Source organism: Nocardia yamanashiensis (genome assembly GCF_021183565.1).
Taxonomy (GTDB): Bacteria; Actinomycetota; Actinomycetes; order Mycobacteriales; family Mycobacteriaceae; genus Nocardia; species Nocardia yamanashiensis.
Window position 1 is genome coordinate 5,079,471 of sequence record NZ_CP089226.1, and the last position, 57,671, is coordinate 5,137,141.

36 protein-coding genes (2 of these 36 cut by a window edge) are annotated in these 57,671 nt (G+C 69.1%); 8 read left to right on the plus strand and 28 right to left on the minus strand.

The features are described 5' to 3' along the window. From LTV02_RS23880 to mftF, 4 genes are all read right to left on the minus strand, one after another. On the minus strand, positions 1-12,842 hold the 5' portion of the coding sequence (locus LTV02_RS23880) for a non-ribosomal peptide synthase/polyketide synthase (protein WP_233033984.1). The gene continues 6,430 nt to the left of window position 1, outside the view; the window shows 12,842 of its 19,272 coding nt (coding positions 1-12,842); its start codon is at positions 12,840-12,842; its stop codon lies off the left edge, out of view. Further along, a complete protein-coding gene (locus LTV02_RS23885) occupies positions 12,842-24,604 on the minus strand; it encodes a non-ribosomal peptide synthetase (protein WP_233033986.1) in 11,763 nt (3,920 codons plus the stop codon). The genes LTV02_RS23880 and LTV02_RS23885 overlap by 1 nt, the downstream gene beginning before the upstream one ends. Before the next feature lie 519 nt (positions 24,605-25,123). Continuing rightward, complete coding sequence (locus LTV02_RS23890) at positions 25,124-26,479, minus strand: GAF domain-containing protein (RefSeq protein WP_067716334.1); 1,356 nt, start codon at positions 26,477-26,479, stop codon at positions 25,124-25,126. Between the two features lie 198 nt (positions 26,480-26,677). Then, positions 26,678-28,078: a mycofactocin biosynthesis glycosyltransferase MftF gene (gene mftF / locus LTV02_RS23895; RefSeq protein WP_233033988.1), complete on the minus strand. Its 1,401-nt coding sequence runs from the start codon at positions 28,076-28,078 to the stop codon at positions 26,678-26,680. 208 nt (positions 28,079-28,286) lie between these two features. Between mftF and mftR2 the strand changes: the two genes are divergently transcribed. Both mftR2 and LTV02_RS23905 read left to right on the plus strand, forming a co-directional pair. Beyond that, positions 28,287-28,907, plus strand: coding sequence for a mycofactocin system transcriptional regulator MftR2 (gene mftR2 / locus LTV02_RS23900; protein ID WP_084535203.1), 621 nt, complete (start codon positions 28,287-28,289; stop codon positions 28,905-28,907). A 63-nt stretch (positions 28,908-28,970) separates the two neighbouring features. Further along, positions 28,971-30,026, plus strand: coding sequence for a ferredoxin--NADP reductase (locus LTV02_RS23905; protein WP_233033990.1), 1,056 nt, complete (start codon positions 28,971-28,973; stop codon positions 30,024-30,026). Between the two features lie 7 nt (positions 30,027-30,033). On the opposite strand, the gene LTV02_RS23910 is transcribed toward LTV02_RS23905, so the two are convergent. Next, positions 30,034-30,600 carry a transglycosylase SLT domain-containing protein gene (locus LTV02_RS23910; RefSeq protein ID WP_233033997.1) on the minus strand — a complete coding sequence of 189 codons (567 nt, stop codon included), beginning with the start codon at positions 30,598-30,600 and terminating at the stop codon, positions 30,034-30,036. Between the two features lie 300 nt (positions 30,601-30,900). Then, positions 30,901-31,608 carry a DNA alkylation repair protein gene (locus tag LTV02_RS23915; protein ID WP_233041683.1) on the minus strand — a complete coding sequence of 236 codons (708 nt, stop codon included), beginning with the start codon at positions 31,606-31,608 and terminating at the stop codon, positions 30,901-30,903. A gap of 182 nt (positions 31,609-31,790) precedes the next feature. On the opposite strand from LTV02_RS23915, the gene LTV02_RS23920 reads away from it, so the two are divergent. Both LTV02_RS23920 and LTV02_RS23925 read left to right on the plus strand, forming a co-directional pair. Further along, on the plus strand, positions 31,791-32,465 hold the full coding sequence (locus LTV02_RS23920; protein WP_233033999.1) for a DUF3761 domain-containing protein: 675 nt from the start codon (positions 31,791-31,793) through the stop codon (positions 32,463-32,465). Between the two features lie 35 nt (positions 32,466-32,500). Beyond that, entirely contained in the window at positions 32,501-32,824 is a 324-nt protein-coding gene (locus LTV02_RS23925; protein ID WP_233034000.1) for a hypothetical protein, read from the plus strand. A 34-nt stretch (positions 32,825-32,858) separates the two neighbouring features. Here the strand turns inward: LTV02_RS23925 and LTV02_RS23930 are convergent, their stop codons facing one another. The 5 genes from LTV02_RS23930 to LTV02_RS23950 all read right to left on the minus strand — a co-directional run bounded on the left by LTV02_RS23930 (position 32,859) and on the right by LTV02_RS23950 (position 37,893). Beyond that, positions 32,859-33,113: a hypothetical protein gene (locus LTV02_RS23930; RefSeq protein WP_233034001.1), complete on the minus strand. Its 255-nt coding sequence runs from the start codon at positions 33,111-33,113 to the stop codon at positions 32,859-32,861. Then, positions 33,113-35,452 (minus strand): hypothetical protein, encoded by a 2,340-nt coding sequence (locus LTV02_RS23935; RefSeq protein ID WP_233034002.1) that lies wholly within the window; start codon positions 35,450-35,452, stop codon positions 33,113-33,115. The genes LTV02_RS23930 and LTV02_RS23935 overlap by 1 nt, the downstream gene beginning before the upstream one ends. Before the next feature lie 90 nt (positions 35,453-35,542). Continuing rightward, complete coding sequence (locus LTV02_RS23940) at positions 35,543-36,733, minus strand: lipase family protein (protein ID WP_233041684.1); 1,191 nt, start codon at positions 36,731-36,733, stop codon at positions 35,543-35,545. 177 nt (positions 36,734-36,910) lie between these two features. Continuing rightward, the gene (locus LTV02_RS23945) at positions 36,911-37,534 is read right to left on the minus strand and encodes a TetR/AcrR family transcriptional regulator (RefSeq protein ID WP_157762423.1); all 624 of its coding nucleotides are present in this window, start codon (positions 37,532-37,534) and stop codon (positions 36,911-36,913) included. 5 nt (positions 37,535-37,539) lie between these two features. Then, on the minus strand, positions 37,540-37,893 hold the full coding sequence (locus LTV02_RS23950; RefSeq protein ID WP_233034003.1) for an SPW repeat domain-containing protein: 354 nt from the start codon (positions 37,891-37,893) through the stop codon (positions 37,540-37,542). Positions 37,894-38,048: 155 nt separating this feature from the next. Between LTV02_RS23950 and LTV02_RS23955 the strand changes: the two genes are divergently transcribed. Next, positions 38,049-39,254, plus strand: a complete 1,206-nt coding sequence (locus LTV02_RS23955; protein WP_233034004.1) for an NAD(P)/FAD-dependent oxidoreductase — start codon at positions 38,049-38,051, stop codon at positions 39,252-39,254. 27 nt (positions 39,255-39,281) lie between these two features. Here LTV02_RS23955 and LTV02_RS23960 read toward each other — a convergent pair whose 3' ends face one another. Continuing rightward, a complete protein-coding gene (locus LTV02_RS23960; protein WP_233034005.1) occupies positions 39,282-39,638 on the minus strand; it encodes a DUF1330 domain-containing protein in 357 nt (118 codons plus the stop codon). Between the two features lie 145 nt (positions 39,639-39,783). On the opposite strand from LTV02_RS23960, the gene LTV02_RS23965 reads away from it, so the two are divergent. Further along, on the plus strand, positions 39,784-40,554 hold the full coding sequence (locus LTV02_RS23965) for a glutamate racemase (protein ID WP_233034006.1): 771 nt from the start codon (positions 39,784-39,786) through the stop codon (positions 40,552-40,554). Positions 40,555-40,591: 37 nt separating this feature from the next. Further along, positions 40,592-40,828: a hypothetical protein gene (locus LTV02_RS23970; RefSeq protein WP_233034008.1), complete on the plus strand. Its 237-nt coding sequence runs from the start codon at positions 40,592-40,594 to the stop codon at positions 40,826-40,828. Positions 40,829-40,907: 79 nt separating this feature from the next. Here LTV02_RS23970 and tuf read toward each other — a convergent pair whose 3' ends face one another. The 7 genes from tuf to hppD form a co-directional block, all read right to left on the minus strand. After that, positions 40,908-42,098, minus strand: a complete 1,191-nt coding sequence (tuf, locus tag LTV02_RS23975; protein ID WP_067716365.1) for an elongation factor Tu — start codon at positions 42,096-42,098, stop codon at positions 40,908-40,910. 116 nt (positions 42,099-42,214) lie between these two features. Continuing rightward, the gene (gene fusA / locus LTV02_RS23980; protein WP_233034010.1) at positions 42,215-44,320 is read right to left on the minus strand and encodes an elongation factor G; all 2,106 of its coding nucleotides are present in this window, start codon (positions 44,318-44,320) and stop codon (positions 42,215-42,217) included. A 177-nt stretch (positions 44,321-44,497) separates the two neighbouring features. Further along, a complete protein-coding gene (rpsG, locus tag LTV02_RS23985; protein ID WP_040813378.1) occupies positions 44,498-44,968 on the minus strand; it encodes a 30S ribosomal protein S7 in 471 nt (156 codons plus the stop codon). Next, positions 44,968-45,342 (minus strand): 30S ribosomal protein S12, encoded by a 375-nt coding sequence (rpsL, locus tag LTV02_RS23990; RefSeq protein WP_014353064.1) that lies wholly within the window; start codon positions 45,340-45,342, stop codon positions 44,968-44,970. The genes rpsG and rpsL overlap by 1 nt, the downstream gene beginning before the upstream one ends. A gap of 279 nt (positions 45,343-45,621) precedes the next feature. Then, positions 45,622-46,188: a DUF3558 domain-containing protein gene (locus tag LTV02_RS23995; RefSeq protein ID WP_084535204.1), complete on the minus strand. Its 567-nt coding sequence runs from the start codon at positions 46,186-46,188 to the stop codon at positions 45,622-45,624. Further along, positions 46,185-46,721, minus strand: coding sequence for a DUF3558 domain-containing protein (locus LTV02_RS24000; protein ID WP_233034012.1), 537 nt, complete (start codon positions 46,719-46,721; stop codon positions 46,185-46,187). Before LTV02_RS24000 ends, LTV02_RS23995 begins: the two co-directional genes overlap by 4 nt. Before the next feature lie 184 nt (positions 46,722-46,905). Then, on the minus strand, positions 46,906-48,108 hold the full coding sequence (hppD, locus tag LTV02_RS24005; protein ID WP_233034014.1) for a 4-hydroxyphenylpyruvate dioxygenase: 1,203 nt from the start codon (positions 48,106-48,108) through the stop codon (positions 46,906-46,908). 138 nt (positions 48,109-48,246) lie between these two features. Between hppD and LTV02_RS24010 the strand changes: the two genes are divergently transcribed. Continuing rightward, entirely contained in the window at positions 48,247-48,765 is a 519-nt protein-coding gene (locus LTV02_RS24010) for an Lrp/AsnC family transcriptional regulator (protein WP_067716376.1), read from the plus strand. A 128-nt stretch (positions 48,766-48,893) separates the two neighbouring features. On the opposite strand, the gene LTV02_RS24015 is transcribed toward LTV02_RS24010, so the two are convergent. From LTV02_RS24015 to LTV02_RS24055, 9 genes are all read right to left on the minus strand, one after another. Then, positions 48,894-49,538: a GntR family transcriptional regulator gene (locus LTV02_RS24015; RefSeq protein WP_233034017.1), complete on the minus strand. Its 645-nt coding sequence runs from the start codon at positions 49,536-49,538 to the stop codon at positions 48,894-48,896. A 28-nt stretch (positions 49,539-49,566) separates the two neighbouring features. Beyond that, positions 49,567-50,556, minus strand: coding sequence for an isopenicillin N synthase family dioxygenase (locus tag LTV02_RS24020; RefSeq protein ID WP_233034018.1), 990 nt, complete (start codon positions 50,554-50,556; stop codon positions 49,567-49,569). Positions 50,557-50,582: 26 nt separating this feature from the next. After that, positions 50,583-51,746, minus strand: a complete 1,164-nt coding sequence (locus LTV02_RS24025; RefSeq protein WP_233034020.1) for a type 2 periplasmic-binding domain-containing protein — start codon at positions 51,744-51,746, stop codon at positions 50,583-50,585. A gap of 36 nt (positions 51,747-51,782) precedes the next feature. After that, positions 51,783-52,571, minus strand: coding sequence for an ABC transporter permease (locus LTV02_RS24030; RefSeq protein ID WP_084535205.1), 789 nt, complete (start codon positions 52,569-52,571; stop codon positions 51,783-51,785). Continuing rightward, complete coding sequence (locus LTV02_RS24035; RefSeq protein WP_233034022.1) at positions 52,568-53,383, minus strand: ABC transporter ATP-binding protein; 816 nt, start codon at positions 53,381-53,383, stop codon at positions 52,568-52,570. Before LTV02_RS24035 ends, LTV02_RS24030 begins: the two co-directional genes overlap by 4 nt. A gap of 105 nt (positions 53,384-53,488) precedes the next feature. Next, complete coding sequence (locus tag LTV02_RS24040; protein WP_233034023.1) at positions 53,489-54,829, minus strand: amidohydrolase family protein; 1,341 nt, start codon at positions 54,827-54,829, stop codon at positions 53,489-53,491. A 173-nt stretch (positions 54,830-55,002) separates the two neighbouring features. Next, complete coding sequence (locus tag LTV02_RS24045; protein ID WP_233034025.1) at positions 55,003-56,115, minus strand: winged helix DNA-binding domain-containing protein; 1,113 nt, start codon at positions 56,113-56,115, stop codon at positions 55,003-55,005. Positions 56,116-56,197: 82 nt separating this feature from the next. Next, positions 56,198-57,172, minus strand: a complete 975-nt coding sequence (locus tag LTV02_RS24050) for an NADPH:quinone oxidoreductase family protein (RefSeq protein WP_067716392.1) — start codon at positions 57,170-57,172, stop codon at positions 56,198-56,200. Positions 57,173-57,256: 84 nt separating this feature from the next. Continuing rightward, positions 57,257-57,671 carry the 3' end of a serine/threonine-protein kinase gene (locus LTV02_RS24055; RefSeq protein ID WP_233034028.1) on the minus strand. The gene runs 1,247 nt beyond the window's last position, so the window shows 415 of its 1,662 coding nt (coding positions 1,248-1,662); its start codon lies off the right edge, out of view; the stop codon is at positions 57,257-57,259.

Below are 57,671 nucleotides of genomic sequence, written 5' to 3' on the forward strand. Positions count from 1 at the left end.
TCGGCCACGCCGCCGCCGATGCGGCCGCGCACCACCGCGCCGCGCATGGACGGCGTCAGCGGGCGGGGCCGGTCGGTGGGCAGGGTCAGCTCGTCGGGCAGGCCGTCGAGAGTGGTGCGCCAGTAATCCAATTCGGCCGCGCCGACGGTCTCCAGCACGCCCTGCTTCCACAGCGCGTAGTCGGCGTACTGCACCGGCAGCGGTTCCCAGCCGGGCGCGCTGCCGGCCGCGCGGGACAGGTAGGCCAGCACCACGTCGCGCAGCAGCGGATCGGTGGACGCGCCATCGCCCGCGATGTGGTGCACGACCGCCACCAGCACGTGGCTGGAGTCGGATTCGCGCAGCAGCAGGGCGCGCAGCGGCAGTTCGGTGGTGACGTCGAAACCGCGGGCGGCGAATTCGTAGAAGCGCTCGACGACCGGGCCGGTGACCGCCTCGATGGGCAGGTCGATGACGGTGTCCGCGGGCAGGATCACCTGGTGGCCTTCGCCTTCGGCGTCCATCGGGTAGACGGTGCGCAGCACTTCGTGCCGGGCCATCACGTCGGCGAGCGCGGCGCGCAGGGCGTCGAGATCGAGATCGCCGAGGAGCCGCACCGCGAACGGCATGTTGTAGGCGGGCGATTCGGGATCGAGGCGATTGAGCAGCCAGATGCGAGTCTGCGCGGCGGACAACGGGATTCGCTCCGGTCGCGGCTGCGGCACCAGCGGCGGCAGGGTGCGCGCCGAGGAGCCGGTGACCAGCGTCGCCAGCGACGCGACGGTCGGCGCGTCGAAGACGGACCGCACGCCGAGGTCGCGATCGAAGGCCGCGTTGACGCGCGCCACCAGCCGCATGGCCAGCAGCGAGTTGCCGCCGCGATCGAAGAAGTCGTCGTCCGCGCCGATGGGCGCGCCGCCGAGCAGTTCGCCGATCATGCCGGCCAGCATGGCCTCCGCGCCCTCGCGGGGTGCACGGAAAGCCGTTGCGGCGGCGGTGAACTCGACCTTGGGCAGGGCCGCGCGATCGAGCTTGCCGACGCTGGTGCGCGGCATGTCGGCCAGCACCACCAGGTGCGCGGGCACCATGTAGGCCGGCAGCAGCGAACGCGCGTGCGCCAGCACCGCGTCACCGGAAACCTCGGTGCCGGAGACGTATCCGACGAGGCATTCGGTGCCCGCGCTGTCGCGGTCGAGCACCACCACGGCATTGGCGACGCCGTTGCCCGCCAGCAGCGCCGCCTCGATCTCGCCGAGTTCGACGCGCTGACCGCGCAGCTTCACCTGGAAGTCGTTGCGGCCCAGGTAGACCAGGTCGCCGGCACGGTTCCAGCGCACCAGGTCGCCGGTGCGGTACATGCGCGCGCCGGGCACCCCGAACGGATCGGCGACGAAGCGCTCGGCGGTGAGCCCGCCGCGATCGGTGTAACCGCGGGCCAGCTGCTCACCGGCCAGGTACAGCTCGCCGACCACGCCGGTGGGCACCGGCCGCAGCCGGGCGTCGAGCACGTAGGCGCGGGTGTTCCAGTTCGGCAGGCCGATGGCGACCTCGTAATCCGGGTCGGCATCGGTGAATTCGTGGTAGATCGCCGAAATGGCGGCTTCGGTCGGGCCGTAGGCATTGTGCACCGCGCCGCTCACCTCGGCGCGCAGTGCGCCGAGCAGTTCGGCGGGCAGCGCCTCGCCGCCGGTGTGCAGGTGCCGGAACGAGCGCAGCGCGTCGCCGTGCCCCTCGGCCACCAGCGCGGCCAGCATGGACGGCACGTGCTCGGCGATGGTGACGCCGTGCTCGCGCATGCGGGCGGCCAGGTAGTCGAGATCCTGGTGCCCGCCCGGCCGCAGCAGGGCCAGCGGCGCACCGGTCAGCGCGGGCAGGAAGCACTCCCACACCGAGACGTCGAAGGACAGCGGCGCACGCTGCATGATGCGGTCGGCGGCGGTCACCCCGTAGCGGTGCTCGAGCCAGCGCAGCTGGTTCATGATGGCGCGGTGGCTGGTGCCGACGCCCTTGGGCTTGCCGGTGGAGCCGGAGGTGAACAGCAGGTAGGCCAGGTTGTCCGGGCGCAGCGCGCACACCCGTTCGGCGTCGGTGACCGGCGCGGGCGAGAACTCGGCGACGTCGAGTTCGGTGATGTCGACCGTGCGCACCCCGTACAGGTTGGGCACGGTGGCTCCGCCGACGGCCAGCACCAGCCAGGCGTCGGAGGTGGTGAGCACGTGCGCGATGCGGTCGGCCGGATGCGCCGGATCGACCGGCACGTAGGCCGCGCCCGCGTGCACGATGGCGTACAGCGCGACGATCAGGTCCAGGCTGCGTTCGGCGGTCACGCCGACCACGTCGTCCGGGCCGATGCCCTCGCGAATCAGCCAGCGCGCCAGGCGGTTCGCGCGTTCGGCGAGTTCCGTCCAGGTCATGGTCGCGCCGTCGAGTTCGACCGCGACCACGTCACCGTCGGCGGCGGCGCGCCGGTCGAGCAGATCCGCGAGGGTCTCCTCGGGCAGTGCGCGGACGGTGGCATTGCGATCCGACAGCAGCAGTCCGCGTTCGGCCACCGACATGAGTTCCACGTCGGCGACGGTCACGCGCGGATCCCCGACCAGGGCGCGCAGCACCCGCTCGTAGCGGACCACGAATTCCGCGCTGGTCTCGGCGTCGAAAAGGTCGGTGGCGTAATGCAGGTGGACGTCGATGCCCGCGGGCACGCCGTCCTCGTACCGGTCGGTCAGCGTCCAGTCCTGATCGAACTGGATGGGCAGCACCCCGGCGTCGAGACCGCTGATGGACAGCTCGCGCAGGTGGAACTCCGGCTGCGCCAGGTTCTGCATGGTGAAGCCGACCTGGTAGATCGGCGAATGCGACTGGGAGCGCACCGGATTCAGTACGTCGACCAGCATTTCGAAGGGGACGGCGGCATTGTCGAAGGCCGCCAGGTCGGCATCGCGGACCCGGGCCAGCACGTCCGAGAGCCGGGCGTCGGGGGCCACCTCGGTGCGTAGGGCGAGGGTATTGACGAACATGCCGACCAGGTCGTCCAGCGCCTGATCACCGCGCCCGGCGACCGGGGTGCCGACCACGATGTCGGCGGTGCCGGACATGCGCGCCAGCAGCACGGCCAGTGCGGTGTGCAGCACCATGAACGGCGTGACCTGGTGCGCGGCCGCGAAATCGACCACGGCGGCGTGCAATTCGGCGTCCAGCACGGCGGTGCGGGCGTCGGCGCGGCCGGAGGCGACGGCGGGACGCGGGCGATCGGTGGGCAGCGCCAGCACATCGGGCGCGCCGGTCAGCCGCTGCTGCCAGAACCGCAGTTGCCGCGCCAGCACCGAGCCGGCGTCGTCCGGCGAGCCCAGCGTATTGCGCTGCCAGATGGCGTAATCCGCGTACTGCACCGGCAGTTCCCGCCACTTGGGGGCGGTGTCGGCGCAGCGCGCCACATACGCCTGGGCCAGGTCGCGGGCCAGCGGGGCCAGCGACCAGCCGTCGGCGGCGATGTGGTGCACCACGATGAGCAGGACGTGGGTGTTGGGCTCGTCCTCCACGCGCAGCAGCCGGGCGCGCAGCGGCACCTCGGCGGTGACGTCGAAGACGGTGGTGGCCAGACCGGCTGCCAGGGCGAGCAATTCGGCCGCGGGCACCGGCTGGGGTTCCAGATCGACCAGGCGGGTGCCGGCGGGCAGCACCACCTGGCGGGCCACGCCGTCCTGTTCCGGGTAGAGGGTGCGCAGGGTCTCGTGCCGGTCGATCACGTCGTCGACCGCGAGCCGCAGCGCGTCCACATTGATGGAACCGACCAGGCGCAGCGCGAACGGCATGTTGTAGCCGCCGCCCGCGGCGTCGAAGCGGTTCAGGAACCACATGCGCTGCTGGGAGATCGACAGCGGGACGATCTCGCCGCGTTCCTGCCGCGTCACCGGCGGCAGCGCGGTCGCGGTCGCGGTCTCGGCGAGCCGCGCGGCCAGATCGCGCACGGTGGAGGCGTCGAAGACGGTGCGCAGCGGGATGGCCTGGCCGGTGGCCTCGGACAGGCGGGCGACCAGCTGGGTGGCGATGAGCGAGTTGCCGCCCCGGACGAAGAAGTTGTCGGTCGCGCCGACCGCGTCCAGACCGAGCAGGTCCGCGAACACCGAGGCGACGAGAATCTCGGAATCGCCGGTGGGAGCGATGAATTCGGCCGCCGCGAAGGTGGGCGCGGGCAGCGCGGCGCGATCCAGCTTGCCGTTCGCCGACAGCGGCATCTCGTCCAGGATCACGAAGGTGGCGGGCACCATGTACGCCGGGAGCCGTTCGGCCAGCAGCGCGCGCACCGAATCCAGGTCGATGGCGGCCGCGGTCGCGGGCACCAGGTAGCCGACCAGCGCCTCGCCGGCGCTGTCCCCGCCGCGCACCAGCACGGCGGCCTGGGCGATGGAGTCGAGCGCGGTCAGCGCCGCCTCGATATCACCGAGTTCGATGCGCAGGCCGCGCAGCTTCACCTGGAAGTCGGTGCGGCCCAGGTACTCCAGTTCCCCGTCGCGGTTCCACTTGACCAGATCGCCGGTTCGGTACATGCGCTCGCTCGCCCCGAACGGGTTGGCCACGAAGCGATCCGCGGTCAGCGCGGTGCGGGCGACATAGCCGGTGGCCAGCTGCGAGCCCGCGAGATACAACTCGCCGGGCACACCCGCGGGCACCGGGCGCAGCCGCGAATCCAGCACGTAGACCCGGGTATTGAAAACCGGGCGGCCGATCGGGACCCCGCTCGAGTCGGCGTCGGCGACCCGGTGATAGGTGACGTCCACCGCGGCCTCGGTCGGGCCGTACAGGTTGTGCAGTTCCGCGCCGGTCAGCTGGCGCAGGCGCTGCGCGGGCTCGGCCGGGAGCGCCTCGCCGGAGGCGAAGACCAGGCGCAACGGCCATCGCCGCCCAGTGTCACCCGGGACCTGCGCGACGTCACCCGGGACCTGCGCGACGGCATCCGAGATCTGCGCGGTGCCGCCCCGAACCTGACCGGTGGCACTACTGTCCCGCCGCTCGCCGTCGTCCAATGCCGCGACGAATACCGCGAGCATGGAGGGGACGAAGTGGGCGACGGTCACGCCGTCGCGGACGATGAGCTCGGCCAGGTAGGCCGGGTCGCGGTGCCCCTCGGGGCGCGCCACGACCAGGCGCGCGCCGATCTGCAACGGCCAGAAGAACTCCCATACCGACACGTCGAAGGTGGCGGGGGTCTTCTGCAGGACGGCGTCGGCCGCGGTGAGACCGTACTCGGCCTGCATCCACACCAGGCGGTTGACGATGGCGGCGTGGCTGACGGCGACGCCCTTGGGGCGGCCGGTCGAACCGGAGGTGAAGATGATGTACGCGGTGTGCCCGGGCCGCAGCGGCGCATTGCGGTCCGCGTCGGTGAGCGGGGCGTCGGAGTAGCCGGCCAGCATGGCTCCGTCGCCGACGCCCAGATCGTCGATGCGGATCTGGCGGACGCCGAGATCGGGCAGATCCTCGCCGGAGGTGAGCACGCAGGCGGGAGCGGCGGTCTCGACGATGTAGCGGCTGCGTTCGATCGGGTGATCGGGGTCCAGCGGGACGTACGCGCCGCCCGCCGCGACCACCGCGTACATGCCGATCACCAGGTCCAGGGAGCGGCGCATGCCCAGTGCGACGGGCACTTCCGGGCCGACGCCGCTTTCCACCAGGTAGCGCGCCAGCCGGTGCACGCGCGCGGAGAACTCGGCGTAGGTGAGGTAGTCGCCTTCGAAACCGACGGCGGGCGCGGCCGGATTCGCGGCCAGGGCGGCCTCGAAACCGGTGAGCAGGGTGTGGGAGGCGTCCACCATGGCGGCGGTGGCGTTCCAGGTGTGCAGCACCCGTTCGCGTTCCACGTCGTCGAACAGGTCGATATCGGCCAGGCGCACGGCGGGATCGGCGGCGACGGCGCGCAGCACGCGATGCCAGCGGCTCACGAAAGAGCCGGCGGTGGCCGGGTCGAACAGTTCGGTGGCATAGCGCAGGGCGCCGCTCAGTTCGCCGTCCGCGCCGTCCTCGACCACCAGTTGCAGGTCGAACTTGGCGGTCGGATCGGTGAGCGGGACCGGCTGCACGGTCAGGCCGGGCAGGCGCAATTCCATTGCGGTGGTGGCGCTCTCGCCGAAGCTGAGCATGACCTGGAACAGCGGGGAGGCCCCGGTGCCGCGATCGGTCACCAGCTCGTCGACGATCTGCTCGAACGGCAGGTCGGCATTGGCGAAGGCGGCCAGATCGGCATCGCGCACGGCGGTCAGGAAATCGGTGAAGGAGAGTTCGCCGTCGACCCGGGTGCGCAGCGTCAGGGTGTTGACGAACATGCCGATGAGGGCATCGAGTTCGCGTTCGCCGCGGCCGCCGACGGGGGTGCCGATGGAGATGTCGCCGGAGCCGGTGAGCCGGGCCAGGGTGGCGGCGAAGGCGGCGTGCACCACCATGAACAGGGAGGAGCCGTGTTCCCGGGCGACGGCGCGCAGTCCGTCGGCGACCGAGGCGGGCACCAGATATTCGATAGCCGCGCCGGCATTGCTGGGCTGGCCGGGACGCGGGCGATCGAAGGGCAGCGGCAGTTGCGCGGGCGCGCCGGCGAGGGTGTCGCGCCAGAAGCCGAGCTGCTGATGCGCGAGATCGCCCGGGGTGCTTGCGGATCCGAGAACCTCGCGCTGCCACAGGCTGTAGTCGGCGTACTGCACGGCCAGCGGCTCCCACGCGGGAGCCGCGCCGGACAGGCGGGCGTGGTACGCGGTCATCAGATCGGTGATCAGCGGCCGTAGCGACAGCGCGTCGCCGTTGATGTGGTGCACAACCACGACCAGAACGTATTCCGGGGTGGCAGCGTCCGACGTGGCGGCGGCCGGGGTCACGGCGGCAACCGAGGAGCCGGCGTCCGAAGTCGCGGCATTGTCCGACGAAGCAACGACTTCCAACGACGCGGCAGCGTCCGACGAAGCAACAGCTTCCAGCGACGCGGCAACGTCCGACGAAGCAACAGCTTCCAGCGACGCGGCAACGTCCGACGAAGCAACAGCTTCCAACGACGCGGCAACGTGGGGCGAGGCAACGACTTCCACGGGCGCGGCGGCGTCCAGGCCGCGATCGACGACCAGCAGTGCGACGCGGGAGGGCAATTCGCTGGTGACGTCGAAGGTCGCGGTGGCGAGGGCGGTGACCGCCGCTGTCACCTCGTCCGGGCGCACCGGCACCGGGTTCAGGCTCAGCCCGACCTCGGTGGCGCCCAAAAGCTGCTGGTACGGGCCGGATTCGTCCTCCGGGTAGATGGTGCGCAGGGATTCGTGGCGGGCCAGTACGTCGAGCACGGCGGCCTCCAGGGCCAGCGTGTCGAGCTCGCCGGTGAGGCGCAGCACCGCGGGCATGTTGTAGAGGCTCGCGCCCTCGCCCTCGTGCTCCAGGCGGTTGAGGAACCACAACCGCTGCTGCGCGGGCGAGAGCGGCACCCGGTCGGGGCGCGGGCCCGCGGTGAGCGCGGGGCGGGGCGCGGCCTCGGCGAGGGAGCCGAGGGCGGCGGCGAAGCCCGCGACCGTCCCGGCGTCGAACAGCAGGCGCACCGGAACCCGTACGCCCAGTTCGGCTCCCGCGCGCGCGGTGACCTGGGTGGCGAGCAGGGAGCTGCCGCCGAGGGCGAAGAAGTCGTCGTCCAGGCCGACCTGCTCCAGGCCCAGCACCTCGCCGAAGACGCGGGCCACCACCAGCTGGCGGGCGTCGACGGGGGCGCGGAAACGCTTGGCGGCCAGCACCGGAACCGGCAGCGCGGCGCGGTTCAGCTTGCCGCTGGTGCCGAGCGGGAACTCGTCGAGCTCGACCACGGCGGTCGGCACCATGTACGGGGGCAGCAGGGCGGTGAGGCGCTCACGGACGGCGGTGACGTCGAGTTCGGCGCCCTCCGTGCGGATCACGTAACCGGCGAGGTAGTCCCCGGCGTCGGCGGTGATCAACCGCACCGCCGCCTGCGCCACCTCGGGCAGGGTCAGCAGGGCGCTCTCGATATCGGCCAGTTCGATGCGCTGGCCGCGGAATTTGATCTGGAAGTCGATGCGGCCCAGGTAGGCCAGCTCGCCGTCGGCGGTCCACTTCACCAGGTCGCCGGTGCGGTACATGCGCGCGCCGGGAGTGCCGAACGGGTTGGCCACGAAGCGATCGGAGGTGAGATCGCCGCGGTGGTAGTAGCCGCGCGCGAGCTGCACACCCGCCAGGTACAGCTCGCCGGGCACGCCGATCGGGGCGGGGCGCAGGCGCGAATCCAGCACGTACACCTGGGTGTTCCACTCGGGTTCGCCCATGGGCACGGCGGGGGTCAGCTCGTCGGCTTCGCGATAGGTGACGGTGACGGCGGCCTCGGTGGGGCCGTAGAGGTTGTGCAGGGTGGCGTCGCTGATGGCGCGGAAGGCGGTGACGGTCTCCACCGGGAAGGCCTCACCGGCGACGAAAACATCACGCAGCGAAGACAATTCACTCGGCTCGGCGTGCGCGGTGAACACCGAAAGCATGGAGGGGACGAAGTCGGTAAGCGTGACGCCCTGCGCGGCAATGGTTTCCGCCAGGTAGCGAGCGTCGCGGTGCCCGTCCGCGTCGGCGAGCACCAGCGTCGCGCCGACGCGCAGCGGCAGGAAGTAACCCCACAGCGAGACGTCGAAGGTGCTGGGGGTCTTCTGGAGGTAGACGTCGGAGCGATTGATGCCGTATTCGGCTTGCATCCAGGCCATCTGGTTGGCGATGGCGCGGTGGCTGACGGCGACGCCCTTGGGCTTGCCGGTGGAGCCGGAGGTGAAGAGCACGTAGGCGGGGTGCTCCGGGTGCAGGGCGGCGCGGCGCTCCCGGTCGGTGATCTTGCCGGTTCGGAACTCGGAGAGATCGAGTTCATCGATGCGCAGCACCGGCGCGGCCTCGGTGGCGAACCCGTCGGCCGCGGTGGTGAGCACGAGTTTCGGTGCGGCCGTGTCGAGTACGTTGGCGATGCGCTCGGCCGGATGGCTCGGATCGACCGGCACGTAGGCCGCGCCGGCGCGCAGTACCGCGTACATGCCGACCACCAGCTCCACCGAACGCGCCATGGCCAGCACGACCAGCGATTCCGGGCCGACGCCGTCGGCGATGAGCCGCCGGGCCAGGCGGTCGGCGCGTTCGGAAAGCTCGGCGTAGGTGAGGGTGTGCTCGCCCGCGATCAGGGCGACGGCGTTCGGGGTGCGCTGCGCCTGGGCGTCGAAACCGGCGTGCAGCAGGGTGTCGGAGACCTTCGCGCCGGTGGCGTTCCAGCTCTCCAGAACGTAGTCCAGTTCGCCGAAGTTCAGCAGTTCGATATCGCCGACGGCGCGGTCGGCGTCGGCGGTGGCGGCGATCAGCAGGCGCTCGAACTTGGCCGCGAACTCGCGCACCGTGGGCTCGTCGAAAAGGTCTGTGGCATAGGTGAAGTCGATGCGGTAGCCGGAATCGAGTTCGGTCACCTCGAGGTTCAGATCGAACTTGGCGACCGTCAGATCGAAGTCGACCAGTTCGGCGTTCATGCCGGGCAGCGCCATCGCGGGGATGCCCTGGTTCTGCATGAACAGCGCCACCTGGAACAGCGGGTGGCGATTGCGGGCGCGCACCGGATTGAGCACCTCGACCAGGCGCTCGAACGGCACGTCGCGATGGGCGAAGGCGCGCAGATCGCGGTCGCGGGCATGGCCGACCAGTTCGGCGAAGGTCTGCGCGCCGCGCACCTCGGTGCGCAGCACCAGGGTATTGACGAACATGCCGATCAGGTCGTCCAGCGCCGCTTCGCCGCGACCGGCCACCGGGGTGCCGATGGCGATGTCGGTGGTGCCGGACAGGCGGGCCAGCAGGGCCGCGAGCGCGGCGTGCAGCACCATGAACGGGGTGGCCTGGCAGCGGGCGGCGACCGCGTCGACGGCGGCGCGCAGCTCGGCCGGGACGAGGGTGGAGAAGCTCGCGCCCCGGTAGCTCGAGTCCGCGGGGCGGGGGCGGTCGGCGGGCAGCTCCAATTGCGCCGGCAGGTCGGCGAGTTCGTTCGTCCAGAAGGCGATCTGGCGGGCCGCGCGGGAGTCGGCGTCGGATTCGTCGCCCAGCAGTTCGCGCTGCCACAGCGCGTAGTCGGCGTACTGCACCGCGAGGGGTTCCCAGCCGGGCGCGCTGCCGGCCTGGCGCGCCGCGTAGGCCACCACGAGATCGCGCACCAGCGGGCCGAGCGAGAAGCCGTCGGAGGCGATGTGGTGCACCACCAGCACCAGGGCGTGATCGTCGGCGCCCAGGCGTAGGAGGCGTAGTCGGAGCGGGACTTGCTCGGCCACGTCGAAGCCGCGCCCGGCCGCCGCCAGCACGGTCGGCACCAGCGAGCGTTCGTCGACCTGCGTCGGCGTCAGGTCGACCATGCCGGCGTCGAGGTCCGGGAGCGCGCGGATCCGCTGGACCGGGCCGCCGGGCAGTTGCGGGTAATAGGTGCGCAGGATCTCGTGCCGATCGACCAGATCGGCGATGGCCGCGCCCAGGGCCTCGGTATCCAGGGCGCCGCGCAGGCGGATGGCGGCGACCACATTGTCCACCGCGGCGGCGTCGAAACCGGCTGCGGTGGCGTCGGATTCGGTGTTGGCGAGGCGGTTGAGGAACCACATGCGCTGCTGCGCCGGGGAGAGCGGAATCTCCTCCGGACGCGGACCCGCCACCAGTTCGGGCGCGGAAGCCGTTGCGGCGGGGCTGTTCTCGGCCAGTTTCGCGATGGCCCCCACGGTGGGGTGCTCGAAGAAGTCCCGCACATCGACGACCACGTGCAGCGCGTCCCGGATCCGGGCGATGGCGCGGGTCGCGACCAGCGAATTGCCGCCCAGCATGAAGAAGTCGTCGTCCAACCCGACCTGCTCCACACCGAGCAGGTCGGCGAACACCGCGGCAACGGCGATCTCGGCGGCGCTGACCGGGGCGCGGTACTCGGCGGCCGAGTCGGCGAACACCGGTGCGGGCAACGCGCGGCGGTCCAGCTTGCCGTGCACGGTGAGCGGGAACTCCGGCAGTTCGACCAGCAGCGACGGCACCATGTAGGCGGGCACGTGCGCGCGAGTCTCGGAAAGCACCGCGGCCGCGTCGAATTCGGCCTCGCGGGTGGGCACCACGTAGCCGACCAGGGCCTGCTGGCCGTCGTCGCGGGTGTGCATGAGCACCGCCGACTGGGCGACCAGGGCGGAACGCCGCAGCGCGGACTCCACCTCGCCGAGCTCGATGCGCTGACCGCGCAGCTTCACCTGGAAGTCGCTGCGGCCCAGGTACTCCAGCACGTCCGGGCCGCCGTCGATGGGCGTCACCCAGCGCACCAGGTCGCCGGTGCGGTACATGCGATCACCGGACGGGCCTTCGGGATTGGCCACGAAACGGTCGGCGGTGAGATCCGCGCGCCCGTAATAGCCGCGCGCCAGCTGCATTCCGGCCAGGTACAGCTCGCCCACCACACCGGGCGGCACCGGGCGCAGATCCTCGTCCAGAACCATCAGCTCGCACTCGTCGCCGGGACCGCCCAGCGGCACCGTGTCGATATCGGCGGCGGTGACCTCGTGAATGGTCACCATGACGGTGGCCTCGGTGGGGCCGTAGATGTTGTAGAGGGTCGCGCCGCTGACGCTGCGGAAGTCAGCGGCGGTCGCGGCGGGCAGCACTTCGCCGCCGGCGTAGACGAAACGCATGGAATCGGACAGGCCCTCGGGGTCCTGCTCGGCCTCGTTCACCAGCACCGACAGCATGGACGGCACGAAGAACGCACCGGTCACCTGGGCTTCGCGCATGAGGCGGAGCAGGTAGGCGGGATCGCGGTGGCCTTCGGGGGCGGCGATCACCAGGCGCGCGCCGGACTGCAAGGTCCAGAAGATCTCCCACACGGAGGCGTCGAAGGTGATCGGGGTCTTGAACAGCATGGCGTCCGCGTCCGACAGGCGCAGCCGGCGCTGTTCGGACTGGAAGAAGGTGATGAGCGCGCGGTGCGCCAGCGCCACGCCCTTGGGGCGGCCGGTGGAGCCGGAGGTGAACAGCACGCACACCAGGTTGTCGGCGCTCGGCTGGGCCAGCTCCGGGTCCTCGGCGGGCGAGAGCAGCGGGCCGGTCGCACCCGATTCGGTTGCGGTGCGCTCGAATTCGTCGATGCGCAGCACCGGGTAGTCGGCGTCCAGCTCGGGCTGATCGGCGGTGGTGGTGAGCAGGGCGACCGGGGTGGCCACCTCGAGCAGGTAGGAGATGCGCTCGGCCGGATGATCGGGATCGATCGGCACGTACGCGCCGCCCGCCTCCAGGATGGCGTACATGCCGACCAGCAGTTCGAACGAGCGGCGCACCGCCAGGCCGACCAGTACGTCCGGGCCCACACCCAGACCGCGCAGATGCCGGGCCAGCACGGTGACTCGCGCGGCGAATTCGGCGTAGGTCAGTTGCGCGCCTTCGAATTCCAGCGCCACCGCGTCGGGAGTGCGGCGCACCTGCTCGCGGAACTGGGTGATCAGGGTTTCGACCGGGGCCAGCTTCGGATCCAGTACACCGGAGGCGGCCAGCACCGCGTCGTCGACCAAACCCTCCAGCACGGCGGTCAATTCGCCTTCCGCGCCGTCCATCAGGGCGGGCAGCTGACCCGAGACCACCACCTGCACCAGGGCTTCGGGCTCCAGCGCGCCGCCCATGGCCTCGCTCAGACCCGCGATCTCGGCCGCCAGCACGCCGTAGGAGACGGTCAGGCCGCCGTACTCGAGGGCGGTGCGGGCGGGGTCCAGCTCGGCCACCAGCTGGACCAGGCCGGGTAGGTCGCCGACTCCGTAAGCTCGTCGCAAGGCCGTGACGCGGCCGGTTCGGGTGGTAGCGATCGACTCTGCGTACTGCATCAGAGGATTCCTTCCGACGTGCTTTCCGAACTGAGAACCAGGGTTCGGGCCTGCGCTGCGAGCGTGCCCAGGACCTGGGAGAGACCGGCCCCGCCGAGGGCGGTCAGGATGCCGGGCACCAAACCGGCGAGTGCGACGTTCACCAGGGCTTCCGGTTTGGCCGCGGCACCCATGGCGCGGGCGGTGATGCCGATCTTGTCGGCGAGCGCGCGATAGGTGACGGTGTGATCGCCGTGCGTGACGGCGATCGTCTCGGGGGCGATCGCGGCGGCGGCCGCGATCAGGGTGGGGAGGTCGGCCGGGGCGGCCGGATTCCCTGGAGCGGGAGCCGATTCCACGGCGCCCGGGCGGCGGGTGCGTTCCCGCTCGGTCCGGATGTCGATGGAGCGCACGGCCGCCGCCGGATCGGCCAGCACGGCATCCAGCACCAGCCGCAGGCGCTGCGCCAGCAGGCGCACCGTGTCCGCGCCGAAAATGTCGGTGGCATAACCGAATCGCATGTTCAGGCCGATCACGCGACCGGTGTCGTCACGGCGTTCGATGCCGGTGAGCTGCAGGTCGAACTTGGCTTCGGTGAGCTCGGGTTCCAGGGCCTCCACCGTCAGCCCGGGCAGCGCCACCGCGCCCCCGCCGATGTTCTGGAAGGCGAACATGACCTGGAACAGCGGGGTGACGGAGGCGGAACGCGGCCGGCCGTTGGCCGCCAGTACGGCTTCCACCACGCGTTCGAACGGGACGTCGGCGTTGGCGAAGGCGGCCAGGTCCCGGTCCCGTACCTGCCGGAGCAGTTCCAGGAAGGAGAGCTTGCCGTCCACCTCGGTGCGCAGCACCACGGTGTTGACGAACATGCCGATCAGGTCGTCCAGGGCCCGCTCGCCGCGACCGGCGACCGCGACGCCCATGGAGACGTCGCGCTGGCTGGAGATCTTGGCCAGCAGGATGGCGAAGGCGGCGTGCACGACGCTGAACAGGGTCGCGCCGTGCTCGCGCGCCAGCGCCGACAGCCGCTCGACGGTCTCTTCGGCGATCTCGAAATCGATTGCCGCGCCGCGCATATCGCGGCGGGCCGGGCGCGGGCGGTCGGTGGGCAGCGCCAGTTGCTCGGGCGCGGTGGCCAATTCGTCCACCCAGAAGCGCAACTGCCGCGACTGCAGGCTGTCCGGGTCGGTGTCGGAGCCGAGCACCTCGCGCTGCCAGGCGGCGAAGTCGCCGTACTGCACCTGCAGCGGCTGCCAGCCCGGGGCGCGCCCGGCGGCCCGGGAGGTGTAGGCCAGCACCAGATCCCGGGTCATCGGCACCACCGAGTAGCCGTCGGCGCTGATGTGGTGCACCACCACGACCAGCACGTGCTGATCCGGGGCCACCCGGAACAACCGCACCCGCACCGGCGGCGCCGCGGTCACGTCGAACCCGGCCGTGACGACCTCGAACAGCCGCTCGTGAATCTCGTTCTCGGCCACCGGAACCGGAACCAGCTCCAGGTCCAGCTCGTCCACGCCCAGCACCTGCTGCACCGGCTCGTCGTTCTTCTCCGGGTACCGAGTCCGCAGAATCTCGTGCCGCTCCAGCACATCCCGCAGCGCCGCCTCCATGGCCGGCAGCTCCAGCTCCCCGGTCAACCGGATAGCGGCCGGAATGTTGTAGGCCCCCGACTCCGGATGCAACCGGTTCAGCACCCACATGCGCTGCTGCGCCAGCGAAACCGGCGCGAGCCCGGACCCGGTCCGCTTGGTGAGCGCAGGCAGCTGTTCACCGCGTTCGGCGGTGGTCAGCCACTGCGCCAGCTCGCCGACGGTCGGCGCTTCGAAGATCGCCGCTACCGGCACGCGCACGCCCAGATCCGACCCGAGCCGCGCGGCCAAGCGTGTCGCCATGAGCGAATTTCCGCCCAGCGCGAAGAAATCCGAATCCAGGCCGATGAGTTGGGTCACCGGTGCACCGGCGACCGCGACGCCGCCGCCGACCACCCCGGCCGGGCCGATCGCTTCGATGCGAGCGCCCGGCGCGGCGGCTCCGACGCTGCCGTCGGCCGCCCCACCTGCCGAGTTCGCCGGTTCTGCCGCGGTCGTCGCAACGGCTGCGGCAGGCAGTGCATTCGTTCCGGGGCCTCCGATGATCTCGGCGAAGCAGGCCGCGACGGCCCGCTCGAGCTCGGTGACGGGCTCACGGTAGGCCGCCGTGGCGAAGACGGGTTCGGGCAGCCGCGCGCGGTCCACTTTGCCGTTCGCGTTGAGCGGCAGGGCGTCCAGCACGGTGATCGCGGCCGGGACCATGTACTTCGGCAGCTCGGCCGACAACGCGGCGCGCAGCATCGCCGAAAGTTCCTCGGGCTGTGCGTCGGTGGCCTCCGGCACGGCCGCGTAGGCGACCAGCCGCGCACCCGCGTCGCCGCCGGTGTGCGCCACGGCCACCGCCGCCGTCACCCCGGCCTGCTTGCGCAGCGCGGTCTCGACCTCGCCCAGCTCGATCCGGAAGCCGCCGATCTTCACCTGGAAGTCGGCCCGCTCGACGTATTCGAGGTTCCCGTCCGCCAGCCAGCGCACGATGTCCCCGGTGCGGTACATCCGCTCCCCGGTGAATGGATCGGCCACGAACCGATCGGCGGTCAGCGCCGCGCGACCGTGGTAGCCACGCGCCAACTGCGCACCGGACAGGTACAGCTCACCGGGCACCCCGACCGCGACCGGATGCAACCGGTTGTCCAGCACATAGACCCGGCTGTTCCACGCCGGAGCGCCGATCGGCACCGCCTGCGCATGCCGCTCCCGCACCTCGAACGCGGTGATGGAAACCGCGGCTTCGGTCGGACCGTACAGGTTGAAAAGCTGTGCGCCGTCGTTGGTCCGGTCGAGGAAGTCCGCAGCGGTCGCGGCGGGCAACGCCTCGCCGATGGCCAGCACCGCCCGCACGGAAGCGGGCAGCTCCCCACCGGTGAGCAGCATGCCCAGCAACGACGGAACCGGATGCAACACGGTGACCCCGTGCCGCTCGATCACACCGCGCAACCGATCCGGATCGCGCTCATCACCCGCAGCGGTCACCACCAGGCTGCCGCCGGAGGTCAGCTGCGACCAGAACTCCCACACCGACAGATCGAAAGTGGCGGGCGTCTTCAACATCGCCCGATCGCCGACCCCGAGCGCGAAAGTGGCGCGCAGCCACTGCAACTGGTTGACGATCGCGGCGTGCGGGATGGTCACGCCCTTCGGCAGCCCGGTGGACCCCGAAGTGAAGATCACATACGCCGCATGGTCCGCCCGTAGCGGACGCACCCGTTCGGCATCGGCGACCGGCGCATCCGAGAACCCGCTCAGATCAACACGATCCACCTCGAGCACCGGCACCGCACCGCCGAGCGCCGCACACGCGCCGAGTTCGACCCCGCCGTTCGATGCGCCGAGGGACTTCACGTCTGCGCCGGTTTCGACCGCGCCGCCGGACGCCGTATCCGGGCCGGCGGACGCCAGGCCGGCCGCGGCGCTCGCGACGACTGCTACCGGGTAGAGGAACGGTGCGCCATCGGCCGCGGTGGTGAGAATCAGTGCGGGGCAGGCGGTTTCGAGGATGTAGGTGATGCGGTCGGCGGGGTGGTCGGGGTCGATCGGGACGTAGGCGCCGCCGGCCTTGATCACCGCGTACATGGCGATCACCAGGTCGATGCCGCGGCGCATGGCCAGCACGACGCCGGTCTCCGGGCCGACGCCGGAGGCGATCAGGCGGCGGGCCAGGCGGTTGACCCGGGTGTCGAATTCGGCGTAGGTGAGAGTGGTTTCGCCGTGCGCGTCGAGCAGTGCGGGTGCGCCGGGCGTGCTCGCCACCTGTGCGTCCACCAGGTCCACGAGGGTGGCCGGGGTGACGGGGTGGGTGGTGGCGTTCCAGCGCTCGAGGATCAGCTCGCGGTGGTCCGCGCCCAGCAGGTCGATATCGCCGACGATCGTTTCCGGCTGCGCCGCAATGGTTTCCAGGACGCGGAGCAGGGCGTCGAGGGTCTGCTGGGCGGTGGCCTCGGTGAACAGGTCGGTGGCGTAGCCGAGGGTGAGGTCCAGGCCGTTGGGGGCGCCGGTTTCGGTGTAGCGGTCCCAGGCGAAGAGGTGGAGGTCGAATTGGGCGATGTGGTTGTCGAAATCGACCGGGGAGACGGTCAGGTCGGGCAGGCGGAGTTCGGCCTGTTCGTAGTTCTGGAAGGAGAGGCCGACCTGGAAGAGGGGGTGGCGGGCCTGGGAGCGAACCGGATTCAGGACTTCTACCAGGCGCTCGAAAGGGATGTCGGCGTGGGAGAAGGCGGCGATATCGGCGGTGCGGACTCGGGCCAGGAGGTCGGTGAAGGGGGCGGCGGCGTCCACGTGGGTGCGCAGGGCCAGGGTGTTGACGAACATGCCGATCACGTCGTCGAGGGCGGTGTCGCCGCGGCCCGCGATCGGGGTGCCGATCGCGATGTCGGCGGTGCCGGACAGGCGGGCCAGCAGGGCGCTGTAGGCGGCGTGCACCACCATGAACAGCGTTGCGCCGTTGCGGCGGCCCACCTCGGTGAGCCGGGCGTGCAGCTCGCCGTCGACCACGGCATGAATCTGCTTGCCGCGCAGGGTTTGCCGGGCCGGACGCGGGAAGTCGGCAGGGAGGTCCAGCTGGTCGGGGAGACCGGCCAGGGCCTCGCGCCAGAAGGCGAGCTGCTGGGCGGCGATCGAGGTGTCGTCGTCTTCCGCGCCGAGCAGTTCGTGCTGCCACAGGGCGTAGTCCGCGTACTGCACGGACAGGGGCGCCCAGGCCGGAGCCGCGCCGGACAGGCGCGCGCTGTAGGCGATCATGAGGTCGCGGACGAACGGGACCACCGAGGAGCCGTCGGCCGAAATATGGTGCAGCACACCGGCCAGCACGTGTTCGCCGGTGGGCGCGCCCGCGGCGTCGAGTACGCGGAGCAGTTCCACTCGGATCGGCACCTGGGTGGTGACGTCGAAGGTGGTGGTGAGGATCGCCGGAATCCGCTCGGCCAGCTCGGCCTCCGCGACGGGGACGGCGGTCAGGGCCGGAAGCGCCTGGGCCGCAGGAAGGATCACCTGCGCCGGGCCCTGCGCGGTTTCGGGATAGACGGTGCGGAGAGTCTCGTGCCGCTCCAGAACATCGCCGAAGGCGGCCGCCAGCGCGTCCACATCCAGCGCACCGGTCAGGCGCAGGGCGACCGGCAGGTTGTAGGCGATGGAATCGCGATCGAAGCGGTTGATGAACCACATGCGCTGCTGGGCGGGCGAGAGCGGCAGCCGGTCGGGCCGCTCGGCCGCGACCAGCGCGGGACGCCGGGTATTGCCGAGACCCGCGTCCAGCCGGGCGGCCAGCGCGCCGACCGTGGAGTCCTCGAAGAGCACGCGCACGCCGACGGTGGCGCCGAGCATGGAGCCGAGGCGCGCCACCACCTTGGCGGCCACCAGCGAACTGCCCCCGAGGGCGAAGAAGTCGTCGTCCACGCCGACCCGGTCCAGACCGAGCACCTCGGCGAACACCCCGGCCACCAATTCCTCGGTGACGGTGGTCGGCCGGCGGTAGGCGGCGGCCTCGAACACCGGCTCGGGCAGTGCGCGGCGGTCGAGCTTGCCGTTGGCGGTGAACGGGATCTCGTCGAGCACCACGAAGGCGGCGGGCACCATGTACGGGGCGAGGCGACCGGCCAGTCCGGCCTTGACCGCCGTCACGTCCAGCTCCGCGTCATCGGAGACCAGGTAGGCGACCAGCTGATCGCCGCGCAGTTCGTGCTTGTGCAGCAGCACCACGGCACGCCGGACGCCGGACTGCTCGGCGAGTGCCGATTCGATCTCGCCCAGCTCGATGCGGTAGCCGCGCAGCTTCACCTGGAAGTCGTTGCGGCCCAGGCACTGCATGGAACCGAACCCGGTCCAGCGCATGAGATCGCCGGTGCGGTACATGAGTTCGCCGGGCGCCCACGGGCAGGCGACGAAGCGGCCCGCGGTCAGACCGGCCTGGCCGCGATAGCCGCGCGCCATCTGCGGTCCGCCGATGTACACCTCGCCGACGGTGCCGACCGGCACCGGGCGCAGCCGGTCGTCCAGCACCCATTCGTAGACGCCCGCGAACGGCGGTCCGATGTGCAGTTCGTCGGTGACCGAGTACGGGTTGGCCGCCTGCGACACACAGGTGGTCTCGGTGGGCCCGTAGACGTTCACGAAATCGCGACCGGCCTCGGCCCAGCGGCGGGCCAGTTCGACCGGGCAGGGTTCGCCGCCGACGATCGCCACCCGGGTGTCGGGGGCTTCGAGGGGGTCCACGGTGCCGAGCGCGGACGGGGTCATGAAGGCGTGCGTAACCCGGTGCGTGCGCAGCACTTCGGTGAGCTCCGCGCCCATGGTGGCGTGCGGCGGCGCGATGACGAGCGCGGCGGCCGAATCGATGGCCATGGCGATCTCGCCGACCGAGATGTCGAACGCGGGCGAGGCCACGTGCAGCACGCGGGCCGTCTTGTCCAGGAAGAAGTGCTGTGTCTGCCCGGCCGCGAAGCCCGGGATGCCCGCGTGGGTGATCATGACGCCCTTGGGCAGCCCGGTCGAACCCGACGTGTAGATGCAGTAGGCCAGGTTCGCGGGATGCAGCGGGCGCACCCGTTCGGCGGGGTCGATCGGCGTGTCGGCGAATGCGGTTAGCGCGCCGTCGAATTCGGCGTCGTCGACCACCAGCCAGGTGAGCAGGCCGGGCAGCCCGGCGGCCGCGGCGGAAACGGTGAGCCCGTACGCGGCCCCGGAATCGGACACCATGCGTTCGATGCGGTCGGCCGGATAGGCCGGATCGACCGGGGCCCAGGCGCCGCCGGACTTGGTGATCGCCCACACCGCCAGAATCCACTCCAGCGAACGCGGCATACCGACAGCGACCAGATCGTCGGCGCCGACGCCGAGCGCGATCAGCCGCCGCGCCAGGCGATTCGAGCGGCTGTCGAGTTCGCGGTAGGTGATCTCGCGGTCGCCGTCCACCACGGCGACGCCGTCCGGGTTGGCCGCGACGGCCGCGGCGAGCAGGTCCGGCAGTACCGCGCCGGTCTCGACGGGTCCGCCGGAACGTGTGGTGAGGTCGGCGTATTCGGCGTCGGACAGCAGCGGCAGGGTGTCGAGCACGATGTCCGGGTCGGCGGTGACAGCCGTGAGGAACCGCTCGAATCGGGCGGCGAAGACGTCAATGGTGGCGGGGTCGAACAGATCTAGCGCGAATTCGATCTCCGCGTTGATCCCCGCCGGTGCCGGACCTTCCCCGGGACCGGCACCGACGAAGCTTTCGGTGACCGCGACCGAAAGGTCGAACTTGGTCACTCCGGTGTCCAGCGTACCTGCCGTGGCAAGCAATCCGGGCAGTTCGACACTGATATTCCCGGACGCGGTGAACGACAGGGCAACTTGGAACAGCGGGTGCCGGGCTTGCGAGCGTGGCGGATTCAGGGCCTCGACGAGTTGCTCGAAGGGGACGTCGGCGTGCGCGAATGCGGCCAGATCGGTGTCGCGGACCCGCCGCACGAATTCCCGGAAGCCCCGGGTGCCGTCGACCTCGGTGCGCAGTGGCAGGGTGTTGACGAACATGCCGATCAGGTCGTCGAGTTCGGGCGCGCCGCGGCCGCCGACGGGGGTGCCGATCACGATGTCGGATTCGCCGGACATGCGCGCCAGCAAAACGGCGAGTACGGCGTGCAGGAACATGAAGGTCGAAACACCCTCGGCGCGGGCGGTTTCGGTGATGCGGGCGTGCAGTTCGGCGGGCAGCTCCACGGCGCGCTTGCCGCCGCGGCCGGTGGCGATCACGGGGCGCGGGCGGTCGCCGTTGAGGTCGAGCTGGTCGGGCGCGCCGGCGAGAGTCCGCCGCCAGAAGTCCAATTGGGTGGCGAGCAGGGATTCCGGATCGTCGGCCGCGCCGAGCCGATCGCGCTGCCACAGCGTGTAATCGGTGTACTGCACCGGCAATTCGGACCATTCGGGCGATTGCCCGGCGGTGCGCGCGACGTAGGCCAGCATCAGATCCCGGGCCAGGATGGGCAGCGAAAGGCCGTCGGCGGCAATGTGATGCAGCACCATGGCCAGGGCGTAGCGGGGCTCGTCGGCGGATACAGAACTGGTCGGTACGAAGTCTGGGGCGGCATCCAGGACGGTGAAAACGCCCGCGCGGAACGGGATCTCGGCGGCCAGATCGAAGCCGCGACCGGCGAGATCGGCCAGTGCGGCATCGAGTTCCGCGCCGTCGGTGACCACGCGATGCTCGACCAGATCGGACCGGTCGGTCAGTTCAGAGACCGGCAGCACCCGCTGATACGCCTGGCCCTCCGCGGTGAACGGGAAGACGGTGCGCAGGGATTCGTGCCGCGCCAGCACATCCGCGACCGCGGCGCGCAGGGCCGGCAGCTCCGCCGCGCCGCGCAGCCGCACCACGAACGGCATGTTGTAGCTGGCGTCGGTGACGTCGAAGCGATTCAGGAACCAGATGCGCTGCTGCGCGGGCGAGAGCGGCACCAGCTCCGGGCGATCGGCGCCGTGCCGCGGGACCAGCGGCAGCGCCATCGGATTCGCGTCGTCGTCCAGGAACCGGTCGTCGATGAGCTTCGCCAGTTCCGCGACGCTGGTGGCCGCGAACATCTCGCGCACCGTCAGCCGGGATCCGAGTTCGGCATTGAGCCGCGCCGCCACCTGGGTGGCGATCAGGCTGTTGCCGCCGAGGGCGAAGAAGTCGTCGGTGCGGCCGACCCGTTCGGCGTCCAGGGTGTCGCCGAACACCCGCGCCACGGCCTGCTCGACCGTCGAGACCGGCGCTTCGTAGCGCGCGGCCACCCGCACGGGCGCGGGCAGCGCGGCCCGGTCCAGCTTGCCGGAGGCATTGAGCGGCAGCGCATCCAGCACCACGAACGCGCTGGGCACCATGTAGGCGGGCAGGGCGCGCGCGGCGATGGCGCGCAGCCGGGTGTCCTCGATCGGCCGGTCCGCCACCAGGTAGGCGACCAGCTGGTCGTCCCGCACGACGACCACCGCGCGCTCGACCTCGTCCAGATCGGCCAGCACCGTCTCGATCTCGCCCAGTTCGATGCGCAGGCCGCGCACCTTCACCTGGAAATCGGTCCGGCCCAGGTACTCCAGTTCGCCGTCCTCGGTCCAGCTGACCAAATCGCCGGTGCGGTACATGAGCTCCCCCGCCGCGGCGAAGGGGTCGGCGACGAACCGCTCGGCGGTCAGTCCCGGTCGCGCCACGTAGCCCCGGGCGAGCTGAACCCCCGACAGATACAGCTCACCCGGGGTACCCACGGGCACCGGTCGCAGCCGTGCGTCGAGCACGTACAACCGGGTGTTGAACACCGGCGCGCCGATCGGCACGGACACGGTGTCTGCGGCCGTCACCTCGTGGAAGGTGACGTCGACCGCGGCTTCGGTGGGACCGTAGAGATTGTGCAGCCTGGTACCGGTCAGCGTACGCAGCCGCTGGGCGGCGGGCGCGGCCAGCGCCTCGCCGGAGGCGAACACCTGCCGCAGCGATCCCAGGCCGGTGGCGGCGTCGGCGTCCAGGCCGGACAGGAAGACCTCCAGCATGGAGGGCACGAAATGCGCGGTGGTGATGCCGTATTCGGCGATGACCGTGCGCAGGTAGGCCGGATCGCGATGGCCGTCCGGCTGCGCCAGCACCAGCGTCGCGCCGATCTGCAAGGGCCAGAAGAACTCCCACACCGACACGTCGAAGGTGGCGGGGGTCTTCTGCAGCACCACGTCGGCGGTGGTCAGGTCGTAGGTGCGCTGCATCCACACCAGGCGGTTCACGATGGCGGCGTGGCTCACGGCCACGCCCTTGGGGCGGCCGGTGGAACCCGAGGTGAAGATGACGTAGGCGGTATTGGCCGGACGCAGCCCGGACCGGCGCTCGGCATCGGTGATCGAGGACGGTGAGAAGGCGGACAGTTCCAGCTCGTCCAGGGCGGTGGCCGCGACGGACTCCGCCGGGCGATCCGCCGACACGGTGAGAACCATTGCCGGAGCGGCTGTTTCGAGAATGTGCCGAGTGCGCTCCACCGGATGATCCGGATCCAGCGGTACATACGCCGCGCCCGCCGCCTGCACGGCGTACATGGCGACGACCAGTTCCGGCGACCGCCGCAGGTGCAGCGCGACCAGGTCTTCCGGTCCGACGCCCTGCGAAATCAGGTACCGCGCAAGGCGGTTCACCCGCGCCGCGAATCCCGCGTAGTCGAGATCGCGTTCCGGTTCACCCGCGAAAAGCACCGCGCTCGCGCCCGGCGTGCGCGCGGCCTGCGCCTCGAACATCGACACCAGGGTGGCGCTCTCGTCCCGCGCGTGGCCAGTGTTGTTCCAAAGCCGCAGCACCACTTCGCGTTCCAGCTCGGTGGCGACATCCACACCGGCGATCGGGGCGGCCGGATCCAGCTCCACCAGACGCTCCAGGAAGCGCAGGAAACGCGAATGATGCCGGGTCAGTTCGCTGGCGCTGTACAGATTCGGGTTCACCTCGAAATCGAGGTGCACGCGGTCGTTGTCGCCGTAGAAGACATTGAGGCTCAGGTCCTCGATGGGCCCGGTCGACATGATGTGCAGCCGCCCGCTCAGCTCGCCGAAGTCCAGGCGGTTGTGGAACAGCATGATGTTGACCATCGGCCCGTACAGCGCCCGGGAGGCCGGACGGCCCTCGCGCTCGGCGTCGTCGCGGCGAATGTCCTCGTGCCGGTAGCGCTGATGCCGCAGCGCGCCCGAGACCTCCACCCGCATGGCGGTGAGCAGCTCCGCCCAGCTGGTCGTGGCATCGAGGGAGATGCGCAGTGGGACGATATTGGAGAGCATGCCGACCGAGCGCCGCATGACCGCGGTGGTGCGCGCCGTCACCGGCAGGCTGATCACCACTTCGTCCTTGCCGGTCATCAGGCTCAGGTAGGCGGCGAAACCGGCCAGCACCACCACCGGCAGCCCGGAATCACTCTGCGCGCCAACGGCTTCGATGCGCTCCTGCAGCCGCGCCGGCAGGGCGGTGCCGTACACGCGATTGCCGGCGCTGCGCGGCGCGGTGCGGGTGTTGAGGGCGGTGGCGCCGTCCAGGCCGCGGGTGCGCTCGGCCCAGTAGGCGCGGTCGGTGCGGAAGCGGCTGCTCTCCCGGTAATCGAACTCGCCCTGCACGATCTCTTGCGGCGTACCGGGTTTCACCACTTCGGGCGCGAGCCCTTGCTGCAATGCGGTGTAGCGCTTGGCCGTCCACTGCATGACGCTCATGGCGGCGTAACCGTCGCCGACGATGTGGTGCGCGCGCACGAACCAGAAGTAGCGGCGCTCGGCCACCTTGATCAGGGTGGGCGCGAACAGCAGATCGGTCAGCAGGTTCACCGGCCGCACCACTTCGCCGCGCATCCATTCGTGCGCTGCCGCAACGGGATCCGTCGCATCGGTCAGATCCAGGTAGCCGTGGTGCGAATCCTGATCGGACTCGTCGAGGTACTGGACCGGCTGCCCGTCGATCTCGGCGAAGCGCAACTGCGAGGAACGCCAGACGTTCACGCCCTCCTGGGAGACGCGCAATAGCAGTTCGACATCGAAATCACCGTGAATGTCCACGTATTGGGCCATGTTCACCGGGACTTCCGGCTCGAGCAGCTGCGCGTACCAGAGACCGACCTGCGCGGGGCCGAGCGGGAAGGGCTCGGTGGCGCCCGGCGGAAGCGCCGCGGCGCCGGCGGACGGCGCGCCGGCCTGCTGCGAAACCTCTTCCGGAACGGGCTTCCCCAACTCGGTACGGTGCACCAGAGCCTCCCTTTGCTCTCACGAAATACTTTGTGGCCGAAGAGTTTTCGGGGTGCACGAAATAGACCTGAGGTACCGGTGTGCCGGTGCCCAGGCCGCGGTAAACCGCACTGCCCCTGATTGATTCGACGAATACGCGCCACGTCCTGCGCGGACGTGCGCGTGGCTGATCAAACTAGTACGCGAAACCGGCCGGGCCCTCGCTTGCGCCGGCCGGGATGCGGTCGCCTCCGGGCCGTCCGCATCCGAGTTGTGCTGCTCCGAATTCCTCCAACTTCACCGCTGCGGCGCGACCCTCGATCGGGGGTCTCGGATCGTGCCGTTGTTGCCTGCATCACAGGGATGCCGTCCATGCATTGCGAAGACTAGGCGGTCGGTGAATAAAACGGAACTTTTTCCCCAAAAAAAGTTGGACGAGCGTCTAGTTGGTTGAGGAGATCGCGCCTGGCGCGGGAGAAATGTGCGTACGCCCACATGACTGAGCCGCGGTGTGACCGACCGCACTTTCAGTTGGGCAGACTATGAGTCGAAACGTTGCATCTGCGTTGCATCGGCGCCGAGACGGCGATCGAGCACCCGAATCTTCGCTTCGATCTGCGCATACAGCGGAGAGTCCCGGTCAACGGTGGCGCGATAGGCCGCCCACGCGGCCGCGTCGTCGCGTCCTTCCGCACCGGCGGTCCACCGGCTCAATACCGAAGCGTCATTCGAACGCAGCACGGCGGTCCGCAAACGCACGCGCAATTCATCTCTTATGTCTATAACTCCCGGCGCATTCGAACGCGGCAGGACCGGGCCCGAATACAGGCGCACGGCGGAATCGACGTCGCCGGAATCCAGGGCGGCGCGCAGCGCCTCCACATCGGTGGCGATCGGCACCCGCAAACGGTAAGGGCGCGAGCCGAACACATTCGGGCCCACCACCGACCGCAGCCGGGACATGGCGGCGCGAATGGTGGCATTGTCGAGATCGGCGTCGTCCAGCAGCAGCGCCAGGTGATCGGCCGAGAGCCCCTCGGGATGCTCGGCCAGCAGCAGCAGGATCTCGGCGTGCCGCTGCGACAAGGGAACTCGCTCCCCCGCCACCGTCAGCTGCGGCTGGCCCAGGCCCAGCACCTCCAGGCCGAGCCGCTCCGGCGCGGGCGCGTCGGCGCCGGATCGCCGATCCTGGCCGGAACGGACCGCGGCCAGCAGCAGATCCATTTCGGCGGCCGTGGCGGCGGCCTTCACCAGGGCCAGTATCTCCGGGCGCGCCACCCGCACGCCGCCCGCGATCATCAGCACGCCCACCAGGCGGCCGTCCGGATCGTGAACGGGCGCAGCGGCTCCCGTGATCTGATGCATGCGGTGCAGGAAATGCTCGGGGCCGTGGATCCAGGCGGCCCGGCCGGTGCGCACCACCAGGCCCACCGCATTGGTGCCGACCCGGCGTTCGCTCAGGTCATTGCCCTCGCGCAGGCCGGCATCGGACGCGGCCTGCACCCGATCGGCGGTGCCGTGCACCGAGAGCACGCGGCCGAACTGATCGGCGACCACGACGATGAGACCGGTGCTGGTGGCATCGCGCAGCAGCAACTTGTCGACCAACGGCATCACCGCCGCGATCGGATGCGCGTCGCGATAACGCTCCAGATCCGTGCCGCGCAGTCCGCGGCCGTCTCCGTCATCCAGGGGATCGACCCCGCCGCGTAGGGTACGCAGCCACGATTCGAGCACCATCGGGCGCAGCAAACCTGCGAGCTGTCCCAATTGCTCGCCGCCGACACTCAAATACCCGTGGGCTTGAGCGGCATAGGCCTCCAGCGCGCCGAGCTGCGAGCCCGGTTCCACGCCGTTTTGCTGCGGGTGCCCCCCACCTGCGAGATTGCTGACCATTTGCCTTTCTTTCCGCCCCAAAGGGTACCGGTGGGGGTACCCCGGATTGGCGGAAGCCGGACGTTTGTCCCGCAGGTCACACCTCGACGGGAACCTTGCGAAATGTGAGCTACGCAGCAATTTCTTAAACAGAAGCGGTTCAGTTGGCTGCCCGTGCTGGCTGCGGGGCTCCCTCGCACACGGCTCCGACGTGCGGATTCAGTTGGGCGGCAAGGTCGGTCGCAGCGACGCGAAACTCCGGATCCGGGCCGCACCCCACCATAGCCCGGACCCGTACGCGACATCGTCCAGACGTTTGCAGAGCAGATACCGGGCCGGATCCAAGCCGCCCTGTTCGCGATGGATGAACCAATCCGCGAGCCCGTCGGCCACCGCCATGGTGATCGCCAGCTGCCGGATCCGGCGCGAGCACAGCATGCCCAGCAGGGTCACCGGCCAATAGTGGCGGCACAGCGCGGAAGCCAGCCGCCAGACCCCGCCGGAGAAACCGCGCGCCATATAGATGGCGGCCACCCGGGTCGGATTGTCCAGCTCGGCGAACACCCGGCGCAGCCGGAACAACGTCGCCACCATGGTGATCAGCCCGCCCAGCGCACCCCAGCGGGTGAGGGTGCCGAACAGCAGCGCGGCCACCGCGGTCCAGATCGGCATGGACAGCGGGGCGGCCATCCCGGCGTGGCGCTGGCCCAGCGGGGCCACGCCGGTGCCGTGGGTCAGCTTGTGCGCGAACCATTTCCGCAGCGAGACCGGGTTGCTGTGGGCCACCCGGGCGGCCGGCTCGTAACGCAGCCGCCAGCCGGCGCTGTCCAGCCGCCAGCACAGATCGATATCGCCGCCCGCGCCCATCGACTCGTCGAAACCGCCCGCGCCCAGCAGCGCCAGCCGGCGCACCAGCAGCGCGGTGCTCGGCACGTACGGCACCGGGCCGTGCGCCTGCACCGCCGACTCGCGCCGGCCGCGATGCAGGGAACCGCGGGTGTGCTCGTAGCGGGCGAGCATGGTCGAATCCGGATCCATGGCCAGGATGCGCGGGGCCACCAGCGCCACCTTCGGATCGCTGAAATGCCCGAGCATGACCTCCAGCCAGCCGGTGCGCGGCACCACGTCCGGATCCAGGAAGGCCACGAATTCGGTTGCCGCGGCCCGCAGTCCGAAATTGCGGGACGCCGCCGGGCCGTGCCGCCGGTCCCGGCGCAGCACCGTCACCCGGCAGCGATTGACGCGCGCGGCGGGCACCCGCACCGGTATGTCCGAGCCGTCGTCGACCACGATCACGGTGTGGCCGCGCAGCGCCGAGAGCAATCGATGCAGGCCCGGGCTGTCGTTGTGCACCGGGACGATGATGGTGACGTCCTCCACCGCGGGCAGCAGCCGCGGACGCGGATTTGCCACCCCGGAATCGAGCAGGCGTCTGGCTACCCGAGCCGACGTCGGATCCGTCACCTCGAGGTACCCGTCACCGATCAAGGCCGCAGCTTCCGGAGCGAGGCGTAGCAACCGCGTCGGCGTGCCGCCGACCAGGAAACGTCCACCGGAGTATGTGCGCACCCGAGGATCGATTCGCACCCCGAAACCATCGGGAAGGCGATCATGGCGCATTCCTGGAATGCTAGGTCAGCCAACACGCGGCAATCATGATTGGCGCGCCGCCCGGTATCCGGATCGTCCGGTAATCCGTCGCGGCGCACCCGCGGCGGGACCGGCGGAGTGCCCGGCGCTCTACACTGCGGTGGGAAATCCAGCAGGTGAACAGGCATGGGACGGAAAACCGCCCCGCGGTGGTCGAGGTGGCATGGGAGTCGGACGTATGCAGACAAGCGGGGGCGGCAACACCCTCTCGGAATCCGAGATCGTCGAAGCCGCGCTGCGAGTGGTTCGTCAGGACGGCGTGGAGAAACTGTCCATGCGCCGGCTGTCCCGCGAACTCGGAGTTTCGCCGATGGCCCCCTATTACTACGTCGCCGACAAGCGTGAGCTACTCGACCTGGTCGCCACCGCCGCGCTCACGGGAGTCCGCAAGCCCCCACCGGAATTCGGCTCGTGGCAAATGCGGCTGCGGGATCTCATCGATCAGATCGACGAGAAATTGCGCAAGCATCCGGGACTCGGGGACGTGCTGATCGAGCAGCTGCTGAGCAAACAGCTGGATCTGATCGCCGCCGTGATGGAGATCCTGTTCGACGCCGGATTCGACGATCGCAATGTGCTGGCTTCCTACGCGACCATCCACACCTACCTGTTCGGGCGCTCCAAGGTGAACCCGCGCGATCGCACCGCGCTGCACGACCGGGCGCTGCCCGAGGCCGTGGAGCGGGCCACCAAACATATGGCGGACCTGCGTGGGAAATACTCCTACGACTTCTCCATGGACGTGCTGATCGCCGGACTCGAGGCTCAGCTTGTCCGGCAGCGAGACAGCCACGTATAGTCAAACTAGAACACGTTCTAGTTTGAAAAGCCGTACCGGCCACGCCGGGTTCGAGAGGACACTATGACCACCGTCGACGTACCGCAGAGCTCACGATCGGCCGTGCTGCGGGTCTCCGCGGTCATCAACGAGACGGCCGACGCCTGTTCGCTGGTATTCGACGTGCCCGAGGAACTGCGCGAACGCTTCAGCTACACCCCGGGCCAGTTTCTCACGCTGCGCATTCCGAGCGATCTCACCGGATCGGTGGCGCGCTGCTACTCGCTCGCGAGCTCGCCGCACACCGACGACAAGCCCAAGGTGACGGTCAAGCGGACCGCCGACGGGTACGCCTCGAACTGGGTGTGCGACAACGTGAAAGCCGGGGACGAACTCGAAGTCCTGCCGCCCTCAGGCGTTTTCACGCCCAAGAATCTGGACGAGAACCTGTTGCTCTTCGCGGCCGGCAGCGGGGTCACGCCGGTCATGTCGATCCTGAAATCGGCGCTGTCGCGCGGCAACGGGCGCATCGTGGTGGTGTACGCCAATCGCGATCACGACAATGTCATCTTCGCCGCGGAGCTGCGCGAACTCGCGGACAAGCATCCGCAGCGGCTGGCGATCATCCATTGGCTGGAGCACCTACAGGGACTGCCGACCGCCGATGCGCTCGCGACCCTGACCGCGCCCTACCGCGAATACGAAGCATTCATGTGCGGGCCCAAGCCGTTCATGGATCGGGTGCACGACGCGCTGGCGCAGAACGGCGTGCCGCGCAATCGGACTCATGCCGAGGTGTTCAATTCGCTCTCCGGCGATCCGTTCGCCGAAGTGGCGCCGGCGGAAATCAGCGCCGAGGAACAGGCCGACGCGGCGACCGTCGAAGTCGAGCTGGACGGCGAGACGCACGAAATGAGCTGGCCGCGCAGTCAGACGCTGGTCGACATCATGCTCTCGAAGGGTCTCGACGTTCCCTATTCCTGCCTCGAAGGCGAATGCGGTTCCTGCGCGTGCACCGTGCTCGAAGGGACCGTCGAAATGGAGAACGCCGAAATCCTGGACCCCGAGGACATCGCCAACGGGTACATCCTCGGGTGCCAGGCGCGGCCGGTGACGGATCACCTCAAGATTCAGTTCTGAGACGGGCTCAGTACGCGCCGAAGACGTTGTCGATCGACCCGTAGCGATGCGCCGCGTAGTTGCATGCGGCGGCGATATTCGCGACCGGGTCGTAGATATCCCAGGAGGTGCCGTCGACGTGGTACGCCTGGAAAGTCGGGTCGATCACCTGCAGTAGGCCCTTGGACGGGATACCCGCCGCGGCATTCGAGTCGTAGAGGTTGATCGCCTGGGGGTTACCGCCGGACTCCCGCATGATGTTGCGGAAAATGCCGTCGTAGCTGCCGGGAATGGCGCGCTGGTTCATGACGTAGATGGCATTGCGAATCCAGCCGTCCAGATCATTGGCGAAGACCGGCGGCAGCAGGCCCGAATACGGGGCCGGGAGCTGCTGCACCAGTTGCTGGACCTGGTCCTGCTGACCCTTCGGCAAGGTTTGCTGCCACTGCTCGGCGGTTTGCTGCAGCTGCTGAGCCGGTTGCTGGAGCTCGACCGGAACACCCGGCAGCTCGGCGGCGGCCGGACCGGTGGTGCAGACGATGGCGGCGGCGATCAACGCCGAGGACGGCAGGACAAGCAGTTTTCTCAGAGACATAGCGCATTTCGACAGCGCAGGACCCCACGGCGGGCACCCGACGGTGCTCGCCGATACGCTGCTGGGTTGTGAATTGGGTTGTGGGCGAACGAGATCCGGACCTACCGGGAATCACCGTTCATGCGCGCCACAACTCGCGGGGCTGGACGCATGACCACTGGGGCTGATCACAGAATGATTGCGGTAGGTTAACGTAAACTGAACTGAAGATGAACAAATGGTGTTTGCCTGCGCGTCGTCGCGGTTCGGAACGTCAATTCATGCCCTGACCGGGCGTTTGCCGGATCGGTGCGGAATCGGTCACTGGGCGCGGTAGCGGGTGCGCTCCTCGGCGGTCAGGTGCTCGGTCGCATAACTGAGCGCGGTCCGGCCCATCTCGGCGGCGTGCGCGTCCAGGAACGCGGTCAGCTGCGCGCGGTCCACTCGTTTGCCGATCTCCCGCAGCATCCAGCCGACCGCCTTCTGGATCAGATCCCGGCGGTCCGGCAGCAGCAGCTCGCACAGTTCCAGGGTGGTTCCGGTATCGCCCGCCTTGATGAAGGCGAACGTGGTCAGCAGCGCGACCCGCCGCTCCCACAGCGACTCCTGGGCGGCCAGCTCGAACAGCAACTCGCGCGGGCGCTCCAGCAGCCATGGGCCCAGCACGAATTCGGCGGAGGCGTCCACCAGGTCCCAGTTGTTGACCCGTCCGCGCCGCACCGCCGCGAGGTACAGGTCGACGATCCGCTGCTGCAGCGCCGGGTCCGGCGCGCGCTTGCCCATGGCCTTCGCCATCCGGGCGTTCAGAATCACCAGCCCTGCCAGGCGATGCTCGTGCACCTCGCTGTCGAGCAGCTTGTCGATTTCCGAAAGCTCCAGCCCGGCAAAACCTTTCGCCACCGCACGGGTCGCCGGCACCCGCACACCGATGAAGACGTCCCCCTCCCCATACTCCCCCGGCCCGGTCTTGAAGAACCGCTGCAGATGCACGGCGTCCGCCGCGTCCGAAACCTTCGCCAACTCCGCCATCACCGCGGCCGCCGTCTGTTCCACCTCACCATGATCTGCCACCCCACCGACACCCGCGCGCTCCCACACCGAACCGGACAACACACCCTGCGCGCCACGCCGCGGCCGGTAATGCCCGGCCACCACCCCCGATAGCCCCGGCATCGGACGCGCACTCCGCGCGCCCCCGACCTGGAGCGACAATGCACCTCCGATCCCGCAGGCGCGTCACCACCGGCATCCTCACCGCCCTCCTCACGGCCATGACCCTCACGGGCTGCACCACCCACACCACCCCCGGCAAACCGGTCGCCGCCGCTTCGGCAGCGGGCGACCACACCCTCTCCCCCACCGTCGATTCCGCCGCGGGCGCGACCCTCGCACCCGCTGCGACCCCCGTACCGGTCGCCACCACGATTCCGGTCCCGCCGACCGCCGCCCCCGATCCGGCGACGACCCAGCCGCCGTCCGCCACCACCGACCCAGCCGTCCCGCTCGCCGGTGCACCGGCCGCGAGCGCACCGAAACCCATTGCCGCCGAAGCGGAAACCACCCAACCGGCGCCCGAGCCGTCGGCACCCGCGCCCACGACGGACCCACAACCGGCCGCAACCACGGACCCACAACCGGCTGCCACCACGGATCCGCAACCGGTCGCACCGGAGACGACTACCACCGAAGCTTCGCCCCCGACCACCCAATCAGGCTGCGGCAATGGCTATTACCGCAATGCGAGCGGCAATTGCGTCCACGATCCCGTCTCCGCCGCCACCACCCCACCGGGCGCGACCGCGCAATGCGGCGACGGCACCTACTCCTACAGTCAGTCCCGCAGCGGTACCTGCTCCCACCACGGCGGCGTGTCCCGCTGGCTGTAGCCCCTACCGCACACCCCGGATGCGACGATGCGGACATGGACGACCGCGCCGATGCCGAGCCGTTTCTCCTGGAGATCGACAGCGCCTTCACGATCACCGGGCGCGGCACCTACGTGATCGGTGAGATCCGGCGCGGCACACTGAAGATCGGCGATCGAGTGTGGTTGACGACACCGGGCGGCGGAATCGAGACACGGGTGCTGGGAATCGAGTTCGTGAACCGGCGGCCGGCAGATCCGGGCGAGCCGCCGCCCGCATTGGTCGGACTGAAGCTGGAAGGCATCGAGAAGCGAGATGCCGAAGCAGGGCAACAGGTTACGGCGATCCCGCCTGGCAGCAGTGGACAATTCGACCAATAACGCACGGCCGCAACGTGTTCAGGCTGCGTCGATCTCAACGCTCCGCGGTGGCGCCCTCCGAGTCCGGCGGCGCGGCGGGCGCGGGCCGGTCGGCGTCGTAGTAGACGGCGATGAGGTCGGCGGCGGCGCGGCGGGTGCGGCGGGCGGCGCGAGCCAGCTCGGTGACGGTGATGTCGCCCGCTTCGGCTCGATCGGCGGCGGTTTCCAGCTCGTGGCTGGCGATCAGGAGGCGGGTGATTTCGGGCCAGCGGATCGATAGGTCACCGGGCTGGCCTTCGGTGGCTAGCATCAGGCGGTTTCACCCGCTGCGCGTAGCAGCATCTCGCCGAAGACGCGCATCTGATCGGCTCCGCCGTACCAGGAGGTCACCAGGTCGACCGCCGCGTGACGGGTGCGGCGGGCGGCGCGGGCCAGGTCCGAGACGGTGATGTCGCCCGCTTCGGCTTGCAGTGCGGCGGCTTCGAGATCCTGGCTGGCCACGAGCAGGCGCATGATCTCGGGGAGGCCGATGGAGGTGGAGCCCGGCTCCCGGAAATCGGTCCGCACGGGAGCCGAATTCTCTTGGGCGCGTGCGCTTTCCCGGGCGGCGCGGCGGGACCTCGGCGGCGCGGCGGTGGCGTTGCGCGGGGTGGCCGCCGCGGACGATTCGCGGAGCGAGGGTCGATCGGACAGCACTTCGGATTCTCCCGTTCGGTCCGGCGTGAGCTCGGATTCGCCTGCGGTCCGCGGTGATTCGGCAGTCTTCCGGCGAGCGGGCGAAAGCTGTTCCGCCGGGTCGTCGTTGGATTCCCGCCACACGGGCTCGTCCGCTTTCGGTTCGCGCCGCACCGGCTCGCCCACGGCTGCGGGCTGGGGCGCGGGCACGGCTGCCTCCGGGGCCGATATCGAATTCAGCTCCGCGGTGCGGGGTTCGGACAGTTCCGAGGTCGAGACCGACCGGCGTCGGCCCGGGCGCGAATCGTCGGAGGCCGCAGCGGCTTCGGCCGGGCGCGAATCGCCGGAGGCCGCGACGGCTTCGGCCGGGCGGGGATTCGACTCCGGGACCAGATCGGCGGGCGGCAGCGAAGCGCTGAGTTCCAGTTCGGCCGTGGCGATCCGGGGCGTGGCGGCGGTCCCCGTCGTCACCCGGCGCGGCGACGGGGGGACGGTGCCGGCGCGGCGCGCGGCCGGTTCGGCGGCCGCCGGGCGGCGCGTGGCCGGGTCCACCGCCGGCAGGCTCAGGGACGGCGTGGTGTCGGGGCCGGCAGCGGTGGCGCGCGCGGAACCGGCAATGGCATCAATGGATTCCGGGGCCTGGCCCGGGAACGCCGCGGGTGCGGCGTCGGAGCTGTCGGCGGGGGCACCGTGGAAGTCAGCGGCGGATCCGTGCCGGATCGCGGTCGCGGCGCGCGCGGATTCCATCGCGGCGAGATCCGGGGTACGGGGTTCCGGTTCGGAGGTGGTGAAAGCCGGCATCCTGGCCGCCGCCGCGGCGGTGCTCGCGGTCGAATCCGCGGCGGGCGCGGAACCCGTCGTGGCCGAGTCGGTCGCCGACACGACCGGGATGGCGGGGCTGCCGGTCTCGCGCGCGGAGCGGTGGGCCGCCAGAGCGGATTCCATCCGGGCGGAGAGGGTTGCGGGGTCGTCCGACAGCAGGCCGGCCGCCACCGAATCCAGCAGGGAGCGATAGGAGGACACCGAGGACTCGGCGGGCGGGAGATAGGACGCCGCATCGGCGGACGCGCCCGTGCCGGGTTGTTCGACAGCCGGGGGGACGCTGACGTCCGGTGCGGCGAAGGCATCGGCCATGGGGGTGGAACCGAAGGTGGCGGAGCCGGATTCGCCGGTGGCGAACGAAGTCGGCGCGAATTCGCCAGGGGTGCGGGTGGGCAGGGCCGCGGGCGGCGGGGACAGCCGCGGCACCGGCTGGGCCGATTCGGCCGGCGAGCTGTAGCCGGTCAGCCCGGCGGCGCCGGAAACGGGTTCGGCCGCATTCGGGCTCGCGTATCCCGGCATCGAGTCGAAGCTGCCGCCCCGGGTGTACCCGAGCATCGGATCGACGCCGTTCACGCTCGAATATCCGGCGGCCGGATCGGATCCGTTCACGCGCGGGTAGCCGCCCGCGGCATCGCCGCCGCTCGCACCGGAGTAACCACCGGCGGAATCGAACCCGTTCGCGCCCGAATAGCCGGTACCGGAATCCACTCCGTTCACACCCGGGTAGCCGGGCGCGGGATCGATGCCGTTGATGCCCGCGTAGCTGGAGGCCGGATTGGCGGGAATCTGGTCCGAGTAGGCGATCGAGGGGGCCGCGTTGTCGCTGCCCGGGTAGCCGGGATCGGGGGCCGGCGTGCCGGTGAAGCCCGACCCCGGGTCGATGCCGTTCGAACCCGTGAAGCGCGAAGCGCCCGGAATGACGTCGTTGCGGCCGGTGTAGGCGCGGCGCAGCACCGGCTCCACGGGGGCGTCGCCCGTCGTGGAGCGCGGGCTGGAGCCGTTGGTGAGAGCGCGGTTCGAACCGGTGTCGATGCCGGTGAGCGGCGGGGTCGGCGCGGTGCCCGGGCCAGTGGGTTCCCCGTGGGTGAGGCGGTAGGTCTCCCGCCGGGCGTTCAGGGATTCACCCAGTCTGGTCGAGAAATCGGCATCCATGGGCGACATTCTTACCGTTGCACCGGGTGGGGTGCGACTCGGGATGTTGCGAAAGCTATTCACGAGCAACGGTATTGGGGCATTGACGAATCAGCATTTGACGGGCGCCGGTTCCCCCCGCAAGCGCGCATCCAGCCACAATAGGGCAGCCGGGACGCCGAAGACGGCCGCGGAAAGGTGTTCCGGGGAGATGTTGGAATCGGTTTGCAGGCGGACTCCGGCGGCGCAGTAGCGGCGATCGGTGTTGACGATGGCGTCCACCGGAATCAGCGGATCGCTGCCGGAATGCCATTCGAAAACCGGCATATTCGGGATGCCGTCGAAGAATTCCAGACTGTTCTCCTCCAGCACCGCCTGCACGTTCGGATCGTCGACCATGGAGGTGCTGGCGGCGAATTCGCGGGCGCTGCGGCCCGCGCCGATCAGCATGATCTCGTTGGTGCAGCCGTTGGCCATGGCGTCGCGGGTGGTCAAGCCGAGTTGATTCATCTGGGTGCTCACCGGCAGCCGGTCCGGATATTCGCGTTCCAGCCCGATCGCCGCGGCCATGGCCAGGCCGAAGGCCGGATGCGGTTGCATGCCGATGGCGCGCACCATGCTGACCAGGTTCATCGGCACGCCGCCGTAGGCCGCCCCCGCGATCCGCAGTTCGGGCGCGTAGGTGGGCGCCAGCGCCGCCGCCCACGCGGTCGCCATGCCGCCGCCGGAGTAGCCGGTCATGGCGACCGGGCTGGCGGCCAGTCCCAGTTCGGAAACCCGCTGCGCCGCACGGATTCCGTCGAGGGTGATCTGACCGCCCAGCTTGGCCGCTCCGTAGGCGAAATTCGGGCCCAGATGGTCGGGCAGCGCGATGGACCACCCGCGCCGCAGCACCGCGTTCAGCGCGATCGCCTCGCGCACCACGAGTTTCGGGTCCGAGGTGTACAGCACCTTCGATACCGCGCAGTCCGCGCCGAGGCCGTTGATGATGTGCTGATAGGACAGCAGCGGTCCGTTCACCTGATGCTCGCGCGGGGTGAGCACGGTGGTGACGGCGGCGATGGGTTTGCCCTGCGAGCTGGTGGAGCGGAATTTGACCAGGGTGACCGAGGTTTCGGGGAACATCAGGTTCGCGGGCATGGCCCGGGTTTCGAGAACGTCGCCGGGAGCCTGGTTTTCGAGGCCGGCGGGCTGGGCGTAGAAGGGGTCCGGGTCGGGCCGCGGATAGGCGGGCTCGGCCACCGCGGCCGGGCTGGTCAGCGTCAGCGGCACGGTGGCGATAAGGGCGATCGCCGTCATCATGGTCACCGCTCGCGCCCGGCCACGTAGCAATCGTCCGGCGTTCACTCATGCCTCCACGAGAATTCGCAGCAAATGCGGATATACAACGTTTCAGAACGAGTGTCCCGAGAATGGGACGAAAGGTATAGCGACACGCCAGCAAACGATTTGTGAGACCGAGTGGTCTGTTCGCCGGATTCAGCCCAGCTGCGTCATGCCCGCCGCCACCACCTGCGCCACATTCATGACCTCATCGGCGGTCGGCAGCGTCAGGCCGTCCAGCGCGTGCAGACGATCGGTGCTCGCGATGGCGAACATGGCCGACACCCACGCCGCCGCGCACGCGCGCAGCGTACCCGGCTGCACCGGAACCGGAGCACTCGCCTGCAGTACCCGTGCGGTGACATCGAGCAGCTGATCGCGCATGCGGCGCAATTGCTTCCGCACATCGGGATGGGTATCGGCCTCGCGCCACATGATGACGCGCAGCACCGAGGAATGATGATCGCGCAGATTCACCGCGGCATCCAGATTCACCAGGCTCTTCGCCGGATCACCCGAGACGACCACCTCGAAGATGTCGTCGATCGGCTGCGGCGGTACGCGTTCGGCCATGAGCGCCGACAGAATTGCGTCCTTGGTGGGGAAGTAGTAGAACACCAGACCCTTGGGAACGCCGGCCGCGGTCGCGATGGCCGCGGTCGGCGTGGCATCGAACCCCTGTGCCGCGAAAAGGGTTTCGGCGGCATCCAGGATGAGCTGACGGGCGTCGCCATCGGTTTTCTTGCTCCGGCGACGCCCCGCTCGGGGGGCACGAGGCATCTGCATCAGTGATGCGTCACCGCGTGCAGACGGGTCGACACGGCCGGCATCGCGGCCAGTGCGATCACTACCGTCAGTGCGCCCACCACCCACGCGGTCCATGAAGCACCACTGTAGTTGTCGAAGCTCATCACCCACGGGGAGACGAACAACAGCACACCCAGCAGACCGAGCGCGTAATCGGCGGTGTCGGACAGGACCTTGGCCATGCGGCCGAGTCCGGTGGCGGCGATGAGCACGCCGAGGACCACGAGGGTCCAGAAGGCCTTGTCACTGTGGTCGACCCAGAGGGTGGACAGGGCGGTGAAAGCGCCGAGTACTACAGCCACAGCGTCCTGTGTGCGGCTCTCGGTGAACATGATGTGCCTCCTTAAAGGCTGAGGATATGTCCTGCTTCCGTTGTATTCCTGATTGACCGCCCGATCAATAAATGCCCGGCTACGATTCAGCACCAGCTCGGGTGTGGTGCGGGACACAGCGCCGCGCGCCGCGATGAACAGATATGGTTTGCGCTATGTCACAGTCGGTGGAACACGTTCTAATTGTTGGCGCGGGGCTGGCGGGCCTGCGCACCGCCGAGGAACTCCGCCGGGCTGGTTACGCGGGTGAAATCACCCTCCTGGGCGATGAGGATCGACCGCCGTACGACCGGCCGCCGCTGTCCAAACAGTACGTTCGCGGCGAAACCGACGACACCGTGCTGCGGCCCGCCGAATTCTTCGCCGAACAGCGCATCACGCTGCGCTTGGGGGCCGCTGCCACCGGTGTCGATACGGCGGCGCGCGAGGTGGCGCTGGCCGACGGTTCGCGGATCGGGTACGACCGGTTGATCATCGCGACCGGACTGCGGCCGCGGCGGATTCCGGGCCTGCCCGAGGCGGCCGGGGTGCACGTGCTGCGTTCGCATGCCGATGCGGCGGCCCTGCGCGAACACCTCGCTACCGCCACGCGCGCGGTGGTGGTCGGCGGCGGGTTCATCGGCTGCGAGCTCACCGCCAGCTTCCGCGCCCGCGGCCTCGACGTGACCCTGATCGAACCCCAGCCCACTCCCCTGGCCGCCGCCCTCGGCGAGGAGATCGGCGGGCTGGTGGCGCGGCTGCACGTCGAGGAAGGCGTCGACCTGCGCTGCGGTATCGGCATCGCCGGCATCGTGACCGAGAACGGCGGTGACGCAGGCGAATCCGTCACCGGCGTCCAGCTGACCGACGGCAGCGTGGTGGACGCCGATCTGGTGGTCATCGGCATCGGCTCGATCCCGGTGACCGACTGGCTCGCCGACTCCGGCATCCCGCTGGCCGCACCCGCCGAAGGCGGCGGCGTGCTCACCGACGAAGCCGGGCGCACCGCCGTGGACGGCGTCTGGGCGGTCGGCGACGTGGCTTCCTGGCCGCACGCCACCGGGCGCAACAAACGCGTCGAGCACTGGACCAATGCGGGCGAGCAGGCCACCCTGCTGGCCAATGCGCTGCTCGGCACGGAAGCGGCTGCGGGCGTGCAGGTTCCGTACGTGTGGAGCGATCAGTACGACATGAAGATCCAGGTGCTCGGCATTCCGGCGCTCGCCGACGAAGTGCAGATCATCGAGGACAAGGGCCGAAAGTTCCTGGCCCACTACCTCCGTGGGGGCACCCTCGTCGCGGTGGTCGGCGCGAGCATGACCGGCAAGGTGATGAAGATGCGCGCCCAGCTGGCCGCGGGTGTCGCCGCCGCGATCGGCTGAGCGCGCCGGAACGACGGAGGGGTGCGCCTACGCCCGGTGTTCGGCGGTCGCGGCGGCGCGCAGCTTGGCGGCGCGTTCACGCGGGTGGTAGTCCGGTCCGACGCCCTCGACGAGGACCAGATCTCCGTCGATGTGGTCGGTGCGCAGGTGGATGATCTCGCGGTAAGCCGGTGAGGCGTACCAGGCGCGGGCGGTCTCGAGGTCCGGGAACTCGATCAGCACCATGCTGCCGGACCAATCCCCCTCGACCACCTCCACCGGCGGGCCGTGAATGACGAAGCGGCCGTCGAAGGGGTCGAGGGTCTCCTGCACCCGCTCGATGTATTCGATGATCTCCGGATGCGGGCGGCGGACGCGCAGATGGGCGAAACCGTAGACGGTCATGGGCGTTCCTTCGGGCGAGGCGATCCCCCGACGGTAGGGCGCGATGGCCCGGCGGCCAATTACCCCGCAGGTAAAGCGGGGTGCGGGCGCTCCGAGCGGACCCGCGGTTCGCGCCGGAGCGGTCCCTTTCACTACCGTGACTGATGTGATCGTCGCGCTCATCGATTCCGGCCTGGGCCTGCTGCCCACCGCCGCATGGTTGCGGAAGCTGCGGCCCGATCTCGATTTGCTGCTGCAAACCGATCCCGACGGTGCGCCGTGGGGACCGAAACCCGAGCAGTGGGTCGTCGACCGGGTCCTCGAGACCGCGCGCACCTCCCTGCGCGAGGGCGCGGAAGTCATTGTGCTGCCCTGCAATACGGCCAGCGTGACCGCGCTGGAACAGGTGCGCGCCGAGGTCGGTCCGGACGTGCCGGTGATCGGCACCGTCCCCGCCATCAAACCCGCCGCCGCCGCTTGCCGCACGGTTGCCGTCTGGGCGACCGCCGCCACCACCGCCAGCGCCTACCAAGCCGACCTGATCGCCAAGTTCGGCGGCGACGCCGCAGTCACCGGCGTGGCCTGCCACGGACTCGCCGACGCCATCGACCGCGGGGATCTGCCCGCCATCACCGAGGCCATCGCCAGCGCCGCCGCCCGCACCCCGGCCGATACCGAGGGCATCGTGCTCGGCTGCACCCACTACCCCCTGGTGCTCGATGCCATCCTCGCCGCGCTCCCCCGCGGCGTGCGGATCTTCGACAGCGCCGAAGCCGTGGCGGGACAGACCCTGCGCCGCATGGACGCCCTCGGCCGCCCCACCGCCGGCACCGGCACCGTCCGCGTGCTCTCCTCCGGCCGGCCCGGCGAATTGCCCTCCGCCGCAGCAGCTTTCGATTCCGGCCTGCTGCTCGGGGCACTGCCCGTCCACAGCTGACCCGTTTGATCCGCGCTCACCCGGGCAAAACCCCCGCATGAGCGAACAGGAGCGGCGGATCCACGCGGAATCCGCGAAACAGGACGAGCGCGAGATGATCCCGGAACCCGAGATCGAAGAGAAGCACCGCAAGCGGGCGCACGAGATGGCCGAAGCGTACAAGGACGAGCGGCCGTTGACCGTCATGCCGGGTACGGACGGCATGGTTTCGGGCACCGCGGTCACCGACTGGGTGGACGAGCAGGGGCGGCCCATATTCGGTAAGGACGCCTGAAAAGGCAAACGGCGCCGCTCCTTTCGGAGCGACGCCGTTCGACTAGCGATTCAGCGAATCACCGGGTGATTTCAGGAAATCACTTGATGATCTTGGTGACGCGACCGGCACCGACGGTGCGGCCACCCTCACGGATCGCGAAACGCAGGCCCTCGTCCATGGCGACCGGCTGGATGAGCTTGACGCTCATCTCGGTGTTGTCGCCGGGCATGACCATCTCGGTGCCCTCGGGGAGGGTCACGACGCCGGTCACGTCCGTGGTACGGAAGTAGAACTGCGGGCGGTAGTTGTTGAAGAACGGGGTGTGGCGGCCACCCTCGTCCTTCGACAGGATGTAGGCCTGGCCCTCGAACTCCGTGTGCGGAGTGGTGGTGCCCGGCTTCACGACGACCTGGCCGCGCTCGACATCTTCGCGCTTGATGCCACGGACCAGCAGACCGACGTTGTCGCCCGCCTGGCCGTTGTCCAGCAGCTTGCGGAACATCTCGATGCCGGTGATGGTGGTCTTCGTGGTCTTCTCGCGGATGCCGACGATCTCGACTTCCTCGTTCACGTTGATGATGCCACGCTCGATACGACCGGTGACGACGGTGCCACGACCGGTGATCGTGAAGACGTCCTCGATCGGCATCAGGAACGGCTTGTCGGTCTCACGGACCGGGTCCGGGATCGACTCGTCGACGGCGTTCATCAGCTCGACGATGGACTCGGTCCACTTCGGGTCGCCCTCGAGCGCCTTCAGACCGGAGACGCGCACGACCGGCGCATCCTCGTCGAACTCCTGGCCGGCCAGCAGTTCGCGGACCTCCATCTCGACGAGCTCGAGGATTTCCTCGTCGTCGACCATGTCCGACTTGTTCAGCGCGACCAGGATGTAGGGCACGCCGACCTGACGGGCGAGCAGCACGTGCTCACGGGTCTGCGGCATCGGGCCGTCGGTGGCGGCCACGACCAGGATCGCGCCGTCCATCTGGGCGGCACCGGTGATCATGTTCTTGATGTAGTCGGCGTGGCCGGGGGCGTCGACGTGCGCGTAGTGACGCTTCTCGGTCTGGTACTCGACGTGGGAGATGTTGATCGTGATACCACGAGCCTTCTCCTCCGGAGCCTTGTCGATCTGGTCGAACGCGAAGGCCGCGTTCAGGTCCGGGTACTTGTCAGCCAGCACCTTGGTGATCGCCGCGGTCAGCGTGGTCTTGCCGTGGTCGACGTGACCAATGGTGCCGATGTTGACGTGGGGCTTCGTCCGCTCGAACTTCGCCTTCGCCACTGTTGTCCTCCTGGACTAGTTAGTGCGTGCTTTTTGCAGCAGTGCGGTTTGTATTACAGGGGGTCGTTCGACGACCGATTCGGGGCGGCTTCCGGAGAACCCGCCCCGACAGCGAATTACTCGCCGGTCGCCTTGGCGATGATCTCCTTCGACACGTTGGCCGGAACCTCCGCGTACGAATTGAACACCATCGAGAAGTTCGCCCGGCCCTGGGTCTTGGACCGCAGGTCACCGATGTAGCCGAACATCTCAGAGAGCGGAACCAGCGCCTTGACGACACGGGCACCACTGCGTTCCTCCATGGCCTGGATCTGGCCACGGCGGGAGTTCAGGTCGCCGATCACTTCACCCATGTAGTCCTCGGGCGTGGTGACCTCGACCGCCATCAGCGGCTCGAGGATCACCGGACCGGCCTTGCGGGCCGCTTCCTTGAGGGCCATCGCGCCAGCGATCTTGAACGCCATTTCCGAGGAGTCGACCTCGTGGTAGGCGCCGTCGAGCAGCGCGGCCTTCACGTTCACCAGCGGGAAGCCGGCGAGCACGCCGTACTGCATGGCGTCCTGGATACCCGCGTCGACCGAGGGGATGTACTCACGCGGAACGCGGCCACCGGTGACCTTGTTCTCGAACTCGTAAGTGGCACCGTCCTCGGCGTCGACCAGCGGCGCGAGCGAGATGATGACGCGGGCGAACTGGCCCGAACCACCGGTCTGCTTCTTGTGGGTGTACTCGTACTTGTCCACCGTCTTGGTGAGGGTCTCACGGTAGGCCACCTGCGGCTTACCGATGTTCGCCTCGACCTTGAACTCGCGCTTCATGCGGTCGACGTAGATGTCGAGCTGGAGCTCGCCCATACCGCCGATGACGGTCTGGCCGGTCTCCTGGTCCAGCTTCACGTTGAAGGTGGGGTCCTCTTCCGCGAACTTCTGGATCGCGGTGCCCAGCTTCTCCTGGTCGGCCTTCGTCTTCGGCTCGATGGCCACCTCGATGACCGGATCCGGGAAGGTCATGGACTCCAGCACGATCTGGTTCTGCGGATCGCACAGGGTGTCACCCGTGGTGGTGTCCTTCAGACCGATGACCGCGTAGATGTGGCCGGCCACGGCCTCGGGAACCGGGTTCTCCTTGTTGGAGTGCATCTGGAAGAGCTTGCCCAGACGCTCCTTCTTGCCCTTGGTCGCGTTGATGACCTGGGCGCCGGAGTCGACCTTGCCGGAGTACACACGGACGTAGGTCAGCTTGCCGAAGAAGGGGTGGGTGGCGATCTTGAACGCCAGCGCCGCGAAAGGCTCGTCCGAGGACGGCTTCCGGGTCAGCACTTCGTCTTCCTTGTTGGGCACGTGGCCCTGGACCGACTCGACGTTCAGCGGCGACGGCAGGTAGTCCACGACGGCGTCGAGCATGGGCTGCACGCCCTTGTTCTTGAACGCCGAACCGCACAGCACCGGGTAGAGCTCGGAGTTGACGGTCATCTTGCGGATGGCGCCCTTGATCTCCTCGATCGAGAGCTCCTCACCGCCGAAGAACTTCTCCAGCAGCGCTTCGTCCGACTCGGCGACGGTCTCGAGCAGCTCCTGGCGGTACTGCTCGGCGCGCTCCTTGAGATCGGCCGGGATCTCGGTGACCTCGTACTGCTCACCGAGCTTGGTCTCGCCGCGCCAGACCTTGGCATTGTTCTCGACCAGGTCGACGATGCCCTCGAAGGTGTCCTCGGCGCCGATCGGCAGCTGGATGACCAGCGGCTTCGCACCCAGGCGGTCCTTGATGGTCTGCACGGTGAAGTAGAAGTCCGCGCCCAGCTTGTCCATCTTGTTCACGAAGCAGATACGCGGCACGTCGTACTTGTCGGCCTGACGCCACACCTGCTCGGACTGCGGCTCGACGCCTTCCTTGCCGTCGAACACCGCGACGGCGCCATCGAGCACGCGCAGCGAACGCTCCACCTCGACGGTGAAGTCGACGTGGCCGGGGGTGTCGATGATGTTGATCTGGTTGTCGTTCCAGTAACAGGTCGTCGCGGCGGACGTGATGGTGATGCCGCGTTCCTGCTCCTGCGCCATCCAGTCCATGGTGGCGGCGCCATCGTGAACTTCACCGATCTTGTAGGTGATGCCGGTGTAGAACAGGATGCGTTCGGTGGTGGTGGTCTTGCCCGCATCGATGTGGGCCATGATGCCGATGTTGCGGACCTTGTTCAGGTCGGTGAGCACTTCCTGTGCCACGGAAATCTTCCCCGCTCGTAGCTAGTTGGGATTCAACGGGATGGGCCTCAGGGTTGGTGAGGCCCTCGGTGTCAACGTCGGGCGCGACGCGAAAGTGCCTCGCTTACGCAGCTCGGCGGTCGCGCCCGACATGTGACTCGTCTCCCGGCAGCTCCGAACGGAGGGCCGGGCCACAGGTCACCAGCGGTAGTGCGCGAAGGCCCGGTTCGACTCGGCCATCTTGTGGGTGTCCTCACGGCGCTTCACCGAAGCACCGAGACCGTTGCTGGCATCCAGCAGCTCGTTGGCCAGACGCTCGACCATGGTCTTCTCGCGACGGGCGCGGGAGTAGTTGACCAGCCAGCGCAGCGCGAGGGTGTTGGCGCGGCCCGGACGGACCTCGACCGGCACCTGGTAGGTGGCGCCACCGACACGACGGGGCTTGACCTCGAGGGCGGGCTTGACGTTGTCCAGCGCGCGCTTCAGGGTCACGACCGGATCGGTGCCGGTCTTCTCACGGGCCTGCTCGAGGGCGCCGTAGACGATGCGCTCGGCAGTCGACTTCTTGCCGTCGAGGAGGATCTTGTTGACGAGCTGCGTCACCAGCGGCGAGCCGTAGACCGGATCGTTGATCAGGGGACGCTTGGGAGCGGGGCCCTTACGCGGCATTAGCTCTTCTCCTTCTTGGCGCCGTAGCGGCTGCGGGCCTGCTTGCGGTTCTTGACACCCTGGGTGTCGAGCGAGCCGCGGATGATCTTGTAGCGCACACCCGGGAGGTCCTTCACACGACCGCCGCGAACGAGCACCATCGAGTGCTCCTGCAGGTTGTGGCCTTCGCCGGGGATGTAAGCCGTGACCTCGACCGCGCTGGTCAGGCGAACACGCGCGACCTTACGCAGCGCGGAGTTCGGCTTCTTCGGGGTCGTGGTGTACACGCGGGTGCACACGCCACGACGCTGCGGGCTCCCCTTGAGGGCCGCAGTCTTGGTCTTGGCGACCTTGTCGCGGCGACCCTTGCGGACCAGCTGGTTGATGGTTGGCATAGACCGGCTTTCCTTATTAGTAACCAGGTGTCTGGAACTTCATGCCTTTGTCATTCGAGCGTTCCGCCCAGTTCACGTGGCATATCGCGTCCACGAGGTCGGGCGTGTCATACGCAGCGCACTAACCCTTTTCAGGGCGCGCTGGAACGGTCAGCCGCTCTCGCTGGCCTACGTACTGCGCACAAACCTGCCCGAATGCTTCCGGGCACAGCGGTCCACGATACTCGTTGCCGTTTTCGGGGGCAAAAAGGGGTCCCTCGAGCGCGGCTGGTAGAGCCGTTATCGCGCCAGATTCAGGGTCAATTCCACCAGCTTCCGGGCCCCTTCACAGGGGTCGGGGTGGCTGGAGCCGGCGCGATAGTTGATCCACCACCCGACGATCCCGGTGTCGGCGGCCGGTGCGCTCACTCCGCACGAGTCCGCGTCATTGGGGCGACGGGTTTCCAGCGATCGGCGGCCCTGCACGGTTATGTCGTTGGTCACATAACCGAGCCGATCGTTGTTCTGCTTCTCGTTGCTCAGCGAGCCCTCTTCGTACCAGCTGAGCGTCACCATGCCGCTGCCGATCGAGCCGCCGTCCAGATCCCACATGCAGACCGCTCCGTTGAAGGAGGGGTTCACGTAGGTGCCTTCGCCGACCGCCTTGCCGATCTCGTCGAGCGAGACCACCTCGCATTCGCGCAGCAGTTTGTCGAAGTTCGTATTGATCTTTGTACTGCCGCCGGTGCCGGAGCCGGCGGGCAGCGCCGTGCCCGGGACGGTCTTGCCGCAGCCGGCCAGGGTCGCGGTCAGGCCGAGCACCGCCAGCACGATCGCGCCGCTGCGCCGCATGTCGCGTCCCTTCATGAGCCGAGCCGCTGCACGGTCAGTTCCGCCATCTTGCGGGTGCGGTCGCACGGGTTGCCCTGATTGCTCACCCCGAAGACGCCGTAGGACATGGACCATTCGAAGAAGTCGTCGTCGAGCTGCACGGCCAGATCGCAGACGCTGCCGCGCGGGTCCAGCGCCTGGAAGCCCTTCTTCCCGCCCACCTCGATGGTCTGCGGATCGCGGCCGACGCTGTTCACCCACGCCTTCTCACGATCGATGGGGCTGCCGCGATAGGAGGCGAAGGTGACGCTGGAGGAACCGATGCCGCCGCCCTGCCAATTGCAGCCGACCGCGTTCTTGAACACCCGCGAGACGCTGCCCAGGCCGCCGATATCGCGCACCTCGTCATCGGTGAGGTGCCCGCACTCCCCCACGAAGGGGCCCAGCGTCGCGACCTTCGGCGGAGCCTTCACCGGCCCGGACGGCATGCCCGAATCGTCGCTCCCCCCGCAGGCCGACAGCAAAAGCGCGAGGCTCAACCCCGTGACAAGCGCCGACGTCATCCGCATGCCCTGAACTCTACTGTGCACCACGACAACAGGTCGCGACGCAGCAACGCCGCAGGTTCGCGGCCCGGCTCGTTCTGGACCGAGTGGAGCGGAGGAGCGAAGCGGGGGAGCGGAGGGAGGGAAGAACGAGACATTGGGGCCGCGAACCCGCCCGGAGCGAAGCGGAGGGCAAATCGAACACAGCTCAGAGGTTTCCGCGTGCGTCCTGTTCGCGTTCGATGGCCTGGAACAATGCCTTGAAGTTGCCCTTGCCGAAGCCCAGCGAGCCGTGGCGCTCGATCAGTTCGAAGAAGACGGTGGGCCGGTCGGTGATGGGTTTGCAGAAGATCTGCAGCAGGTAGCCGTCCTCGTCGCGATCGACCAGGATGCCGCGGCGCTGCAGTTCCTCCACCGGCACGCGGACATGGCCGATGCGGGCGCGCAGTTCCGGGTCCTCGTAGTAGGTGTCCGGGGTGTCCAGGAATTCGATTCCCTCCCTGCGCAATACGTCGACGGCGGTGAGGATGTCGCCGGTGGCGAGGGCGATGTGCTGGACGCCGGGACCGCGATAGAACTCCAGGTATTCGTCGATCTGGGAGCGCTTGCGGCTGGGCGCGGGTTCGTTGAGCGGGAACTTGACGCGATGGTTGCCGTTGGCGACGACCTTGCTCATCAGGGCCGAGTAGTCGGTGGCGATGTCGTCGCCGACGAATTCGGCCATGTTCTCGAATCCCATGACGCGGCGGTAGAACTCGACCCATTCGTCCATCTGCCCGAGTTCCACATTGCCGACCACGTGATCGATGGCCTGGAAGATGCGCTTGGGCGCACCTGCCCGGCTGCGATAGGCGGAGCTGCGCGGCTGATACCCCGGCAGGTACGGCCCGTCGTAGCGGGAGCGGTCCACGAGGGTGTGCCGGGTTTCGCCGTAGGTGGCGATGGCGGCCGAGCGCACGGTGCCGTATTCGTCGGTCTCGTCGTGCGGTTCGACGAGCACGGTCGCACCCTGTGCGCGGGCGCGCGCGATGCAGCGGTCCACATCGGGCACCTCCAGCGCGATGTCCACCACGCCGTCGCCGTGCCGATCGTGATGCCCGACCAGTGCGCTGTCCGGGTCCACCGCGCCCTTGATCACGAATCGGGCGCCGCCGCTGCGCAATACGAAGGCCTTGTGATCACGGTTGCCGGTCTCGGGACCGGAGTACGCCTCCAGCCGCATGCCGAAGGCGGATTGCAGATAGTGCGCGGTCTGGGTGGCATTGCCGACCACCCACACCAGCGCGTCCCAGCCGAGGACGGGGAAGGGGTCGGCGGCGGCATCGTGGTCGACCAGTCCGACGAGGCGGCGCAGTTCGTCGTCACCGGGAAGATCACCGGAGCGGGGGGCGGCGGGGGTCTCGATGCTCATGTACCCAGGAAATCTCCGGCCGCGGCGGCTAGGCAATATCGCCGAGATTCACTGGACACTCTGGTGAATTGCGTCACCTCGAGGCGGCTGGTGCTGGACAATTTGAATAGGAGCATCGAGCGCGAGCGGAGGTCCGCCATGGCACGCACACCCGCCAGACTGGACGAACTTGACCTGGCGATTCTGACCGCCATGCACGACTACCAGAAGGCGGGGATCCTGGAGCTGTCCAGGCGGACCCGGGTGGCGCGGGCGACGGTGCAGTCGCGCATCGCGCGCATGGAGGAGGCGGGGGTCATCGCTTCCTACGACCCCCAGATCGATGTCACCGCAGCGGGTTTCGACGTGCAGGCGTTCGTGACATTGGAGATCGCGCAGGGTGCGCTGGACGCGGTGGCGGCCGACCTGGAGGCGATTCCCGGGGTGCTGGAGGCATACGCGACCACCGGTTCCGGAGACGTGCTGTGCCGCATCGGAGCGGACTCCCACGCCGGGCTGCAGAGCGTGCTGCTCAGCATCGACCGCAGCACGGCGGTCACCCGCTCACACAGCGTGATCGTGCTGTCGACGGTCGTCCCGCAACGCACCCTCCCGCTCCTGCGCACCCTCACCCCGGCCGGGTCCAGCAAGGCCCCCGCCTACCGCAGCGCGCACTGAGGTATCCCACCTCCCGGGACTCTCGGGGGTTTCGCCCCCTAACCCCCAAGGAATGTGGCGGGCTCGCGCAGATCTCTCGAGCCACCCGCACCAAGGAGCGAGGGCGGGCTCTCGCGGGCGGATCCGGGCTAGCGGCGGTCCATGCGGGTGATCAGGCCGCAGACGTGGGCCTCGGCGGCGGTGCGGGCGTCGGGGGCGGAACCGGATTCGAGGGCTTCCAGGATGCGGCGGTGTTCGCGGAGGGCGGTGGTGCGGTTGCGGGGGTGCTGCCAGAGGTCGCCGCGGTAGAGGTGGGCTTGGGCTTCCAGGCGGGCGAGTTCGTCTGCGAGGGTGCGGTTTCCGGAACGATCGCGGATGAAGGTGTGGAATTCCAGGTCCAGGGCGGCGTCGCGGGCCGGGTCGGCGTTGTCGCGCAGGTGCTGATCCTGGATGGCGAGCATGGTGGTGAGTTTGCCGAGGTCGGCTTCGGTGAGGCGGGTGGCGGCGCCGGCGGCGGCGAGGCCGTCCAGGACCGCCCGGACCGCGAGCACGTCGCGGATCTGGGCGTCGTCCACCACGGCCACGCGGGCGCCGGCGTGCGGCACGTTCACCGCCAGGCCCTCGTAGATGAGTTGCTGGACGGCTTCGCGAACGGGGCTGCGGCTCACGCCGAGTCGCGCGGAGAGGGCGAGCACGCTCAGTGGCGCGCCCGGTTCCAGTTCGCCGGACAGGACGAGCTGCCGGAGTTGCCGGTGCACGCTCGGCCCGAGCAGCTCGCCGTCCGGTTCGGTCATGGAATGGTCCTTCCTGGTCGGTTCGAAATTACCCTTGCGGGCGGTAGTTGGCCTGGACGCGCTGGGTGAGGAAGTCGGCGGCGGTGACGGGCGGGTAGACGCCGCGGGGTCCTTCGATGATCGCGTCGCGGTCGGCCTGGGCGAAGTAGGCGATGGAGTAGCGGTCGCCCTGGTATTCGTCCGCGCCGGGGCTGCGCACCCGATGGAAGTTGGACGGCAGCAGGTCGTCGCTCCAGCGGGTGAGCATGTCGCCGATATTGCAGGTGATGAGCGAGGAGGACGGGGTGATGGAGGTCCACTGCTGGTTCTCCATCTCCTTGCCGGGGCAGACCTGCAGCCCGCCCTGCCCGTCGCGCTGGAAAAGCAGAGTGAGGCAATCGAAGTCGGTGTGCGCGCCGGCCCGCCAGCGCCCGGGCACGTCGCGCAGTTCGGCGGGCACGGCGAAGTAGTGCAGCAGCCGCAGGGTGGATTGATATTCGGCGGATTCCGGATCGTGGGCGCGGGTGAAGTGATCGCGGGGCAGGCCCAGGCGATCGGCGAAGCAGGACAGCACCCGCATGGCCACGGTCCAGCAGTCGCGCTCGAATTCCAGTACGGCGCTGACGAATCCGGGCAGTTCGGTCTCGCTCGGCCACAGCCCGTCCATGTGCGGCCGGGTGATCTGGTAGGACTCCTTCTGATCCGGCACGCCGATGGACGGCCGCACCTGGCTCAGGCTCTCCCACCCGGAGTTGTTCGCTTTCACCAGCGGGTATTGCGCTTTCACGGCCTCGTCGAGGGCGAAGAAGTCCGCGGTGCGCCCGAATACGGCATCGATGCGCTCCTGCGGAATGCCGTGCCCGGACAGCTGGAAGAACCCGATCTCGGTGGCGGCGATCCAGAGCTGTTCGGTGATCTCGGCGCGCCGCTCCTCGAAATCGGTGAGGTCGATGACGCGGATCTCGCGGGCGGTTTCCGAACCGGCGCCGCCCATCCGCTGTTCGCGGGCGACTTCGGACAGGTCGTAACTGGTGGTCATCGGATTTCCTTGTCGTTCGGGGGTTTTCACCCGGCGGTGACGGTGCGGTCCAGGAATTCGGTGGTGACGAGGTCTTTCGCGGCGAGCCCGGCGGGCACGTCGGAGCCGCCGCGGCGCAGGATGGGCGCGAATTCGTCGATCACCCGCTGCACGCGGGCCAGATCGAAGCCGCCGATCACGCCGTCGGTGTCGCCGCCGATCAGGCCGTTGTCGATGAGGACCTTGGAACCGAAGGCCGCCAGCTCGGCGCTGTAGGGGGTGAACTTCGGGGATTTGGCGACGACGTCCACGACCACGTCGTTCACGTGGCTCGGGTCGGCGCGGAATTCGGCTGTGGCCCTTTGGATCATGGGCACCAGGCGTTGCAGGCAGGGCCGCAGTTCGTTCAGCTTGTCGGCGCGCACGTTGACGGTGCGGGCGTAGCCCTCGTATCCGACATCGCGCAGCAGCTGGTAGGCGATCTGCTTGTTCCAGGCCCGCACTTCGTGCTGGTAGACGTACGGTTCGGAGTTGGCGAAGCCCTGCTGTGCGAAGCCCGGGTCGGCGACGAAGCGCGAGGGCGAGTTGTCGTAGGAGGCGTCGATCTGCCCGGCGCTCACCAGGCCGCGCGCCACCAGCCAGTCCGGATACAGCTGGCCTTTCGAAACCACCACGGGCGCACCGGATTTACCGATATCGGCGATGCCCTTCCAGTCCGGATGGGTCTTGGGATCCCACATGAGCATCTGCGGGCTGTAGCGCAGCAGCGTGGTCACGGCGACCAGCGGCTGCTTGCCCGCCGCGGCGATGGCGTGCTCGGAATGACTGAGCCCCAGCGTGATCGACGGATCGACGTACATCTGCGAGGGCACCGTCTGGAATCCGATGGCGGGTCCGCCGGCCCGGATCTCCAGCTTCACGCCGGTGTCCTTGCCGCCCACCACGAGCGGCCCGGTGACCTTGCTGTTGTCGGCGTCCACCCGGTAACCCGGTCCGAGCAGGCCGAAGATCGGCCCGGAATCGGTTTCCGGTTCCCATTGCAATTGCACGGTCACGGTAGCCGGGCAGACGCCGGCGAGTTGCTGTTCCGGAGCGGCGGGCTCCAGAGCGACTGCGGGAGTGTCGGTTTCGGTGCCGGAGCAGGCGGTGGCGACGGTGACCACGAGGGCGGTCAGCGCGGCCACGCCGCAACGGCGCAGCAGGTTGTGCATGGGTTCTCCACAGGTGTTGATGAATTCGGGCCGGCGTCAGCGGCCGGAGGCGTGCCAGCGGCCGACGGTGAGGCGCTGGGCGGCGGTGAACACCGCGAAGACGGTGACGCCGAACAGGGCGGCCAGCACCAGCGCGGCCAGCAGATCCTCCGATTGCAGGCGGGCGCGGTAGGTGTCGAGCAGGGTGCCGATGCCCGGCTGGCCCTTGGCGAAGAACATGTCGCCGATGACCGCGCCGGTGACCGAGAGGCCGGCGGCGGTGCGCAGGCTGGCCATGATGGACGGCAGCGCGGCCGGTAGCTCGAGGGATACCAGGCGGCGCAGGCGATTCGCGCGGCCGAGGGTGAACAGTTCGCGCAGGTTGGGGTCCACGGATTGGATGCCGAACAGGGTCATGGCGATGATCGGGTGCACGGCGATGAGCACGCACACGATGGTGCGGGCGGCCGGGCCGTAGCCGAACCACAGGCCGATCAGCGGCACCACGGCCAGCACCGGAATGGCTTGCAGCACAACCGCGTACGGGTACACGACCCGTTCGAAGATCTTGGCTTGGCTCATGAACACCCCGACCGCGATGCCCAGCACGGCGGCGATGGCCAAGCCGGTCACCGCGATCCGCCCGGTGACGGCCAGCGCCCGCAGCATGGTCTCCAATTTCGCTGGATCACTGAGGGATTCGGCGAACACGGTATGCGGCGGCGGCAACAGGAAGCGACGGTCGGGGGCCAGCAGCACCAGCGAGACCAGATACCACGCGCCCAGCGCCAATCCGGTCGACAGCAGCGGCACCGCGATCTTGCGGGGCAGGACGAGAACGCTCATGAGCAGGCCGCTTTCAACGCGTGGGAAACCCGGGACACCAGGTCGTTGAAGGCCGGTTGGTAGCGCAGGTCCCTCTCGCGCGGGTACGGCAGATCGATATCGATGATCTCGTGGATACGGCCGGGGCGAGCCGACATGACCACCACCCGCCCGGCCAGGAAGACCGCTTCCGACACCGAATGCGTGATGAACAGCGCGGTGAAGGCATTGTCGCGGTAGAGCCGCAGCAGTTCCTCCTGCATATCCAGCCGGGTGATCTCGTCGAGTGCGCCGAACGGCTCGTCCAGCAGCATGAGCCGGGGCTCCAAAGCCAGTGCGCGGGCGAGGGATACCCGCATGCGCATACCGCCGGAGAGCTGGCCGGGGAGTTTGCCCGCGAAGTCGGCGAGGCCGACCGCGGCCAGGGCACGGATGGCGCGGGCGCGGCGGGTGGCGCGGTCGATGCCGCGCAGTTCGGCGCACAGTTCGACATTGCGCAGTACCTTGCGCCAGGGCAGCAGGGTGGCTTCCTGGAAGATGAAGCCGACCGAATCCGCGTCCACCGCAACGGTTCCCGTGGTCGGGGTGTCGAGGCCGGCGGCCAGGCGCAGCAGGGTGGACTTGCCGCAGCCGGAAGGGCCTACGACGGCGGTGAATTCGCCGGGGCGGATCTCCAGGTCGATATCGGTCAGGGCCGTGACCGCGTCGGAAGTGTTGCCGCCGTAGCGCTTTCCGATTCCCGCGAAGGAGACGGCGGGGCGTTCGGCGCGGGTGGTTCCGGGGGTGGTTCGCACCGGGGCGGTGCCGGTGTCGGGTCCGGTCAACAGGACCATCGCACTCACCTACTCTCGATCAGATTGCGTGCACCGTGTGCATGATTCGAGTCTTATCGATCCGGATTACATGCAATCGTGGAACTGTTTCCAGCTGATTAACTGTTATTGCATGTCGCTCAGGCGCTTCGCCAGCTCGCCGGCGTCGACCCGGGTGCTGCGGCCGGCGGCCAGCACGGCGTCACCGTCCACCCACACCGTGTCCACCACGCGGGGGGAAGCCGTGGTCAGCAGGGTCGCGCCCGGATCGCGGACGGGCAGGCAGGCGAAGTCCCGGTCGAAACGCAGCAGCGTGAGGTCTGCGCGGTCGCCGACGGCGAGACCGTCATGGGCGGCCGGATCGCCGAGCGCGCGGCCCGCGCCCCGGGTGGCCAGGCGCAGCATGGTGTCGATGCCGAACAGGTCGGCGCGCCGGTGGGTGACTCTTTGCAGGTAGGCGCCCATGCGCAGGGCCAGCAGCATGTCCTGGGTGTCGTTGCTGGCCGCGCCGTCCACGCCCAGGCCGACGCCGATACCGGCGGCCAGCATCTCGGGCACCGGGGCGACGCCGCTGCCCAGGCGCATATTGCTCAAGGGGTTGTAGGACACCGCGACTCCGCGCGCCGCGAGAATCGCACGGCCGCGCTCGTCCAGGCGGCAGCAGTGCACGGCGAGGGTGCGCGGGCCGAGCAGACCGCCGCGGTCCAGGTAGTCAACCGCGGAACAGGCTGCATGCAATCGGCACATATCCTCGTCGGTATCGGTTTCCAGCAGGTGGATGGAGATGGTCTTGCCGGTGCGGTCGGAGTGCTCGCGCACGGCGGCCATGCCGTCCGGGGTCAGGCAGCGAGGATTGGGGATCGCGAGCGCGGTGGTGATACGGGAACCGGCCAGGCGCGCGTCAAGATCGGAAATATGCTGCAATACCTCCGGAAGCGGTTGCAGCAGACGCGGATCCATCCCCCACTTGCGCGAGGGGTCGGGCCGGTCCGCCACCCCGCGGCCGAAGATCACCCGGATGCCGAGTTCGCCGAGCGCCCGCAAGGCGGCGGCGTGCACGGCATCCGAGGGGTTCGGCCACATGTGCTCCACCACCGTGGTGACGCCGCTGCGCAGCAGTTCCAGGCCACCCGCCAGCGCCGCCAGATAGGTCTGTTCCGCGGTCGCCGCAACGGTGAATTCGCCTACGCAGTGCAACCATTCGAGCAGCGGCAGGCCCTCCCCCGCGCCGCGCAGCACCGACTGCTGCAGGTGGGTGTGGGTGTTCACGAAACCGGGAATCAGATGTCCGCCGCTGCCGTCGGTATACGACAGCCCGCGATCCCGTCCGGCCCCCGAACCGATCGCGGTGATCCGGCCGTCCTCGACGACCACGTCCCGCCCCGGCAGCCAGCGGGGGCCGTCCGGAGTGGCGGCGTAGACGGTGACCGAACCGATGACGGCGGACAGGGGCGAATTGCGCACCATGCGGCATTCCTCTCGGAAATGCGGCTGGTTCGCCCACCGCCTTCCGGTGGTGCCCCGCGCCCGTTGCAGCCATGAGCGCCGTGCCGGAAAGCGTAGCCCCGCCGCATTTCCCGCAAGTTACGGTCGGCTCACACCCGCACCCAGTCGTCTTCACGGCGTGGGTGCCGTCAGGTTCAGGGGCGGAGGTCTGCGCCTACCTCGAGGATTTCGACGCTCGGGGTGCGTTCGGGCTCCGCGAATTTCAGGAGGGCGTGGGCTTCGGCTTCCACGTCGGCGTGTTCGGCCGGCGTCCACTTCCGGCCCGGGGTGATGCGCAGGCGGGCGGTATCGCGTTCGGGGAAGATCTTGTAGGTGCCGGCCAGGAAGCCGTCGACCAGGATCGGGGAGAGCTGGGTGGCGAAGGCGCGCAAGGGCGGGGCCAGGCCGTCGGGGACGATGCGGGTGCGGTCCTGGTGGGACAGGACGGCATTGTCGTACCAGCCCAGGAGGCGTACGGGGGCGGGCTGATCCGGGTCGGCGAGTTCGGCGTCGGCGGCGTCGTAGAGGGTGCGGCCGCGCTCGTCGGTGTAGGTGCGGACGCGATCGCCGAGGCGGGTCACGGCCGGTTTGAGATTGGTGAGCTTGGACCAGGTCTGCATGTCCATGGTGGTCGCCGGGCCGAAGGCGCGCAGGTAGCGCAGCAGGAGTTCTTCGAGGGGGTAGTCCGGGTCCAGGGGCGCGCCGAGCCAGGGTTCGACGCGCGACCAGACCGGGCGGCTGCTGTCGCGCCAGCGGCCGCGCGGCGGGGTCTGCAGGACCGGGAGCTGGTAAAGCCAAGTCTGCAGTACCGCACCGGGATCGCGGTCGGGGTACAGCTCGGCGGCGCGGGCGCGCAGGTCGGCGGCGGACATGGGTTCGTCGCCGAGTGCGGCTTCGCCGTGCGCGCGGACCTGGTCGGGGTCCAGCCCGACCATCGCGCCGTAGTTGAATCCCTTTCGGAAGGGGATCTTTTCGAGCTCGGGCTGGATGTGCGGGGCGATGCGCAGCGCGTCCGGCGGCGTGACCAGGTGAATGGTGCCGCGCATCAAGGTGATTCGGACCAGCGAGCGGTCGTCGAGCCCGGCCGAGAGGGTGGCCGGGTCGAAATCCGCTGTGCGGCTCCACATGGCGAGGAACGGCGGCAGCATGTCCTGCGCCTGCAAGCCGATCAGGTGATCGCACATGTCCGCGACGCCCAGGGTCGAGCGTTCCAGCAGATGCTGGCGCGCCAGCAGCGTGCGATTCAGCGTGCGAGTGGAGAGCGTCACGACCGGGACGCTACGGCACCGGGACGACACTGTCGCGCCCCGAGATCACAGGTCTGCGGCTTCGTCCTGTCGCTGGGCAGGGTCAGCGGATGGTGACGACCACCTTGCCGGTGGCGGTGCGCTGATCCAGCGCCGCAACGGCTTCCGCGGTGTGGCCGAGGGTGTAGAGCACCGGCTCCGGCGGGTTGATCTTGCCGTTGGCCAGCAGCGGTTCCACCTCGGCCCACTGTTCCTGCAGGTAACCCGGGTGGCTCATCACCCATTCGCCCCAGGCCGCGCCGACCACCTCGACGTTCTTGAGCAGCAGGCGGTTCACCTTCACGGTGGGGATCTCACCGGCGGTGAAGCCGACCACCAGCAGGCGGCCGCCACCGGCGAGGGAGCGGATGCTGTCGGTGAAGCGGTCGCCGCCGACCGGATCGAGCACGATGTCCACGCCGCGGCCGCCGGTCAATTCCTTGACCGCGTCCAGCCAGCCGTCGGTGAGCACCACATCGGTGGCCCCGTTGGCCCGCGCGACCTCCGCCTTCTCGTCGGTGCTGACCACCGCGATCACCCGGCCCGCGCCGAGCGCCTGCGCCATCCGCAGCGTGGAGGTGCCGATGCCGCCGGCCGCGCCGTGCACCAGCACCGTCTCGCCCTCGGCCAGGCGGCCGCGATTGCGCAGGCAGAAGTGCACGGTGAGGTCGTTGAACAGCACGCCCGCACCGGATTCCAGGGACACGTTGTCCGGCAGCTTGAACACCATATTGGCGGGGGTGACCGCGACTTCGGCGGCGGCATTGCCGAGCAGGGTCAGCGCCACCACCCGGTCACCGGCCCGCACGTGCGCGTCCGCGGGGGCTTCGCGCACGATGCCCGCCACCTCACAGCCCACGATGAACGGCAGCTGCGGCTTCATCTGATAGAGCCCGCGGGTCATGAGCACGTCCGGGAAGGCGATGCCCGCCGCGTGCACGTCGATCACCACGCCGCCCGGATATGCCGAAGGCTCGGGAACCTCCAGCAACTCGATGGATTCCGGGCCCTCCAGCTTGCTCACGACGGCTGCGCGCATTCCCGATCAACTCCGATCAATCCACCTGCGGATACCAGCCGAACGTAACCGATCGCCCAGTCCGTTGCCAATGCCTGGGCACGGTCAGCGGTGGGCGTATTCGATCATCGTCTCATTGCTGTCGACCTTGCCGTTCTTCTTCGTGATGACGAGTGCGTCGGAGGTGATCCGGTACTGGGTGCTGTCCTTCGGGTTCGTGACGGTCCAGCCGCCACTGCCATCGGAGGTGGGATCGTCGAGTTCGATGCCCGCGCCGTCGCTGATCCGCACGCCCTTGTAGTAGTAGCGGCCGACGCCGGTACGGCAGATCAGCACCCGTGACGACGCCGTACGCCCGTACGCGACAGCCGGATTGTCGCCATTGCACCGCGGCCCGCCGACGAAACCCTGTCCGTCCGTGCCGGATACATTGCCCACCAGCGGTGCGAGCGTCGTGGCGTACACGGTCGTATTCGCCTGCCCGCCAGCCGTCGCACCCCCCGCCTGCGCGGCACTCCCG

Excerpts from the sequence above, each read along its gene's own strand:
- LTV02_RS23890 (WP_067716334.1), bottom strand. The coding sequence starts at position 26,479 with ATGGTCAGCAATCTCGCAGGTGGGGGGCACCCGCAGCAAAACGGCGTG.
- mftF (WP_233033988.1), bottom strand. The coding sequence starts at position 28,078 with ATGCGCCATGATCGCCTTCCCGATGGTTTCGGGGTGCGAATCGATCCT.
- mftR2 (WP_084535203.1), top strand. The coding sequence starts at position 28,287 with ATGCAGACAAGCGGGGGCGGCAACACCCTCTCGGAATCCGAGATCGTC.
- LTV02_RS23905 (WP_233033990.1), top strand. The coding sequence starts at position 28,971 with ATGACCACCGTCGACGTACCGCAGAGCTCACGATCGGCCGTGCTGCGG.
- LTV02_RS23910 (WP_233033997.1), bottom strand. The coding sequence starts at position 30,600 with ATGTCTCTGAGAAAACTGCTTGTCCTGCCGTCCTCGGCGTTGATCGCC.
- LTV02_RS23915 (WP_233041683.1), bottom strand. The coding sequence starts at position 31,608 with ATGGCGGAGTTGGCGAAGGTTTCGGACGCGGCGGACGCCGTGCATCTG.
- LTV02_RS23920 (WP_233033999.1), top strand. The coding sequence starts at position 31,791 with ATGCACCTCCGATCCCGCAGGCGCGTCACCACCGGCATCCTCACCGCC.
- LTV02_RS23925 (WP_233034000.1), top strand. The coding sequence starts at position 32,501 with ATGGACGACCGCGCCGATGCCGAGCCGTTTCTCCTGGAGATCGACAGC.
- LTV02_RS23930 (WP_233034001.1), bottom strand. The coding sequence starts at position 33,113 with ATGCTAGCCACCGAAGGCCAGCCCGGTGACCTATCGATCCGCTGGCCC.
- LTV02_RS23935 (WP_233034002.1), bottom strand. The coding sequence starts at position 35,452 with ATGGATGCCGATTTCTCGACCAGACTGGGTGAATCCCTGAACGCCCGG.
- LTV02_RS23940 (WP_233041684.1), bottom strand. The coding sequence starts at position 36,733 with ATGATGACGGCGATCGCCCTTATCGCCACCGTGCCGCTGACGCTGACC.
- LTV02_RS23945 (WP_157762423.1), bottom strand. The coding sequence starts at position 37,534 with ATGCCTCGTGCCCCCCGAGCGGGGCGTCGCCGGAGCAAGAAAACCGAT.
- LTV02_RS23950 (WP_233034003.1), bottom strand. The coding sequence starts at position 37,893 with ATGTTCACCGAGAGCCGCACACAGGACGCTGTGGCTGTAGTACTCGGC.
- LTV02_RS23955 (WP_233034004.1), top strand. The coding sequence starts at position 38,049 with ATGTCACAGTCGGTGGAACACGTTCTAATTGTTGGCGCGGGGCTGGCG.
- LTV02_RS23960 (WP_233034005.1), bottom strand. The coding sequence starts at position 39,638 with ATGACCGTCTACGGTTTCGCCCATCTGCGCGTCCGCCGCCCGCATCCG.
- LTV02_RS23970 (WP_233034008.1), top strand. The coding sequence starts at position 40,592 with ATGAGCGAACAGGAGCGGCGGATCCACGCGGAATCCGCGAAACAGGAC.
- rpsG (WP_040813378.1), bottom strand. The coding sequence starts at position 44,968 with ATGCCGCGTAAGGGCCCCGCTCCCAAGCGTCCCCTGATCAACGATCCG.
- rpsL (WP_014353064.1), bottom strand. The coding sequence starts at position 45,342 with ATGCCAACCATCAACCAGCTGGTCCGCAAGGGTCGCCGCGACAAGGTC.
- LTV02_RS23995 (WP_084535204.1), bottom strand. The coding sequence starts at position 46,188 with ATGAAGGGACGCGACATGCGGCGCAGCGGCGCGATCGTGCTGGCGGTG.
- LTV02_RS24000 (WP_233034012.1), bottom strand. The coding sequence starts at position 46,721 with ATGCGGATGACGTCGGCGCTTGTCACGGGGTTGAGCCTCGCGCTTTTG.
- hppD (WP_233034014.1), bottom strand. The coding sequence starts at position 48,108 with ATGAGCATCGAGACCCCCGCCGCCCCCCGCTCCGGTGATCTTCCCGGT.
- LTV02_RS24010 (WP_067716376.1), top strand. The coding sequence starts at position 48,247 with ATGGCACGCACACCCGCCAGACTGGACGAACTTGACCTGGCGATTCTG.
- LTV02_RS24015 (WP_233034017.1), bottom strand. The coding sequence starts at position 49,538 with ATGACCGAACCGGACGGCGAGCTGCTCGGGCCGAGCGTGCACCGGCAA.
- LTV02_RS24020 (WP_233034018.1), bottom strand. The coding sequence starts at position 50,556 with ATGACCACCAGTTACGACCTGTCCGAAGTCGCCCGCGAACAGCGGATG.
- LTV02_RS24025 (WP_233034020.1), bottom strand. The coding sequence starts at position 51,746 with ATGCACAACCTGCTGCGCCGTTGCGGCGTGGCCGCGCTGACCGCCCTC.
- LTV02_RS24030 (WP_084535205.1), bottom strand. The coding sequence starts at position 52,571 with ATGAGCGTTCTCGTCCTGCCCCGCAAGATCGCGGTGCCGCTGCTGTCG.
- LTV02_RS24035 (WP_233034022.1), bottom strand. The coding sequence starts at position 53,383 with ATGGTCCTGTTGACCGGACCCGACACCGGCACCGCCCCGGTGCGAACC.
- LTV02_RS24040 (WP_233034023.1), bottom strand. The coding sequence starts at position 54,829 with ATGGTGCGCAATTCGCCCCTGTCCGCCGTCATCGGTTCGGTCACCGTC.
- LTV02_RS24050 (WP_067716392.1), bottom strand. The coding sequence starts at position 57,172 with ATGCGCGCAGCCGTCGTGAGCAAGCTGGAGGGCCCGGAATCCATCGAG.